General features: G+C 56.2%; 49 protein-coding genes (1 of these 49 cut by a window edge). 22 read left to right on the top strand and 27 right to left on the bottom strand.

Features of this window, described 5'->3' with window-relative positions:
- Positions 1 to 283 carry the 5' portion of a fimbrial protein gene (locus tag ACOTXL_RS13030; RefSeq protein ID WP_003862529.1) on the bottom strand. The gene continues 278 nt to the left of window position 1, outside the view, so 283 of the gene's 561 nt are visible here — the first part of the coding sequence; it begins with the start codon at positions 281 to 283; its stop codon lies off the left edge, out of view.
- 267 nt (positions 284 to 550) lie between these two features.
- Positions 551 to 1,324, bottom strand: a complete 774-nt coding sequence (gene zupT, locus ACOTXL_RS13035) for a zinc transporter ZupT (protein WP_045350465.1) — start codon at positions 1,322 to 1,324, stop codon at positions 551 to 553.
- Positions 1,325 to 1,454: 130 nt separating this feature from the next.
- On the opposite strand from zupT, the gene ygiD reads away from it, so the two are divergent.
- Complete coding sequence (gene ygiD, locus ACOTXL_RS13040) at positions 1,455 to 2,243, top strand: 4,5-DOPA dioxygenase extradiol (RefSeq protein ID WP_045350464.1); 789 nt, start codon at positions 1,455 to 1,457, stop codon at positions 2,241 to 2,243.
- 82 nt (positions 2,244 to 2,325) lie between these two features.
- Here the strand turns inward: ygiD and ACOTXL_RS13045 are convergent, their stop codons facing one another.
- The 3 genes from ACOTXL_RS13045 to tolC form a co-directional block, all read right to left on the bottom strand.
- Positions 2,326 to 3,486, bottom strand: coding sequence for a glutathionylspermidine synthase family protein (locus tag ACOTXL_RS13045; RefSeq protein WP_023314866.1), 1,161 nt, complete (start codon positions 3,484 to 3,486; stop codon positions 2,326 to 2,328).
- Positions 3,487 to 3,488: 2 nt separating this feature from the next.
- Complete coding sequence (locus tag ACOTXL_RS13050) at positions 3,489 to 4,154, bottom strand: DUF1190 family protein (RefSeq protein WP_003862522.1); 666 nt, start codon at positions 4,152 to 4,154, stop codon at positions 3,489 to 3,491.
- Between the two features lie 191 nt (positions 4,155 to 4,345).
- Positions 4,346 to 5,824 carry an outer membrane channel protein TolC gene (gene tolC / locus ACOTXL_RS13055; RefSeq protein WP_023314865.1) on the bottom strand — a complete coding sequence of 493 codons (1,479 nt, stop codon included), beginning with the start codon at positions 5,822 to 5,824 and terminating at the stop codon, positions 4,346 to 4,348.
- Between the two features lie 203 nt (positions 5,825 to 6,027).
- Between tolC and nudF the strand changes: the two genes are divergently transcribed.
- The 5 genes from nudF to parE are packed head-to-tail and all read left to right on the top strand — an operon-like array spanning position 6,028 to position 10,436.
- Positions 6,028 to 6,660, top strand: coding sequence for an ADP-ribose diphosphatase (nudF, locus tag ACOTXL_RS13060; RefSeq protein ID WP_003862517.1), 633 nt, complete (start codon positions 6,028 to 6,030; stop codon positions 6,658 to 6,660).
- A complete protein-coding gene (locus ACOTXL_RS13065; protein WP_003862516.1) occupies positions 6,657 to 7,079 on the top strand; it encodes a DUF1249 family protein in 423 nt (140 codons plus the stop codon). The genes nudF and ACOTXL_RS13065 overlap by 4 nt, the downstream gene beginning before the upstream one ends.
- A gap of 27 nt (positions 7,080 to 7,106) precedes the next feature.
- Complete coding sequence (gene cpdA, locus ACOTXL_RS13070) at positions 7,107 to 7,934, top strand: 3',5'-cyclic-AMP phosphodiesterase (protein ID WP_023314864.1); 828 nt, start codon at positions 7,107 to 7,109, stop codon at positions 7,932 to 7,934.
- On the top strand, positions 7,934 to 8,515 hold the full coding sequence (gene yqiA, locus ACOTXL_RS13075; RefSeq protein ID WP_023314863.1) for an esterase YqiA: 582 nt from the start codon (positions 7,934 to 7,936) through the stop codon (positions 8,513 to 8,515). The genes cpdA and yqiA overlap by 1 nt, the downstream gene beginning before the upstream one ends.
- A 28-nt stretch (positions 8,516 to 8,543) precedes the next feature.
- The gene (gene parE, locus ACOTXL_RS13080) at positions 8,544 to 10,436 is read left to right on the top strand and encodes a DNA topoisomerase IV subunit B (protein WP_003862513.1); all 1,893 of its coding nucleotides are present in this window, start codon (positions 8,544 to 8,546) and stop codon (positions 10,434 to 10,436) included.
- Positions 10,437 to 10,537: 101 nt separating this feature from the next.
- Here the strand turns inward: parE and ACOTXL_RS13085 are convergent, their stop codons facing one another.
- Positions 10,538 to 11,374 carry an AraC family transcriptional regulator gene (locus ACOTXL_RS13085; RefSeq protein ID WP_045335734.1) on the bottom strand — a complete coding sequence of 279 codons (837 nt, stop codon included), beginning with the start codon at positions 11,372 to 11,374 and terminating at the stop codon, positions 10,538 to 10,540.
- Between the two features lie 166 nt (positions 11,375 to 11,540).
- Here ACOTXL_RS13085 and ACOTXL_RS13090 point away from each other — a divergent pair, with 166 nt between their 5' ends.
- The 3 genes from ACOTXL_RS13090 to ACOTXL_RS13100 are packed head-to-tail and all read left to right on the top strand — an operon-like array spanning position 11,541 to position 15,868.
- On the top strand, positions 11,541 to 13,355 hold the full coding sequence (locus ACOTXL_RS13090) for a DUF2264 domain-containing protein (protein ID WP_045335733.1): 1,815 nt from the start codon (positions 11,541 to 11,543) through the stop codon (positions 13,353 to 13,355).
- A gap of 31 nt (positions 13,356 to 13,386) precedes the next feature.
- A complete protein-coding gene (locus tag ACOTXL_RS13095) occupies positions 13,387 to 14,652 on the top strand; it encodes an oligosaccharide MFS transporter (protein WP_003862510.1) in 1,266 nt (421 codons plus the stop codon).
- Between the two features lie 28 nt (positions 14,653 to 14,680).
- Positions 14,681 to 15,868, top strand: coding sequence for a glycoside hydrolase family 88 protein (locus ACOTXL_RS13100; protein WP_045350462.1), 1,188 nt, complete (start codon positions 14,681 to 14,683; stop codon positions 15,866 to 15,868).
- Positions 15,869 to 15,880: 12 nt separating this feature from the next.
- On the opposite strand, the gene ACOTXL_RS13105 is transcribed toward ACOTXL_RS13100, so the two are convergent.
- From ACOTXL_RS13105 to qseB, 6 genes are all read right to left on the bottom strand, one after another.
- Positions 15,881 to 16,408, bottom strand: a complete 528-nt coding sequence (locus ACOTXL_RS13105) for a hypothetical protein (protein WP_045335731.1) — start codon at positions 16,406 to 16,408, stop codon at positions 15,881 to 15,883.
- 39 nt (positions 16,409 to 16,447) lie between these two features.
- A complete protein-coding gene (lysM, locus tag ACOTXL_RS13110; RefSeq protein WP_003862507.1) occupies positions 16,448 to 16,888 on the bottom strand; it encodes a peptidoglycan-binding protein LysM in 441 nt (146 codons plus the stop codon).
- A 152-nt stretch (positions 16,889 to 17,040) separates the two neighbouring features.
- Entirely contained in the window at positions 17,041 to 17,355 is a 315-nt protein-coding gene (locus ACOTXL_RS13115) for a putative quinol monooxygenase (RefSeq protein WP_003862506.1), read from the bottom strand.
- Positions 17,356 to 17,385: 30 nt separating this feature from the next.
- A complete protein-coding gene (locus ACOTXL_RS13120; protein ID WP_003862505.1) occupies positions 17,386 to 17,967 on the bottom strand; it encodes an NAD(P)H-dependent oxidoreductase in 582 nt (193 codons plus the stop codon).
- Between the two features lie 103 nt (positions 17,968 to 18,070).
- A complete protein-coding gene (gene qseC, locus ACOTXL_RS13125) occupies positions 18,071 to 19,420 on the bottom strand; it encodes a quorum sensing histidine kinase QseC (RefSeq protein ID WP_045350461.1) in 1,350 nt (449 codons plus the stop codon).
- Complete coding sequence (qseB, locus tag ACOTXL_RS13130) at positions 19,417 to 20,076, bottom strand: quorum sensing response regulator transcription factor QseB (protein ID WP_023323747.1); 660 nt, start codon at positions 20,074 to 20,076, stop codon at positions 19,417 to 19,419. The genes qseC and qseB overlap by 4 nt, the downstream gene beginning before the upstream one ends.
- A 139-nt stretch (positions 20,077 to 20,215) precedes the next feature.
- Between qseB and ACOTXL_RS13135 the strand changes: the two genes are divergently transcribed.
- The 5 genes from ACOTXL_RS13135 to ACOTXL_RS13155 all read left to right on the top strand — a co-directional run bounded on the left by ACOTXL_RS13135 (position 20,216) and on the right by ACOTXL_RS13155 (position 27,673).
- Positions 20,216 to 20,617, top strand: a complete 402-nt coding sequence (locus ACOTXL_RS13135; protein ID WP_003862501.1) for a YgiW/YdeI family stress tolerance OB fold protein — start codon at positions 20,216 to 20,218, stop codon at positions 20,615 to 20,617.
- Between the two features lie 118 nt (positions 20,618 to 20,735).
- Positions 20,736 to 22,994, top strand: coding sequence for a DNA topoisomerase IV subunit A (gene parC / locus ACOTXL_RS13140; protein WP_022651867.1), 2,259 nt, complete (start codon positions 20,736 to 20,738; stop codon positions 22,992 to 22,994).
- A gap of 162 nt (positions 22,995 to 23,156) precedes the next feature.
- Positions 23,157 to 23,894 (top strand): 1-acylglycerol-3-phosphate O-acyltransferase, encoded by a 738-nt coding sequence (plsC, locus tag ACOTXL_RS13145; RefSeq protein ID WP_003862497.1) that lies wholly within the window; start codon positions 23,157 to 23,159, stop codon positions 23,892 to 23,894.
- Between the two features lie 61 nt (positions 23,895 to 23,955).
- Positions 23,956 to 25,368 carry a cell division protein FtsP gene (gene ftsP, locus ACOTXL_RS13150; protein ID WP_003862496.1) on the top strand — a complete coding sequence of 471 codons (1,413 nt, stop codon included), beginning with the start codon at positions 23,956 to 23,958 and terminating at the stop codon, positions 25,366 to 25,368.
- Between the two features lie 130 nt (positions 25,369 to 25,498).
- Positions 25,499 to 27,673, top strand: a complete 2,175-nt coding sequence (locus ACOTXL_RS13155) for a YgiQ family radical SAM protein (protein ID WP_023323746.1) — start codon at positions 25,499 to 25,501, stop codon at positions 27,671 to 27,673.
- A gap of 86 nt (positions 27,674 to 27,759) precedes the next feature.
- Here ACOTXL_RS13155 and dkgA read toward each other — a convergent pair whose 3' ends face one another.
- Positions 27,760 to 28,587 carry a 2,5-didehydrogluconate reductase DkgA gene (dkgA, locus tag ACOTXL_RS13160; RefSeq protein ID WP_003862493.1) on the bottom strand — a complete coding sequence of 276 codons (828 nt, stop codon included), beginning with the start codon at positions 28,585 to 28,587 and terminating at the stop codon, positions 27,760 to 27,762.
- Positions 28,588 to 28,692: 105 nt separating this feature from the next.
- On the bottom strand, positions 28,693 to 29,856 hold the full coding sequence (yqhD, locus tag ACOTXL_RS13165) for an alcohol dehydrogenase (RefSeq protein WP_003862492.1): 1,164 nt from the start codon (positions 29,854 to 29,856) through the stop codon (positions 28,693 to 28,695).
- Positions 29,857 to 30,051: 195 nt separating this feature from the next.
- Here yqhD and ACOTXL_RS13170 point away from each other — a divergent pair, with 195 nt between their 5' ends.
- Positions 30,052 to 30,951, top strand: coding sequence for an AraC family transcriptional regulator (locus tag ACOTXL_RS13170; protein ID WP_032660319.1), 900 nt, complete (start codon positions 30,052 to 30,054; stop codon positions 30,949 to 30,951).
- Positions 30,952 to 30,994: 43 nt separating this feature from the next.
- Here the strand turns inward: ACOTXL_RS13170 and yghB are convergent, their stop codons facing one another.
- Positions 30,995 to 31,654: a DedA family general envelope maintenance protein YghB gene (gene yghB, locus ACOTXL_RS13175; RefSeq protein WP_045350460.1), complete on the bottom strand. Its 660-nt coding sequence runs from the start codon at positions 31,652 to 31,654 to the stop codon at positions 30,995 to 30,997.
- A 142-nt stretch (positions 31,655 to 31,796) separates the two neighbouring features.
- Positions 31,797 to 32,984, bottom strand: coding sequence for a cystathionine beta-lyase (gene metC, locus ACOTXL_RS13180; RefSeq protein WP_003862484.1), 1,188 nt, complete (start codon positions 32,982 to 32,984; stop codon positions 31,797 to 31,799).
- A 251-nt stretch (positions 32,985 to 33,235) separates the two neighbouring features.
- On the opposite strand from metC, the gene exbB reads away from it, so the two are divergent.
- Entirely contained in the window at positions 33,236 to 33,967 is a 732-nt protein-coding gene (gene exbB, locus ACOTXL_RS13185) for a tol-pal system-associated acyl-CoA thioesterase (protein WP_045350459.1), read from the top strand.
- 4 nt (positions 33,968 to 33,971) lie between these two features.
- A complete protein-coding gene (exbD, locus tag ACOTXL_RS13190) occupies positions 33,972 to 34,397 on the top strand; it encodes a TonB system transport protein ExbD (protein ID WP_001251472.1) in 426 nt (141 codons plus the stop codon).
- A gap of 80 nt (positions 34,398 to 34,477) precedes the next feature.
- On the opposite strand, the gene ACOTXL_RS13195 is transcribed toward exbD, so the two are convergent.
- Positions 34,478 to 34,903 carry a hypothetical protein gene (locus ACOTXL_RS13195; RefSeq protein WP_003862479.1) on the bottom strand — a complete coding sequence of 142 codons (426 nt, stop codon included), beginning with the start codon at positions 34,901 to 34,903 and terminating at the stop codon, positions 34,478 to 34,480.
- A 1-nt stretch (position 34,904) separates the two neighbouring features.
- The gene (locus ACOTXL_RS13200; protein WP_045335726.1) at positions 34,905 to 35,309 is read right to left on the bottom strand and encodes a hypothetical protein; all 405 of its coding nucleotides are present in this window, start codon (positions 35,307 to 35,309) and stop codon (positions 34,905 to 34,907) included.
- 85 nt (positions 35,310 to 35,394) lie between these two features.
- On the opposite strand from ACOTXL_RS13200, the gene ACOTXL_RS13205 reads away from it, so the two are divergent.
- Positions 35,395 to 35,898, top strand: a complete 504-nt coding sequence (locus ACOTXL_RS13205) for an ESA_00282 family adhesion-associated protein (RefSeq protein ID WP_001084353.1) — start codon at positions 35,395 to 35,397, stop codon at positions 35,896 to 35,898.
- Positions 35,899 to 35,941: 43 nt separating this feature from the next.
- A complete protein-coding gene (locus ACOTXL_RS13210; protein ID WP_045350458.1) occupies positions 35,942 to 36,430 on the top strand; it encodes a TIGR00645 family protein in 489 nt (162 codons plus the stop codon).
- Positions 36,431 to 36,488: 58 nt separating this feature from the next.
- On the opposite strand, the gene ACOTXL_RS13215 is transcribed toward ACOTXL_RS13210, so the two are convergent.
- The gene (locus tag ACOTXL_RS13215; RefSeq protein WP_032610129.1) at positions 36,489 to 37,529 is read right to left on the bottom strand and encodes an aldo/keto reductase; all 1,041 of its coding nucleotides are present in this window, start codon (positions 37,527 to 37,529) and stop codon (positions 36,489 to 36,491) included.
- 152 nt (positions 37,530 to 37,681) lie between these two features.
- Here ACOTXL_RS13215 and ACOTXL_RS13220 point away from each other — a divergent pair, with 152 nt between their 5' ends.
- On the top strand, positions 37,682 to 39,229 hold the full coding sequence (locus tag ACOTXL_RS13220; RefSeq protein ID WP_045350457.1) for a methyl-accepting chemotaxis protein: 1,548 nt from the start codon (positions 37,682 to 37,684) through the stop codon (positions 39,227 to 39,229).
- A gap of 2 nt (positions 39,230 to 39,231) precedes the next feature.
- Here ACOTXL_RS13220 and fucR read toward each other — a convergent pair whose 3' ends face one another.
- Positions 39,232 to 39,981, bottom strand: coding sequence for an L-fucose operon activator (gene fucR, locus ACOTXL_RS13225; protein ID WP_023314843.1), 750 nt, complete (start codon positions 39,979 to 39,981; stop codon positions 39,232 to 39,234).
- 76 nt (positions 39,982 to 40,057) lie between these two features.
- Positions 40,058 to 40,924 (bottom strand): glutathione-dependent disulfide-bond oxidoreductase, encoded by an 867-nt coding sequence (gene yghU / locus ACOTXL_RS13230; RefSeq protein ID WP_003862465.1) that lies wholly within the window; start codon positions 40,922 to 40,924, stop codon positions 40,058 to 40,060.
- Between the two features lie 183 nt (positions 40,925 to 41,107).
- Here yghU and gss point away from each other — a divergent pair, with 183 nt between their 5' ends.
- Positions 41,108 to 42,970, top strand: a complete 1,863-nt coding sequence (gene gss, locus ACOTXL_RS13235; protein ID WP_003862464.1) for a bifunctional glutathionylspermidine amidase/synthase — start codon at positions 41,108 to 41,110, stop codon at positions 42,968 to 42,970.
- Between the two features lie 52 nt (positions 42,971 to 43,022).
- On the opposite strand, the gene pgaD is transcribed toward gss, so the two are convergent.
- The 4 genes from pgaD to pgaA are packed head-to-tail and all read right to left on the bottom strand — an operon-like array spanning position 43,023 to position 49,162.
- Positions 43,023 to 43,457 carry a poly-beta-1,6-N-acetyl-D-glucosamine biosynthesis protein PgaD gene (gene pgaD, locus ACOTXL_RS13240; protein WP_003862463.1) on the bottom strand — a complete coding sequence of 145 codons (435 nt, stop codon included), beginning with the start codon at positions 43,455 to 43,457 and terminating at the stop codon, positions 43,023 to 43,025.
- A complete protein-coding gene (gene pgaC, locus ACOTXL_RS13245) occupies positions 43,454 to 44,785 on the bottom strand; it encodes a poly-beta-1,6-N-acetyl-D-glucosamine synthase (protein WP_045350456.1) in 1,332 nt (443 codons plus the stop codon). Before pgaC ends, pgaD begins: the two co-directional genes overlap by 4 nt.
- On the bottom strand, positions 44,778 to 46,715 hold the full coding sequence (pgaB, locus tag ACOTXL_RS13250; protein ID WP_045350455.1) for a poly-beta-1,6-N-acetyl-D-glucosamine N-deacetylase PgaB: 1,938 nt from the start codon (positions 46,713 to 46,715) through the stop codon (positions 44,778 to 44,780). The genes pgaC and pgaB overlap by 8 nt, the downstream gene beginning before the upstream one ends.
- Positions 46,716 to 46,723: 8 nt before the next feature.
- Complete coding sequence (gene pgaA, locus ACOTXL_RS13255) at positions 46,724 to 49,162, bottom strand: poly-beta-1,6 N-acetyl-D-glucosamine export porin PgaA (protein WP_045350454.1); 2,439 nt, start codon at positions 49,160 to 49,162, stop codon at positions 46,724 to 46,726.
- Positions 49,163 to 49,830: 668 nt separating this feature from the next.
- Between pgaA and ACOTXL_RS13260 the strand changes: the two genes are divergently transcribed.
- On the top strand, positions 49,831 to 50,358 hold the full coding sequence (locus ACOTXL_RS13260; RefSeq protein ID WP_003862459.1) for a helix-turn-helix transcriptional regulator: 528 nt from the start codon (positions 49,831 to 49,833) through the stop codon (positions 50,356 to 50,358).
- Positions 50,359 to 50,419: 61 nt separating this feature from the next.
- On the opposite strand, the gene ACOTXL_RS13265 is transcribed toward ACOTXL_RS13260, so the two are convergent.
- Together ACOTXL_RS13265 and ACOTXL_RS13270 are read right to left on the bottom strand one after the other, a co-directional pair.
- Positions 50,420 to 53,269, bottom strand: coding sequence for an autotransporter outer membrane beta-barrel domain-containing protein (locus ACOTXL_RS13265; RefSeq protein WP_233093416.1), 2,850 nt, complete (start codon positions 53,267 to 53,269; stop codon positions 50,420 to 50,422).
- A gap of 1 nt (position 53,270) precedes the next feature.
- Positions 53,271 to 53,348: IS1 family transposase (locus tag ACOTXL_RS13270; protein ID WP_001401901.1), on the bottom strand; the 78-nt coding region annotated here is incomplete at its 5' end.

Below are 53,348 nucleotides of genomic sequence, written 5' to 3' on the forward strand. Positions count from 1 at the left end.
TAATTGGCGTGTCGGTTTCGTCTGCCGGATCGTCAAGCTGGCAGTTTTCCAGATTGATATCGACCGGAACCGGCGTGGATTTTTTGTTGGCGTTGATAACGGCCGTAGTCACTTCACCCAGGTCGACTTCTTTATCAACGCTGTCTGGAGCGATGCTGCATGGTGCGTCAATAACCACGCCTTTGAATTTGATTTTGCCTGAGCCTTGATCATCAGCAAACGCAGAACCCGATACAATGGCAGCCATAGCTGCCGCTAACAGCAATTTTTTACCCATATACATGAAAATATCCTTTTTCAGATTGATTCGTAATGTGAATATTAATTTCAGAATACTCGCAAAGTATACGGATTGGGGCGGGGAGACGCGATTAACGTGACTTAAATATATTTTTAGATGGTTTTAATTAATATTTTCAGGCTATCTGAAGAGGCTTCTTTTTTCGGGGTTTTAATAGATTTATATTTTGTGGGTTATTATATGTAAAATATATAGGATTGTTTTTTTGAATAATATAAAGCCTCCGTATAAAAACGGAGGCATTAATTCTTAGCCAATACCTGCCGTTTGCAGCAGAACCAGGCTCATCCCCATCACTGACATTCCACACAGCACGCCGTAGCTTGGGTTATTGTTGGGATCGATCTCTTTTGCCAGCGGCATCAGCTCATCGACAGAGAGCGCGACCATAATCCCGGCCACGGCAGCCATAATTGCAGCCATTACAACCGGGGATACGAGGCTACCGAGGATCAGCCACGCCAGCACGCCGCCGAGAATTTCAGCCATGCCGGAGATACCTGCCCAAAAGACAGCTGTACGTTTTGAACCCGTGGCGGCATAAACGGGCCCGGCAACGGCAAGTCCTTCAGGAATATTGTGCAAAGCCACGGCCAGCGCCACACCAAAACCTATTTCCAGGTTGCTGCTGGCCGTGACATAGGTGGCGATACCTTCCGGAAAGTTATGCAGGCTGATACCCAGCGTCAGCAGAATGGCCGTGCGTTTGATATTTCCCGGAATGGGGGTAACGCTTTTTTGCATTAAATCCTGCGGGTGCGCGTGAGGAAGAATACGGTCGAGTGCAAAATAACCCAGCAGGCCAATGATAAACATGCCATAGCCCAGAACAGGCGACATCCCTTCGGTGTGAAGCGCGGCGGGCAGCATCTCCATCAGCGAGATAAGCAGCATGATCCCGGCGGCGAAACCCAGCGAGAAGGCCAGCAGGCGATTAGAGGGTTTTTGCCCGAGTACCCCGAGGAACGCACCGATAAAGGTTGCGGAGCCCGCAAGTATGGTCAAAATCAACGGTACTGACATGCATTCTCCTTAAGCGATATCTGGCATTCAAATTTCCTGATGATGATCTTCACGGTTATCTGCGTTCATCTTCACCTGAATGCGCGTAATGTAGGCCTATCACATTGACACCTCCTCTAAGGATATCACCATGTCTTCTTCTCGTATGCCAGCACTGTTTTTAGGCCATGGCAGCCCAATGAACGTCCTGGAAGATAACGTCTATACCCGCGCCTGGCATCAGTTGGGTGAGACGTTACCGCGTCCGAAGGCAATTGTGGTGGTCTCTGCGCACTGGTTTACCCGGGGTACCGGCGTGACGGCCATGGAAACGCCAAAAACGATTCATGATTTTGGCGGCTTTCCGCAGGCGCTGTATGACACGCATTATCCTGCGCCGGGCTCCCCTGAGCTGGCGCAGCGGCTGGTTGATCTGCTTGCCCCTGTTCCGGTTGCGCTGGACAAAGAAGCCTGGGGCTTTGACCATGGCTCATGGGGGGTGTTGATCAAAATGTATCCGGATGCCGATATTCCGATGGTACAACTGAGTATCGACAGCACCAAACCAGCTGCCTGGCACATGGAGATGGGGCGTAAGCTGGCTTCGCTTCGTGATGAGGGCATCATGCTGATAGCCAGTGGCAACGTGGTACACAATCTGCGTACGGTACGCTGGCACGGTGAAAATACGCCGTACCCCTGGGCAACAGCCTTTAATGACTATGTAAAAGACAACCTGGCCTGGCAAGGGCCGGTCGAACGGCACCCTTTGGTGAACTATCTGGAGCACGATGGCGGTTCGCTCTCTAACCCGACGCCGGAACACTTCTTGCCATTGCTGTATGTATTAGGCGCATGGGACGGTCAGGAGGTTATTACAACCCCGGTCGACGGCATTGAGATGGGGAGTTTGAGTATGCTGTCGGTGCAGGTGGGGTAAACACATGCCCGGTGACGCTGCGCTTACCGGGCCTACGCTCGACATGTAGGCCGGGTAAGGTGAAGCCGCCACCCGGCAAGTCTTACTCGACGAAAATATGCGGGTAGAAACGTGACAGATCCTGCGTAATCAGCGCGCGATCTTCGCGAATGCCAATCCCGGCAGGCTGATCGTTAATAAGCCAACTGCCGATCAGCGTATAGCTGTCGCCAAACTTCGGCAGTTGATAAAACGCCTGGACGATCATCCCTTCTTCACCGTACGGCCCTTCAACTGCTTCCAGCGTTTTACCGTTTTCGATAATCGAGACGTTTGCCCCTTCACGGGAGAAGATTGGCTTAACGACGTATTTCTCCATCGGTGGGAAATCATCTTCGGCAAAATAAGCAGGCAGCAGGTTCGGGTGATTCGGGAACATCTCCCACAGCATCGGCAGCAGGGCTTTATTGGAGATAATGCTCTTCCAGGCTGGTTCCAGCCAGCGCACGCCAGCGTCTTCCAGTTTGGTAGAGAACATTTCCCGCAGCATGTATTCCCACGGATAGAGCTTGAACAGGTTGCTGATCACCTGATCCTGCATGTCCGTAAACTGACCTTTTTCACCTAAACCGATATCTTCGATATAGAGAAATTCCGTCGCCACTTCCGCTTCGGCTGCGCAGTCCTGCAAATACTGAACCGTACCGCGGTCTTCTTCGGTATCGCGGCAGCAGGCGAGGTGCAACAGGTTGAAACCGTGCTGTTCACGCAGTTCGACGAAACGTTCAATCAGCTTTTCCTGAAGGCTGTTGAACTGATCGCTGCCTTCCGGCAAGTTTCCGGCATTCGCCTGATCTTCCAGCCAGATCCACTGGAAGAACGCGGCTTCGTACAGGGAGGTTGGCGTATCTGCGTTATTTTCTAAAAGCTTCGGTTCACCCACGCCATCCCATGCCAGATCGAGGCGAGAGTAGAGCGAAGGCTGGTTCGTTTTCCAGGACTGACGAACAAAGCTCCAGGTGTGCTTCGGAATGCGGAATTTGGTCATCAGCTCATCGCTGTCGATGACTTTCTCAACCACCTTCAGGCACATCTGGTGCAGCTCTGCGGTCACTTCTTCAAGCTTTTCGACCTGAGCAAGCGTGAGCTTATAGTAAGCATCTTCACACCAGTACGGCTCGCCGTACATGGTGTGAAAGTTGAAACCGTATTCGGTGGCTTTTTCGCGCCAGTCCGGGCGCTCGGCAATACTGACTCGTTCCATGATCAGCCGCCCATTGAGCGAGTTGAGGAGCCGGTCGCACTACGCTGCATGGTGGTTTGTTTGGCAACAGACTCACCGAAGCCGCCACGGGTAATGGTGCTGGTGGTGGCTGGTTTCGGCGCCATTGCGGTTTTCGGTACGGTCATCGTACGGCCAGGCGTTGCAGCACCGTAACCCTTGCCGGTGGCATCGGTGTATTTCCCGTAGGCCGGGCTGTTCGGGTTTTTGGAGCTAAACAGCGGCTGCTGCTGGTAGCCCGCACCGCCGCTCATCAAACGGCCCATCATATAACCCGCCATCAGCGGCATCCAGAAGCTGCCGCTGGACTGTGCCTGCGCCTGGTTTTCCGGTGCCATACCCGCCTGAGCAGGTGCCTGCTGGCACTGGCCTTCACCGAATTCGGCTACACAGTCTTCGCGTGAGGCATATTTCGGCGCGGTACGTTCCGCTTCTTTCAGGGCGTTGTTATACGCCGTCGTACACTCAGCGGCTTTACCGGTTGCGCTCGCGCAGTCGTCGGCGTTTTGATACAGCGAAACCGTTTCGTCGTTTTGCTCACAGCCTGCCAGCATAAAGACGGCGGTGACCGCCAGCGCGACAGGTGTCAGGTGGCGTGCGTTCCAGCTTTTGCGGAACGACGCGTGATTCATCGTTTTTGTCCGTTTCATATTTGTCTTCCAGGACCCAGTGGTAATAACGCTCAGGATAGAGGATGAGTGGTTGAAAATGAAGCGACGAGGGGCGAAATCCGGGGGATCTTTACGTTGGCTTACGTTCGGGGGGGGATTAATGTGCTCCCTCTCCCTGTGGGAGAGGGCTGAGGTGAGGGCATCAGGCCGCAGTGGGCCTGATGACACGCTTAATTGCGGAACGGATTCGTGCCGCTGCTGGCAGGTGAGGTGCTACGCGCTGCCGCTGGCTGTGCAACCGGGGTGCTGCTGTTAGCGGTGAAATTATCCACGGCGGCATCCTGCTGTGGATTTTCCGGCGCGACGCTGTCAGGCGACGTGGAAACCGGTTTGCCCAGCGTGCTGTTCAGCATTTGCAGATCCTGCTCGTTCAGCGTACCCAGCGCCTGCTTGATGTTCAGCTGGTTGATCAGGTACTGGTAACGCGCACTGGAGAGCTGCTGTTTCGCGTTGTACAGCGTGGTCGTTGCGTCTAACACATCAACGATAGTACGCGTACCGACGGAGTAACCCGCTTCCATCGCGTCCAGAGAGCTTTGCGCAGAGACAACGGCCTGTTTATAGGCGTTGATGCTGCTGATGGACGCGTTCACGTTGTTGAAGGAAGAACGCACGGTCTGGACCACGTTGCGGTGCGCGCTTTCAAGCTGCTCGCTCGCGCCTACGAAGTTGTACTGCGCCTGCTTAACCTGAGAGTTAACCATCCCGCCCTGGTACAGCGGCAGAGAGAAGCTGAGGCCCACTTTGTTCTGGCCCATATTGTTGTCGTCATACTGGGCAGTGTTGGTTTTAGAACCGCTGTAGCTGGTATCCGATACGCCGGTAGAGGCGCTCAGGCTCAGGGTTGGCAGGTGACCATCCTGTGCAAGACGGATCTGCTCGCGCGCCAGGTCCTGGCTCAGGCGTGCCTGCAGCAAGGTCAGGTTGCGGTTTTCCGCCTCTTTCAGCAGGGCGTTAACCGCCTGCGGCTTGTCTGTTTTGAAGCTGTCCACGTTCAGAGAGGCCAGCTCAGGATAGTAGTTACCGGTGACCTGACGCAGTGCTTCCAGCGCGTTGTCGAGGTTGTTACGTGCGGTCACTTCGTTAGCCAGTACGGTATCGTACTGTGAACGGGCGTTCTGCACGTCAGTGATCGCAACCAGACCCACATTAAAACGCTGGGTGGTCTGATCTAACTGACGATAAATCGCCTGTTTCTGCGCTTCGGTGTAGGAGAGGGCGTCAATCGCGCTCAGTACGTTGAAGTAGGCGGTCGCGGTATTCAGGATAAGCGTCTGCTGATCTGTCTGATAGGTGACATCCTGAATGCCGGCGCTCTTTTCCTGCAAGCTCAGCTCACGCCATTTGGACATGTCGAACAGGGTTTGCGTTAACTGTAAAGAGGCGCTGGTGGCATTTGAGTTGATGCCGTTATTATCGCGAAAACCGTTAGTGTAGGTATAATCTGCACCTAAGCCTAACTGCGGCAGCAGTGGACTACGTGCTTCGTTAATCTTTTCAAACGCAGCATCACGATCGGCCGCTGATTTACGTAAATCAGGGTTGCCCAGACGTGCCTGCTGGTAGACCTGTAACAGGTTCTCTGCCTGGCTCATTGCACTGAAGCCCGTCAGGCTCAGGCCGATAAGGATGGGGAGCAATTTCTTCATTTGCATTCCTTGTTGTGAAGCAGTATTAGCGCTGATCTAATTAAAAATAATTGCCGATTCTAACAGAATCATCCACACCAAAAGGTTGGCGTAACGTGCCATCTGGCGGTAATTTGCTCCAATCTACCATATAGCCATACAAACGGCAGCCAAACAGCCTTGAAATTCACAATTTCATCACCATTGCTACCAGGACTCGACCGATGCAAAAACCAGAAAACGTGCCTGTCACCTTCGCCAAAAACGATGTAGAAATTATTGCACGAGAAACGCTTTATAGCGGTTTTTTTTCAATGGAACTTTACCGTTTCAGGCATCGTCTGTTTAACGGTGAGATGAGCGGTGAAATCAAACGCGAAATTTTTGAGCGCGGGCATGCGGCTGTGTTGCTACCCTATGACCCAGTGCGTGACGAAGTTGTGCTGGTCGAGCAGGTGCGTATTGCGGCTTATGATACCAGCGAAACGCCGTGGTTGCTGGAGATGGTGGCCGGGATGATCGAAGAAGGTGAGTCGGTCGAAGACGTCGCTCGCCGCGAGGCGCTGGAAGAGGCGGGCCTGGTGGTTGGCCGGACGAAGCCGGTGTTGAGCTACCTGGCAAGCCCGGGTGGGACAACGGAACGTTCATCTATTATGGTGGGCGAAGTGGACGCCACGACAGCGGAAGGGATCCATGGTCTGGCAGATGAAAACGAAGATATTCGGGTTCATGTGGTGAGTCGGGAGCTGGCTTACCAGTGGGTAGAAGAGGGGAAAATCGACAACGCAGCGTCTGTCATCGCTCTGCAATGGCTACAGCTGCATTATCAGACATTACGACACGAGTGGAAAAAATGAAGCGTTATACACCTGACTTCCCAGAAATGATGCGCCTGTGCGAAACAAATTTCGCCCAGCTGCGCCGCCTGCTGCCGCGAAACGACGCGCCCGGCGAAACGGTGAGCTATCAGGTGAGCAACGCGCAGTATCGGTTAACGATAACAGAATCAACGCGCTACACTACGCTGGTGGAGATTGAGCAAACGGCGCCGAGCATCAGCTACTGGAGCCTGCCGTCGATGACGGTACGTCTTTATCATGACGCGATGGTCGCTGAAGTGTGTTCAAGCCAGCAGATCTTTCGCTTTAAAGCGCGGTATGATTATCCGAATAAAAAGTTGCATCAACGCGACGAAAAGCATCAAATTAACCAGTTTTTAGCCGACTGGCTAAGATATTGTTTAGCACATGGAGCAATGGCGATTCCGGTTTGTTAGCGTCATAAACCTACCTAAGGACACCATTTGGAAAGCCTGTTGAACCTGACTGTTGCTGGTGGGGCGCCAGTCAGGATATTACAAATCACCGACACCCACCTTTTTGCCGAAAAGCATGAGACGCTTCTGGGCGTGAACACCTGGGAGAGTTATCAGGCGGTTCTTGACGCGATCCATGCTGAAAAGCGGCCATGCGATCTGATCGTCGCGACGGGCGATCTGGCGCAGGATCAATCCTCCGCAGCCTATCAGCATTTTGCTGAAGGGATTGCGAGCTTTAGCGTGCCTTGCGTCTGGCTGCCGGGCAATCACGATTTTCAGCCCGCGATGTACAGTTCGCTTCAGGATGCGGGGATTTCACCGGCAAAATGTGTCTTTGCGGGGGACCAGTGGCAAATTCTGCTCCTCGACAGTCAGGTGTTTGGCGTTCCGCACGGTGAGTTGAGCGACTATCAGCTTGACTGGCTGGAGACAAAACTGGCCGCCGAACCGAATCGCAATACGTTGCTGTTACTGCATCATCACCCGCTGCCGGCGGGCTGTAGCTGGCTCGATCAGCACAGCTTACGCAACTCTGCGGCGCTGGACGGCGTGCTGGCGAAATTCCCGCGCGTAAAAAATTTGCTGTGCGGTCATATTCACCAGGAACAGGATCTCGACTGGAACGGTCGACGTCTGCTCGCGACGCCCTCTACCTGCGTGCAGTTTAAGCCGCACTGCGCCAACTTTACGCTGGATACCATCGCACCGGGCTGGCGCTGGCTGGAGCTGCATGCCGATGGCTCGCTGACCACCGAAGTTTGCCGTCTGGCCGGGGCACAATTCCGCCCGGATACCGCTTCGGAAGGCTATTGATGTCGACGCTTCTCTATCTGCATGGGTTTAACAGCTCACCGCGATCGGCGAAAGCGACGCAGCTTCGCCAGTGGCTGAGCGCGCATCATCCCCACGTGGAGATGATTATTCCGCAGTTGCCCCCTTATCCGGCGGATGCGGCAGAGATGCTGGAATCGCTAGTGCTGGAACACGGCGGCGAATCGTTTGGCGTTGTCGGGTCGTCGCTCGGCGGCTACTACGCCACCTGGCTGTCGCAGTGCTTTATGTTGCCCGCTGTTGTCGTCAACCCGGCGGTCCGGCCATTTGAGCTGTTAAGGGACTTTCTTGGCGAAAACGAGAACCCCTACACCGGCCAACAATATGTGCTAGAGTCACGCCATATTTACGATCTCAAAGTTATGCAGGTCGACCCGCTTGAAGCGCCCGATCTTATCTGGCTGCTGCAACAGACGGGAGATGAAGTGCTGGATTACCGCCAGGCAGTGGCGTATTACGCATCCTGCCGCCAGACTGTAGAAGAGGGCGGTAACCATGCTTTCACGGGCTTTGAAGATCATTTCACCCAGATTGTCGATTTTCTTGGACTGCACAGCCACTGACAATCAATGCGAATTGCTAGCTTAAATCATGACGCAAACCTATAACGCTGATGCCATTGAGGTACTCACCGGGCTTGAGCCGGTTCGCCGCCGCCCGGGGATGTACACCGATACGACGCGCCCAAACCACCTGGGCCAGGAAGTAATTGATAACAGTGTGGACGAAGCGCTGGCAGGCCATGCCAAACGCGTGGACGTTATCCTGCACGCCGATCAGTCGCTGGAAGTCATCGACGACGGCCGCGGCATGCCGGTAGATATCCACCCGGAAGAGGGTGTTCCCGCCGTTGAGCTGATCCTCTGTCGTCTGCACGCGGGCGGTAAGTTCTCCAACAAAAATTACCAGTTCTCCGGCGGCTTGCACGGCGTGGGGATCTCCGTGGTTAACGCCCTGTCAAAGCGCGTGGAAGTGAACGTCCGTCGCGACGGCCAGGTGTATAACATCGCGTTTGAAAACGGCGAAAAAGTGCAGGATTTGCAGGTCGTCGGGACGTGCGGTAAGCGCAACACCGGCACCAGCGTCCACTTCTGGCCTGACGAAAGTTTCTTCGACAGCCCACGCTTTTCTGTTTCCCGCCTGACGCACCTGCTGAAAGCCAAAGCGGTGCTGTGCCCGGGCGTGGAAATCACCTTTAAAGACCACGTTAATAATACCGAACAAACCTGGTGCTACGCCGATGGTCTGAACGACTACCTGTGCGAAGCGGTTAACGGCCTGCCAACCCTGCCGGAAAAACCGTTCGTCGGGAATTTCGAAGGCGATACTGAAGCGGTGGACTGGGCGCTGCTGTGGCTGCCGGAAGGCGGCGAGCTGCTGACCGAAAGCTACGTTAACCTGATCCCCACTATGCTCGGCGGGACCCACGTCAACGGCCTGCGTCAGGGGCTGCTGGATGCGATGCGCGAGTTCTGCGAATACCGCAACATTCTGCCGCGCGGCGTGAAGCTGTCGGCGGAAGATATCTGGGACCGCTGCGCCTACGTGCTCTCCGTGAAGATGCAGGATCCGCAGTTTGCCGGTCAGACTAAAGAGCGCCTGTCGTCACGCCAGTGTGCGGCGTTCGTCTCCGGCGTGGTGAAAGATGCATTTACCCTGTGGCTGAACCAGAACGTTCAGGCCGCAGAAATGCTGGCTGAAATGGCGATCTCCAGCGCCCAGCGTCGTCTGCGCGCGGCGAAGAAAGTGGTGCGTAAAAAGCTGACCAGCGGCCCCGCGCTGCCGGGCAAGCTGGCGGACTGTACCGCGCAGGATCTCAACCGCACCGAGCTGTTCCTGGTGGAAGGAGACTCGGCAGGCGGATCGGCCAAGCAGGCGCGCGATCGTGAATATCAGGCGATCATGCCGCTCAAGGGTAAGATCCTCAACACCTGGGAGGTCTCGTCTGATGAAGTGCTGGCCTCGCAGGAAGTACACGATATCTCGGTTGCTATCGGTATCGATCCGGACAGCGACGATCTGAGCCAGCTGCGCTACGGCAAGATCTGCATTCTCGCGGATGCGGACTCCGATGGCCTGCACATCGCCACGCTGCTCTGTGCGCTGTTTGTGAAGCATTTCCGCGCGCTGGTGAAAAACGGTCACGTCCATGTGGCGCTGCCGCCGCTGTACCGAATCGACCTCGGCAAAGAAGTTTACTATGCACTGACGGAAGAAGAGAAAGCGGGCGTGCTGGAACAGCTTAAGCGCAAGAAGGGCAAACCGAACGTTCAGCGCTTTAAGGGGCTGGGTGAGATGAACCCGATGCAGCTGCGTGAAACCACGCTGGATCCGAATACCCGCCGTCTGGTGCAGCTGACCATCAGCGATGAAGATGAACAGCAAACTAACGCCGTGATGGACATGCTGCTGGCCAAGAAACGTTCTGAAGATCGACGTAACTGGCTACAGGAGAAAGGCGACATGGCGGATATAGAGGCCTGATACACGCTGTCTTTTTGCCGGGTGGCGGCTGCGCCTTACCCGGCCTACTTAACCCGTAGGCCCGTGCAAGCGTAGCGCCGCCGGACAAGAAATGCAGCTCATCACGATGAATGGTTTTTCCGGTACTGCAACGGCGTCTCGCCAATCCCCTTTTTAAACGCGCTGATAAACCACGTCACGTCGGAAAATCCCGCCTGTGCGGCAATCTCACGCACGCTCGAATCAGTGTGGAGTAAACACTCGCACGCCTTACGCAACCTTAGCGTGTTCAGGTAGTCGTGAATTTTTTCGCCTGTTTCCGCATGGAATCTTCGCGATACGTAACTGCGCGATTTACCCAGCTCTGCGGCCAGCGCATCCAGACGAAATTTCTCCTGATAATGCTCGTCGAGCCAGAACATGACCTGGCTGGCGATCCCCTGGCTGTTGCCCGGCTCGCCGTCGCGATCGTCGGGCAGCATCGCGAACAGGCCGATCAGCAGGCTGGCGATGCTCTCGCCGTTCATCGGCGGTTTATAGCAGCTAAACAGATGGTCGATATGGTGGTGACAGTGGGCCAAATCGGCGACCCACGCTTCGCCGCCACGGCGTGACAGCCGCTCCAGGCGCTGCCGGGTCTGGGGAAAATCCCGCAGGATCTTCAGCACCGCGTGCTGGTCGAGATGAATAATGGTGCGGCGGTAAATTGCCTCCGCCTGTTCGTCCACCATGACCTTGTGCAGCGTAAAAGGCGGGAAGAAAAACAGTCGTCCGGGGCGCATGGTGTAGTGACGATTATCGACAATCGCCACGCCAAAGCCCTCTTCCACATAGAGGATCTCCAGACACTGATGCCAGTGATGGTAGCGCACCGTATTGGCAAACAGGCGGCTGAACGAGGCCACGGTATCGTTCAGGGCGATCAGTTCCAGAAGGTCGGTTGTCGGCGTGTCGCGCATAGTGCAATAAAACTCAACTTTTTCCTGTCTGATCGTCTTTATAAACCACCTTTTTAAATTTTCTCAACTGGAGGTTTATTCATCATTCATGCCTGTGACATGGCTAACATTTCTGCACCTTGCGGATTCACTATGCTTTGCCGCAGTTGATTACGAGGGCGAACCGATGTGGGCGGCAAACAAAGAAAAATCAAATCCGTTGTCTTCACGCCAGGAGGTAGTGGCGTCGTTGAATGCACTTTTACAGGCGCTGGACATGCAATTTCCGGCGAACCGTTCACGATTCCCGCTGGGCGACACCTGCGCCCATTACACAGCAGATATTGCGCAGATGGAGGGACTTTCCCGCGCGCTGTGGGGGCTGTTTCCGCTGATGGCGTCCGGCGAAAGCACGCCGTTCAGCGAGAAGTACCTTACTGCCATTAAGCTTGGTACCGACCCGCAAAGCAGCGGCTACTGGGGTGAAACCGGCCCGTACGATCAGCGTCTGGTGGAGATGGCGGCCTACGGTCTGGGGCTCGCTCTGATGGGGGAGACGCTCACCGCGCGCTTTACCGGTCGCGAAGTGATGAACCTGCACGCGTGGCTCAACCAAATCACCGACGCGCAGATGCCGGACAGCAACTGGAACTATTTTGCCATTATGGTCCAGCTCGGCTTTAAGCGCGCCGGCCTGCCGTACGATCAGGCCGCCATTGACCACCGCTTTGCGCTGATGGACGCCTACTACCTCGGCGACGGCTGGTATTCCGACGGTCCCGGCCGCCCGAAAGATTACTACATCTCCATGGCTTTCCATTTCTACGGCCTGATTTACGCCACCCTGAGTGACGACGAGGCGAGGGCGAATGTGCTGCGCGAGCGCTCGCGTCTGTTCGCGGAAGACTTTATCTACTGGTCCGCCGCCGATGGCGCCTCGGTGCCGTTTGGCCGCAGCCTGACCTACCGCTTTGCCATGGTTGCCTTCTGGAGCGCGGTGGCTTTTTCCCAGCTGGACGTCTTCACCCCGGGCATCGTGAAAGGCATTGTGCTGCGGCATCTGCGCTGGTGGCAGCAGCAGTCGATTGTCGATCGCGACGGCATTCTCACCCTGGGGTTTGCGTATCCGAACCTGGCGATGTGCGAGGATTACAACTCCCCCGGTTCACCGTACTGGGCGCTGAAAACCTATCTGATCCTGGCGCTGCCGGAAGCACACCCGTTCTGGCAGGCGGAAGAACAACCGCTGCCCGCGCTTGCTGAAAAACATGTGATTCCGCATGCGCAGCAGATCCTGATGCATTCGAAAGATTCGCAGCACGTCGTCATGCTTACCGCTGGTCAGCTGGAGCTGAACAACTACGTCAACACCGAAGCGAAATACACCAAATTTGCCTACTCCAGCCGCTTCGGATTCACCCTTGAGCGCGGGCGTTTTGGCCTGAAGCATGCCGCCTGCGATTCCATGCTGCTGCTGGCGGACGGAGATGACTATTTCCGCGGTCGTCGCGAGTGCGAAGAGGTTCGGGTGGATGAAAATTACATTTTCTCGCGCTGGTCGCCGTGGCGCGACGTGCAGATTACGACCTGGCAGATCCCGTTCGGGGAGTGGCACCTGCGCCTGCACCGTATCAACAGCACGCGCACTCTGCAAACCGTCGAGGGCGGCTTTGCGGTGATGAAAACCGCCCACCAGGTGCGCGAACGCGGTTGTTATCTGTTGGCTGAAAACGGCAGCAGCGTCATTGTCGATCTTTCGCCGATCATTCAGCGCCAGCCAGACAGCATCGTCACGCCGCCGAACAGCAGCATTATGTTTGCGGAGTGCGCCTCCATTCCGCTGTTAAAAGCTGACCTCCCGCAAGGGGAAAGCTGGCTCTGTTGCGCCGTTCTGGCTGGCGGAAGACAGCTCGCTGCGGCGACGCCGCAGCTGAATATAACCCATAACCAGGTCGTTATTAGCGAACCCGGAAGCGAACGTAAGCTGTCGTTCACATTATAAAAATCTGGCCCTACACCCCGGCGAGGATGATATGAAAAGCACATCGACAACCAACAGAACTGAATATTACAAAATCAGCAGCTTTATCTTTCTCTATTTCTTTACCTGGTCTGCCAGTATTGGTCTGCTGGCGATCTGGCTCGGTCAGAAAGCCAACCTGAGCGGATCGGTGATTGGAACCGTCTTTGCGGTGAACGGGATATTCTCCGTTATTCTCAAGCCGATCTACGGCTATATTCTCGATAAGATCGGCATGAGCAAATATCTGCTCTATTTTGTGGTGATCATGTCGGCCCTGATGGCGCCATTCTTTATTTATGTTTACCAGCCGCTGTTAATGTCTAATACCCTGCTGGGGATTATTATCGGCGCGCTCTATTTAAGCTTTGCCTGGTACGCGGGTGTGGCGGCGTGCGAATCGTATTCTGACCGCTTTAGCCGCTTAAACGGCATGGAGTTCGGGCAGATCCGTATGTGGGGATCGCTCGGCTGGGCGGTGGCGTCATCCTTCTCCGGCCTGCTGTTCAACCTCTCACCGGCGTATAACTTTATTCTCGGCAGCGTGGCGTCGGTGGTGATGCTGATCGTCCTGCTGAGCCTGAAAGTGAACACTAACTCCGCTCACGCAGGCGAGGTGCTGACGAAAGAGAAAATCGCCCCGTCAGACGTTTACGCCCTGCTGCGAAACCGCAAATTCTGGGCCTTCTGCCTGTACGTGGCGGGCGTGGCGTGGATGATGTTTATCGCCGAGCAGCAGTTCTCGCGCTATTTCGTCACCTTCTTCGACGATATTCACCAGGGCAACGCGGTATTCGGTTATCTCGGGACCGTGCAGTCGGGCATGGAGTTCGTCATGTATATGGTGATCCCGCTGTTTGTGAACTTTATTGGCGCCAAACGCGGGCTATTAATTGTCGGGCTGGTGGTCGGGGCGCGTCTGATTATTTCCGGCATGTGTGATTCTCACCTGTTAATTTCAGTGCTTAAGCCGCTGTACGGTCTGGAAATTTGTCTCCTGCTGGTGTCGGTATTTAAATATATCGCCGAGCATTTCGACAAGCGCGTCAATGCCACCATGTATTTACTCGGCTATCAGGCGATGCTCTACGTTGGCAACGTGGTGGTCTCTTCCCCTGCCGGCTATATGTATGACCGTATTGGCTTTGAGCACACCTATATCATCATGGGCGCAACGGCGCTGACCTTTACCCTTATTTCTGCTTTTACGTTATCCGCCTGTCAGAGCAAATGGCGCGGGGCTCGTGCGCTGAATGTAGCAGAAACGTCAACACGATAAATTACGCCGTCAAAGAAGGAACCGAAATATGTTAAGTCGTATCAAAGAAGAACGTCTGCCTGTTATCGCTGCGCCCGTTGACTCCCGCACATTCAGCGATGAACTGAATTCGGCGCGCAGCCACGTTCTGGACCTGATTAGCCGTCATTTAACGGAGTTCGGCGACAAATTCCCGGCGGAAACCTGCCAGAAAGGTTTTTATCCGCTGACTGACAACGTGGAGTGGACCACCAGCTTCTGGACCGGGCAGCTGTGGCTGGCGTGGGAGATGAGCGGCGAGGAAAAATTCCGTGTGATGGCGGAAAAACACGTGCGCTCGTTTGGCCTGCGCATCGCCGGGCGCAACGACACCAATACCCACGATTTAGGCTTCCTTTACACGCTCTCCTGCGTAGCCGCGTGGCGGCTGACCGGAAACCGCGAGGCGCGCGGCTTCTCGCTGCTGGCGGCGGAAGCCCTGCTGGAACGCTTCCACGAGAAGGCGAAGATCATCCAGGCGTGGGGCGATCTCTCCGATCCGGAGCAGGCCGGGCGAATGATCATCGACTGCAACATGAACCTGCCGCTGCTCTACTGGGCAACGGAGCAGACGGGCGATCCGCGCTTTGCCGACGCCGCAAAAGCGCACGTCATGCAGGCGGCGACGTATCTCATTCGTGACGATGCCTCCACCTTCCACACCTACTATATGGATGTGGCAACCGGCGCACCGCGCTACGGCAACACCCAGCAGGGCTACGCCGACGACTCCTGCTGGTCGCGCGGGCAGGCGTGGGGCATTTACGGTTTCCTGCTGAGCTATATCTATACCGGCGACGAAACGATGATCGCCCTGTCAAAACGGCTGGCGAACTACTTCCTCAATCGCCTGCCGGAAGACTACGTCTGCCACTGGGATCTGGCGCTGGTGGGCACCGACGCGCTGCGTGACTCTTCCTCGGCGGCAATTGCGGTATGTGGGCTGTTGGAGCTGGTGAAACAACTGCCGGTCACAGATCCGGATCGCGAACGTTACCTCGAATGGGCGAAAGGGATTATGTCCACGCTGACAAAGCACTATCTGATGGGCAAAGAAGAGAAGGGCAACGGGCTGCTTAAGCACTCGGTGTATCACCTGGCGAGCAATAAAGGCGTGGATGAGTGCGCGAGCTGGGGCGATTACTTCTACGTCGAGGCGCTGGTGCGCTTCACCCAGAGCTGGAAGCTGTACTGGTAACGGGCAGCGGTATCACCACCCAAGCACCTCTTTAATGGCGCGCCGGTAGGGCGTATCAAGCTGGGCAGGCACGCGGCAAATATAGTCCCGCGCATGGCTGCGGGTCTGTCCGCTGAGGCTGTCGAGATAAGCGATGGCCTCGTCCACGGCAGGAACCCTGCCTTCCTGCGACGCGCTTCTCGGCGGAAGCCCGGTCCAGATGAGCGCCTCAATTCCTCTCTCCCTCGCCCATGTCGAGATCGCTCCCGCGTTGCGTCCGGCTATCAGCAGCGAGCCGATACCATCGCAACGATCGTCAGGAATGGCCTCCCGCTCGCGCAGGGCCTGAGTGGCCACGCTCAGCGAAGTGGTATTCAGCCATACCCAAAGCACAGGCAGGGCGGGCGCGTTCATGCAGATGGCGGTCGCCAGTTCGCCGCCATCGCTGACGCGGCAGAACTCGACGGGCAAAGAAGGCCCGTCGGTTTGCCACTCACCGGCTACCGGTAGCGCGCCGCTTTTCCAGATTAACGAGCCCCAGCCAAGACAAGCGATTTTCATGCTGTTCCTCTGCGCGACGTGAACCAATAGCCTCAGACGTTATGCCTTAGGAATACGCAGCGTCTGGCCGGGATAAATTTTATCCGGGCTGGAGAGCATCGGGCGGTTCGCCTCAAAGATCTTGTTGTACTGATTGGCATCGCCGTACACGGTTTTAGAGATGGCGCTCAGGGTATCGCCGGATTTCACCGTATAGTAGGTTGCTTCATCTTTGGCGTCTGTCGCGGTGATATTGTTCTCCACCTCGCTGACGCCCGCGATGTTGCCGACGGCGACCTGGATTTTTTCTTTCTGCTCCTGCGTTAGCCCGTCGCCCGTTACGCTGGCTTTGCCGTCGGTGACGTTAACCTGAACTTTATCGGAACCGGGAATGTTGAGTTTCTTGAGGTGCTCGGTGATTTTGTCGCTCTGACCCTTATGATCGGTCAGGTTGTCCCAAAGCTTTTCGCCTGCTTCTTTCACGAAGTTAAAAAGACCCATTCCATCCTCCTGTTAAACATGAAGTCAGAATAAGCATAGCAGTTGAGCGGTAAGGTGATAAAAAAAGCCCGGTGGCGTTAACGCTTACCGGGCCTGCGGGGGAAAGTTGTAGGCCGGGTAAACGTAGTGCCACCCGGCAAATTTCACAGAACTTAAACCCCTTGCTCCAGAATACGGATGTGGGTTTCCAGAACGTCCCCTTTCACCGCGTCGCTCCACGCTTTCATATGCGCGGTCTGCAAATGGGCTTCAAGGTGTGCGACGGTTTCCCACTGCTCCACCATGATGATGGAGTCTGGCGCGGTCGCCTGGAAGCTTGCGCTGGTGGCGGCGTCTACCATCGGCGCGTAGCCGTGGCAGCCTTCTTCTTTCAGTACGGTCGGGATGATCTTCGCGAACTCATCCAGTACTGCCTGGCGGTGATGTTGGCCAGGACGCGTACGGATTTCAGCAATAACGGTAAGCATAATTAACTCCTTCTAATTCCAGGCTACCAGTTAAGCAAAAATTTCCGCGAGATGCTTGCGATATTCTGCGATATAGCGCGGGACGTCCGGCATTTTAATTACGTCGTTGACGATAAAGGTCGGCAGCGGCTCCATTCCCAGGAACTGATTCGCCTTGTGGAACGGCAGATACGCGCCGTCTACGCCCACGCCTTCGAAGAACTGATCGTTCTCGGTGAAGGCTTCCAGCGGCGCGTTCCAGGTCAGGGAGAGCATATATTTTTTGCCCTGAATCAGACCGCCGGAACCGTATTTTTTAGACGCATCTGAACGGGTACGACCGTCGCTGGCATACAGCGAACCGTGACCTTCGGTAAACACATCGTCCATGTATTTTTTCACGGTCCACGGTGCGCCCATCCACCAGCCCGGCATCTGCCAGATCACCACGTCGGCCCACAGGAAGTTCTGCACTTCGGCCTTCACGTCATAATCGCTGTCCGCGCGCACGACCTTAACATCATGTCCGGCGTCGCGCAGGAAACCATCCGCGACCTCGGTCAGGGTGTCATTGAGCTGGCCTTTAGAGTGCGCAAATTCTTTCGCGCCGTTGATAATCAGAATGTTGCTCATTATTTGTCCTCGATGATGAGAGTATGCCGGGTATTCTACGCGCGAGGACGGAGCGGAAAAATAAGCAAAATGTGCAAAGTCTTTTGCGCTCAGCGCAATAATCTTACCAGCTGACGGTCACCGCAAAACCCCCTTCCGGCGCATTGCCCAGCGAGACGCGCATCCCGTGCAACGCCGCGATACGCTTGACGATAGACAACCCCAGACCGCTGCCAGTGGCGTCCTGGCCCGGTGGACGATAAAAGCGCTCGCCGAGACGCGTCAGCGCATCGGTTGAAATGCCCGGGCCGTTGTCGCGCACGGTAAAGCTTTGGGTATTCAGCGTCACGTCCACCACGCTGCCGCGCGGGCTGTAACGAACGGCGTTGTCCAGCAGGTTTCGCGCCAGCAGACTCAGCAGTAGCGGCTGTCCGTGACGCATCACCTCGGGCGCATTAACGTTGAGCCGAACATCAATGCCCGCCTGCTGCGCCGGATGCCAGATATCCAGCACCGCAGATTGCAGCAAATCGGCCATCATCACGGGTTCGACGTCATCAAGATTATCCAGTGAATCCAGGCGCGACAGGGTGAGAAGCTGGTCCACCAGCCGGGAGGCGCGGTCGATGCCCGCATGCAATTGCCCCAGCGCTTTAGACTGCGCCCCGGGATCGTCAAGGGAAAGCTGCGCCACGTCGGTTTGCACCTTCAGCGCGGCCAGCGGGCTGCGTAACTCATGGGCGGCATCCGAGGTGAAGCGGCGCTCGCGGGCCATCATCTCCTGCGTACGGGCGAAAAGATGGTTAAGCGCATCAAGCAGGGGGCGAACCTCCGTCGGCACGCCGTGGGTGGGCAGCGTATCGGTCGCATCCGGGGAGCGCGAACGCAGGGTCTGCGCCAGCTTTTTCAGCGGTTTCAGTTCCCGGCTCAGCAGAACAATCAGCAACAGCAGCATTACGGGCAGCGCCACCAGCCACGGCGTCAGCTGCGAGCTGACCACGTCCAGCGCCATATCCTGTCGGTACTCCCACTCCTGGCCAACCACCACGCGGTATTTCCCGTCCGGAGAAGTCAGCCACAGGAAACGCCATTCGTCGTTGTCATCCTGCAACCGACCGTCATCAAACCCGTCCCGGCGGTAGAGGTAAGGTATGTCGCGCCCGTTTTCGCCGTCGTTAAGCACCATGCTGCCGTCGGCGGTGAAGATTGCGAAGGCCAGCGCATCGTCGTCAAGATGGCCGTGTTTGGCTTTTTTCGGCACCTCGCGCATGCGTTCCGGGGCGCGAAGTTCGTCCACGTCCATCGTCAGCAGCCGTTTGGCAAACAGCATCTGCTGGGTATCGAACAGCTTATCGAGCTTGTCGGTCGTCTGGTGCCAGGCCACCACGCTTGCGGCAAACCAGGCCGCCAGGGACAGCAGCAAAAAGAGGAACGTCAGGCGCAGCTTCAGGCTCAGGCGTTGGGTCAGTTTCATGCGTCACCCAGGGTATAACCGATGCCGTGCACGGTGCGGATAAAGTCGCTGCCGAGCTTGCGGCGTAAATGATGAACGTGGACTTCGACAGCGTTGCTGGAGACGTCATCATCCCAGTTGTAGAGCTTCTCCTCGATGGCCTTGCGCGGCAGCACGCGGCCCGCGTTGCGCATCAGCAGTTCCAGCAGGGCGAACTCTTTGGGTTTGAGCACCAGCGTTTCGCCCTCCAGCGTGGCGACAAGGCTTGCCGGATCGAGCGTGACCTTGCCGTGACGCAGCTCGCTGCGCGCCTGCCCGTGGCTGCGGCGTACCAGCGCTTCCAGACGGGCCGCCACTTCAATTAGCGCGAACGGCTTACACAGGTAATCATCCGCCCCCAGGCGTAACCCTTCGACGCGCTGATTCAGCGCATCCCGCGCGGTCAGGATCAGCACCGGTTCGCTCTTTCCGCTTTCGCGCCAGGCGCGCAGGATCTCAAGCCCGTCGATCTCCGGCAGCGTTAGATCCAGCACCACGGCATCATACGGCGCGGTGTACAGGGCCGCCTGCCCGGTTTTCCCGTCGGTAAACCAGTCCACGTTAAAGCCCATTTTGCTTAAGCCCGCTTTGATGCCGTCGCCAATGAGCTTGTCGTCTTCTACCAGTAAAATGCGCATATTTCCTCCTTGATGCCGTCAGTAAACCTTTTGCAAGCGCCTGCTGTACAGTAAAAATAAATAAATTTTCCCCTTAAGAAGTTGTTAAGGTTTACCCTGTTTAATGGATTGTGAAACGACATTAAAGGGAGAGATAAAGATGAAAAAATTCGCTGCAATTGCTGCCATCATGATGATGACCACGGCCCCTGTCTTTGCTGCACAGGGTGGCTTCTCTGGCCCATCTGCGACACAGAATCAGACGCAAACCCAGCAGGGTGGCTTTGTCGATAACAACGCCAACCTCACCACCGCGGCTAAAGTGAAAGACCTGAAGGACGATGCCTGGGTGAAGCTGCGCGGGAACATTACCGAGCGCCTGTCCGATGACCGTTACACCTTCCGCGATGAAAGCGGCACGGTGGTGGTGGAGATCGACCACAAGCGCTGGAACGGCGTGACGGTGACGCCGCAGGATAAAGTCGAACTCCAGGGTAAAATCGATAAAGACTGGAACGAGTTTGAAATCGACGTGAAGCAGGTTATCAAGCTGAACAAATAACCCGAAAAGGGCCGCATAAGCGGCCCTTTTTCTTTGTGACTCAACTCGTCAGATAGGGTAGTATCTGCGGCAATATTGCCTGAAACCCTTCGGTTTCTGAGTTGAGGAATCACACGTAATGAGCGATATGGCAGAGCGCCTCGCGCTACATGAATTCACGGAAAATGCCTACCTGAACTACTCCATGTACGTCATCATGGACAGGGCGTTGCCGTTTATCGGGGATGGCCTGAAGCCCGTTCAGCGCCGCATCGTCTATGCGATGTCCGAACTGGGGCTGAACGCTACCGCCAAGTTTAAGAAATCCGCCCGTACCGTCGGCGACGTGCTGGGTAAATACCATCCGCACGGCGACATCGCCTGCTATGAAGCGATGGTGCTGATGGCCCAGCCGTTTTCTTATCGCTATCCGCTGGTGGATGGCCAGGGGAACTGGGGGGCGCCGGACGATCCGAAATCCTTCGCGGCAATGCGTTATACCGAATCTCGCCTGTCTAAATATGCCGAAGTGCTGTTGGGCGAGCTGGGGCAGGGCACGGTCGACTGGGTGCCAAACTTCGACGGTACGATGCAGGAGCCGAAAATGCTGCCTGCGCGTCTGCCGAACATCCTGCTGAACGGCACGACCGGTATCGCCGTGGGCATGGCGACGGACATTCCGCCGCACAACCTGCGTGAAGTGGCAAAAGCGGCCATCACCCTGATTGAGCAGCCAAAAACCTCGCTGGACGATCTGCTGGATATCGTGCAGGGGCCGGACTATCCGACCGAAGCCGAGATCATCACCTCGCGTGCGGAAATCCGCAAAATCTACCAGAACGGTCGCGGCTCCGTGCGCATGCGCGCGGTGTGGAATAAAGAGGATGGTGCCGTGGTGATCACCGCGCTGCCGCACCAGGTGTCCGGTGCGAAGGTGCTGGAGCAGATCGCCTCCCAGATGCGCAATAAAAAGCTGCCGATGGTGGACGACCTGCGCGACGAATCGGACCACGAAAACCCGACCCGTCTGGTGATCGTGCCGCGCTCTAACCGCGTGGACATGGAGCAGGTGATGAACCACCTGTTCGCCACTACCGATCTGGAAAAAAGCTACCGCATCAACCTGAACATGATTGGTCTGGACGGTCGTCCGGCGGTGAAAAACCTGCTGGAGATCCTTACCGAATGGCTGGCCTTCCGCCGCGATACGGTGCGCCGTCGTCTGAACCATCGCCTGGAAAAAGTGCTTAAGCGCCTGCATATCCTCGAAGGTTTGCTGGTGGCGTTCCTCAACATTGACGAAGTGATCGAGATCATTCGTACCGAGGACGAACCTAAGCCTGCCCTGATGTCGCGCTTTGGCATCAGCGAAACTCAGGCCGAAGCGATCCTCGAACTGAAATTGCGCCATCTCGCCAGACTGGAAGAGATGAAGATCCGAGGCGAGCAGAACGAGCTGGAAAAAGAGCGCGATCAGCTTCAGGCGATTCTGGCGTCCGAGCGCAAGATGAACACCCTGCTGAAGAAAGAGTTGCAGGCCGATGCCGACGCCTTTGGCGACGACCGACGTTCTCCGCTGCACGAGCGCGAAGAGGCGAAGGCGATGAACGAGCACGACATGCTGCCGTCCGAGCCGGTGACCATTGTGCTTTCCCAGAGCGGCTGGGTGCGTAGCGCCAAAGGCCACGATATCGACGCGCCGGGTCTGAGCTACAAATCCGGTGATAGCTTCAAGGCGGCGGTGAAGGGCAAGAGCAACCAGCCGGTGGCGTTTATCGACTCCACGGGCCGCAGCTACGCCATCGACCCGATCACGCTGCCGTCTGCGCGCGGCCAGGGCGAACCGCTCACCGGTAAGCTGACGCTGCCGCCGGGTGCCACGGTTGAGCATATGCTGATGGAAGCCGACGATCAAAAACTGCTGATGGCGTCTGATGCGGGCTACGGCTTTATCTGTACCTTCAACGATCTGGTGTCGCGTAACCGTGCCGGTAAAGCGCTGATTAGCCTGCCGGATAACGCACACGTCATGCCGCCGCTGATCATCGAGAACGAAAGCGACATGCTGCTGGCGATCACCGCTGCCGGACGTATGCTGATGTTTCCGGTCAGCGATTTGCCGGAGCTGTCGAAAGGCAAGGGCAACAAGATCATCAGTATCCCGTCAGCGGAAGCGGCAAAAGGCGAAGATAGCCTCGCGCATCTCTTCCTGCTGCCGCCGCAGAGCACGCTGACCATTCATGTCGGCAAGCGTAAAATCAAACTGCGTCCGGAAGAGTTGCAGAAGGTGGTGGGTGAGCGCGGACGTCGCGGCTCACTGATGCGCGGCCTCCAGCGAATCGACCGCGTGGAGATTGACTCGCCGGCGCGCAGCAAAGCGGACGACAGCGAAGAGTAATCTGTTTCATCCCCCTCTTTCCGGAGGGGGAATTACCATAAAATTTCCCGTAAAAACGTTGTTAATTCGTGCGTTGCGATTAACAATACGCGCTCGTAATAAAGTCCTTACCTGGCCACAGGTGAAGTATAATTGTCAGCTGTCAGGGCTTCAGAGGTCGCTATGCTATACATTGTTCGTCTCATTCTTACCGTTATTTATTGCATTCTGGTCTGTATTTTCGGATCGATTTATTGCCTGTTCAGCCCGCGTAACCCAAAGCATGTCGCGACGTTTGGCCACATGTTTGGTCGTCTTGCGCCGCTGTTTGGCCTGAAGGTTGAAAAGCGTCTGCCTGAAGGGGCGGAGAATTTCGGTAACGCCATCTATATCGCTAACCATCAGAACAACTACGATATGGTGACGGCCTCAAATATTGTTCTTCCGCCGACCGTAACCGTGGGCAAAAAAAGCCTGCTGTGGATCCCCTTTTTCGGCCAGCTGTACTGGCTCACCGGTAACTTGCTGATTGACCGCAACAACCGCGCCAAAGCGCATGGCACCATTGCGGAAGTGGTGGATCAGTTTAAAAAGCGCCGGATTTCCATCTGGATGTTCCCGGAAGGGACGCGCAGCCGTGGTCGCGGCCTGCTGCCGTTCAAGACCGGCGCGTTTCATGCTGCAATTGCGGCTGGCGTTCCAATTATTCCCGTGTGTGTTTCCAATACATCGAATAAGATTAATCTTAACCGTCTGAATAACGGACTGGTCATTGTCGAAATGCTGCCGCCGGTAGATACCTCTAAATACGGTAAAGACCAGGTGCGCGAGCTGGCCACGCACTGCCGCGAGCTGATGGCTCAGCATATTGCGCAGCTCGATAAAGAAGTTGCAGAGCGAGAAGCCGCCGGTAAGATTTAACCCGGTGTCGTGTAAGGGAAAACGAATTCCCGCGTTGTTAGTCGTTTCAGATGGAGCTTATATGTCACTCAGTCGGCGTCAGTTTATTCAGGCTTCGGGTATCGCCCTTTGTGCGGGTGCGATACCGCGGACAGCCAGCGCCGCCGGGCAGCAACAGCCGCTGCCTATTCCGCCGTTGATTGAATCCCGTCGCGGGCAGCCGCTATTCCTCACGCTTCAGCGTAGCCACTGGTCCTTTACCCAGGGAACGCGCGCGCAGGTATGGGGCATTAACGGACGCTACCTCGGGCCGACCATTCGCGTGTGGAATGGCGATGACGTTAAGCTCATCTACAGTAACCGTACGACGGAAAATGTCGCGATGACCGTCAGTGGTTTGCAGGTGCCGGGGCCGCTGATTGGCGGCGCGGCACGCATGATGTCGCCGAATGCCGACTGGGCGCCCGTCCTCCCGATTCGTCAGAGCGCGGCGACATTGTGGTATCACGCCAATACCCCGAACCGCACCGCCCAGCAGGTCTACAACGGCCTGGCCGGAATGTGGCTGATTGAAGATGAGGTCAGTAAAACGCTGCCGATCCCGAATCACTACGGCGTCGATGATTTCCCGATCATTATTCAGGATAAGCGACTGGATAACTTTGGTACCCCGGAGTACAGCGAGCCGGGCAGCGGTGGCTTTGTGGGCGATACGCTGCTGGTTAACGGCGCGCAAAGCCCGTATGTCGAAGTGTCTCGTGGCTGGGTGCGCCTGCGTCTGCTGAATGCCTCTAACTCGCGCCGCTACCAGTTGCAGATGAGCGACGGCCGCGCGCTGCACGTGATTTCAGGCGATCAGGGGTTATTACCTGCGCCGGTGTCGGTGAAGCAGCTGGCGCTGGCGCCAGGCGAACGTCGTGAAATCCTCGTGGATATGACCAACGGGGATGAAGTGTCCGTGACCTGCGGCGAAGCGGCAAGCATTGTTGACCGTATTCGCGGCTTCTTTGAACCGTCGAGCGTGCTGGTCTCCACGCTGGTGCTGACGCTGCGCCCGACCGGCCTGTTGCCGCTGGTGACCGACAGCCTGCCGATGCGCCTGCTGCCGCAGGAAATTGTGACCGGCCCGGCAGTACGCAGTCGCGATATCAGCCTTGGCGACGATCCGGGCATCAACGGCGCGCTGTGGGACGTAAACCGTATTGATATCACCGCCCAGCAGGGAACCTGGGAGCGCTGGACCGTCCGCTCGGAGATGCCGCAGTCGTTCCATATTGAAGGGGTGTCATTCCTGATCCGCAACGTCAACGGGGCGATGCCGTTCCCGGAAGACAGGGGCTGGAAAGATACCGTCTGGGTGGATGGCCAGGTCGAACTGCTCGTCTACTACGGCCAGCCTTCCTGGCCGCACTTCCCGTTCCTGTTCCACAGCCAGACCCTGGAGATGATGGACAGGGGATCGGTAGGGCAGATGCTGGTGAATCCGGCACCGTAAAACACTTTCTCCCTCTCCCTGTGGGAGAGGGTTGGGGTGAGGGCAACAGCCCGCACAATACCCCTTCATTTCCCCCGGTAAACCAGCGTATAATCCCGCTCCTTTTGTCTATTTTTTCTTCGGAAGCATTATGAGCGCTATTTCCCTGATCCAGCCGGATCGCGACCTCTTCTCCTGGCCCCAGTACTGGGCAGCCTGCTTTGGACCGGCGCCTTTCCTGCCGATGTCCCGTGAAGAGATGGACCAGCTGGGCTGGGACAGCTGCGATATTATTCTGGTGACGGGCGATGCGTATGTCGATCACCCGAGCTTTGGCATGGCGATCTGCGGCCGTATGCTTGAAGCCCAGGGCTTCCGCGTGGGGATCATCTCCCAGCCTGACTGGAACAGCAAAGACGACTTTATGCGTCTGGGCAAGCCTAACCTGTTCTTCGGCGTGACCGCGGGCAACATGGACTCGATGATCAACCGCTATACCGCCGACCGTAAGCTGCGCCATGACGACGCTTATACGGCTGACAACGTGGCGGGTAAACGTCCCGACCGCGCAACCCTCGTCTACACCCAGCGATGCAAAGAAGCATGGAAAGACGTGCCGGTGATCCTGGGCGGCATCGAAGCGAGCCTGCGCCGTACCGCACACTATGACTACTGGTCCGACACCGTGCGCCGTTCGGTGCTGGTGGATTCGAAAGCCGACATGCTGATCTTCGGTAACGGTGAGCGTCCGCTGGTAGAGGTGGCACACCGTCTGGCGCAGGGCGAAGCGGTCAGCGAGATCCGCGACGTGCGCAACACCGCGATCATGGTGAAAGAGGCGCTGCCGGGCTGGAGCGGGGTGGATTCCCGCATTATCGATATGCCGGGCAAAATCGATCCTATCCCGCATCCGTACGGTGACGATCTGCCGTGCGCGGATAACAAACCGGTTGAGCCGAAGAAAGCGGAAGCAAAAGCCGTGGTGGTGCAGCCGCCGCGTCCGAAGCCGTGGGAAAAAACCTATGTGCTGCTGCCGTCCTACGAAAAAGTAAAAAGCGATAAAGTACTCTACGCCCACGCGTCGCGCATCTTACACCATGAAACCAACCCCGGCTGCGCGCGAGCGCTGATGCAAAAGCACGGCGAGCGCTATATCTGGGTTAACCCGCCGGCGATCCCGCTCTCTACCGAAGAGATGGACAGCGTGTTTGCTCTGCCGTACAAGCGTGTACCGCATCCGTCATATGGCAGCAGCCGCATTCCGGCGTACGAGATGATTCGTTTCTCGATCAACATCATGCGCGGCTGCTTCGGCGGGTGCTCCTTCTGTTCGATCACCGAACACGAAGGCCGTATTATTCAGAGCCGTTCCGAAGAGTCGATTGTTAACGAGATCGAAGCCATTCGCGACACGGTGCCGGGCTTTACCGGTGTGATCTCCGATCTGGGTGGTCCAACGGCCAACATGTACATGCTGCGCTGTAAATCGCCGCGCGCCGAGCAGACCTGCCGTCGTCTCTCCTGCGTTTATCCGAGCATTTGCGAGCATATGGACACCAACCACGAGCCGACGATCAACCTTTACCGTCGCGCCCGTGACCTGAAAGGCATCAAGAAGATCCTGATCGCCTCCGGCGTGCGTTACGACATTGCGGTAGAAGATCCGCGCTACATCAAAGAGCTGGCGACGCACCACGTTGGCGGTTATCTGAAGATCGCCCCGGAGCACACCGAAGAAGGTCCGCTGTCCAAAATGATGAAGCCGGGCATGGGCAGCTATGACCGCTTTAAACAGCTGTTTGATACCTATTCAAAACAGGCGGGGAAAGAGCAGTATCTGATCCCATACTTCATCTCCGCACACCCCGGCACCCGTGATGAAGACATGGTGAACCTGGCGCTGTGGCTGAAGCAGCGTCGATTCCGTCTGGATCAGGTGCAGAACTTCTACCCGTCGCCGCTCGCCAACTCGACGACCATGTATTACACCGGCAAAAACCCGCTGAGTAAGATTGGTTATAAGAGCGAAGACGTGGTGGTGCCGAAAGGGGATAAACAGCGCCGTCTGCATAAAGCGCTGCTGCGCTATCACGATCCGAAAAACTGGCCGCTGATCCGTCAGGCGCTGGAAGAGATGGGGAAAAAGCACCTGATCGGCTCGCGTCGTGATTGCCTGGTGCCTGCGCCAACGCTGGAAGAGATGCGCGAAGCGCGCCGCCAGAACCGCAACACGCGCCCGGCGCTGACCAAACATACCCCGATTGCGCATCAGCGTTCGAATGGTGTTGCGGGAACGAAGAAGAACGTAAAACGTAAGACCGGTTAAACCTGTAACAATACCCGGTGGCGCTGCGCTTACCGGGTCTACAGGTCTAACCCTCTCCCCTCCTGGGAGAGGGCAGGGTGAGGGGATTACCCGCCAAACTGATCCGGGTCCGGCCCAAGCCGCTTGCCCTGATCCAGCTTCGCAATTTCACCCAGCTCGTCTTTATCCAGGCGGAAATCCCAGACGTCGAAGTTCTCGGCGATACGCGATGGCGTGACCGATTTCGGGATCACCACCAGACCGCTATCCAGATGCCAGCGAATGACGATCTGCGCCGGGGTTTTACCGTACTTATCCGCCAGTTCACGGATGATTTTCTGGTCAAACACCCCTTCGCCGCCCTGGGCCAGCGGGCTCCAGGATTCAGTCTGGATCTTGTGCGTGGCGTTCCATGAATGAAGCTGGCGCTGCTGCATCAGCGGGTGCAGCTCAATCTGGTTAATCACCGGCGCGACGCCCGTTTCATCAATCAGGCGTTGCAGATGATGAACCTGGAAATTACAGACGCCGATGCTTTTTATCAGCCCCTCTTTTTGCAGTTCAATCATCCCTTTCCAGGCATCAACGTAATGGTCGATAGCCGGTACCGGCCAGTGCATGAGATAAAGATCGACGAAATCGAGCTGGAGTTTCTCCAGACTCTCCTGCAACGCTTCGCGGGGACGCTTTTGATCGTCGTTCCACAGCTTGGTGGTGATGAAAAGCTCATCCCGGGGAACGCCGGCGCTGGCAAGCGCTTTTCCCACGCCGTCCTCGTTTTTATAGGCGGCGGCGGTATCGATGGACCGATAGCCGACTTCCAGGGCTTTATGAATGGCGGAGACGACCTCGTCGTTACCGGCTTTCCATACACCTAGCCCCAGCTGGGGCATCACGTTGCCGTCCTGTAGCTTGATTACGGTTTGGTTTGCCATTTTTCCTCCTTCAGGTGCTCATCGCCGGAGGGAACCTCCGACGATGTGATGTGCATTAAGTCTGGACGAAATGTCAAAAAACGAAAGTCAGGATCCTAAAAACGCTTAGCGTGCCGCTTCGTAAATACGACGGCTGACGTCAAGGGTGATGTCGCCATGCTCGCCGATCTGCGTCATACCGTGTGCTTCCAGTTTCGCCAGCAGGGCAGGGATGGAGCTGCCGTCCAGGCCGTAGCCAGAGAGACGCGTTGGCACGCCCAGGCTTTCAAAGAAGTGACGGGTGGCTTCAATCGCAGCATCGATACGCGCATCGTCGGAACCGTCGGTGATGTTCCACACGCGTTCGGCGTACTGGAGCAGTTTGGCGCGTTTAGCGTCACGTTTTTCGTTCCACAGCGCAGGCAGAACCACCGCCAGCGTCTGGGCGTGATCCAGGCCGTGCATCGCCGTCAGCTCGTGGCCGAGCATGTGGGTAGCCCAGTCCTGCGGCACGCCTGCGCCGATCAGGCCGTTCAGCGCCTGGGTGGCTGCCCACATCACGTTGGCACGCACGTCGTAGTTTTCAGGCTCTTTCAGCGCTTTCGGACCTTCTTCAATCAGCGTCAGCAGAATGCCTTCCGCGAAACGATCCTGAATTTTGGCGTTTACCGGGTAAGTAACGTACTGCTCAACGGTGTGAACAAAGGCGTCGACCACGCCGTTCGCCACCTGACGCGCAGGCAGGGTATAGGTGTAAACCGGATCGAGGATCGCGAACACGGGCTGAACGTGTTCGTTCATAAAGGCCTGCTTGTCACCGGTGGTTTTACGGGAGATGACCGCGCCTTTGTTGGACTCTGATCCGGTGGCCGGCAGCGTCAGCACGGAGCCCATCGGGATCGCACTGCTGATGTCGCTGCCGCCCGTTTCCAGAATATGCCACGGGTCGATGCCGTCAGCGTAATGGGCCGCCGCCGCGATGAATTTGGTGCCGTCCAGCACGGAACCGCCGCCCACCGCCAGCAGGAAGGTGATCTGCTCCTCGCGGGCGATTTTTACCGCGTTCATCAGCGTTTCATAAGACGGGTTAGGCTCGATACCGCCGAACTCGCGCACGTCCAGACCTTCCAGAGCGCTGTACACCTGATCCAGTACGCCGGTTTTTTTCACGCTGCCGCCGCCGTAGGTAATCAGGACGCGGGCGTCCGTCGGGATTTGCGCGCGCAGGTCAGCGATAGCGTTTTTACCAAACAGAATGCGGGTTGGGGTATGAAGATTAAAGTTGTTCATGGCTTGTTCCCTGTAGTGGGTAAAAAATCGTGGTGGCGCAGAAGGCAACCTGATGCTGCTCATTGTGGCGGGCAGGCGCTATCCTCTCAATGCACATTCCTGCCGATGTCTTGCCCATTTCTACAGCGCGCTGGAGAAACGGTAAGAAAATGCGCACACTGTCAGCGTCGGAAACCGTACCCGGAGTAACTGAAAATGAACCGTGATGCCATCTGCCGCCAGCTAACGTCGCAGATTAAAAGACTGATTGATAACGGAAATGATTCGGCTGAGCTGTTGCCGGATATTCGATTGCTGTACGGTACCCAGCCCGGGACGCGCACCCCGGTGATGTATCAGCCCGGCATCGTGTTTCTCTTTTCTGGCCATAAGATTGGCTATATCAATGAGCGCGTGTTCCGTTACGACACCAATGAATATCTGCTTCTGACAGTACCTTTACCCTTCGAATGTGAAACTTTCGCGACAGAGGAGGTGCCGCTGGCCGGGATCCGCGTCAACGTCGACATCCTCCAGTTGCAGGAGCTGCTGATGGATATTGGGGAGGACGAACTTTTCCGGCCGTCGATGGCGGCAAGCGGTATCAACTCCGCGACCCTGTCGGAGGAAATTCTCTGCGCGATTGAACGCCTGTTAGACGTGATGGAAAGGCCTCTGGATGCGCGTATTCTCGGAAAGCAGATTATCCGAGAAATTCTTTACCATGTGCTGCTGGGACCGGGCGGCGGGGCGCTGCTGGCGCTGGTAAGCCGGCAAACGCACTTCAGCCTGATTAGCCGCGTGCTCAAGCGCATTGAGAGCCAGTACACGGAAAACCTCAGCGTTGACCAGCTGGCGGCGGAAGCCAACATGAGCGTCTCGGCGTTTCACCACAACTTTAAATCCGTTACCAGCACGTCGCCGTTGCAGTACCTCAAAACCTACCGTCTGCATAAGGCGCGGATGCTGATGATCCACGACGGCATGAAGGCCAGCGCCGCGGCGATGCGGGTTGGGTATGAAAGCGCCTCGCAATTCAGTCGGGAGTTTAAGCGCTACTTCGGCGTCACGCCGGGGGAAGATGCGTCGCGCATCAGAACGATGCAGGGCGCTTAGGCTTTTGATTCTCTCCCCGCGGGAAGAGAATCAGGATGGGGTATCAGGCGCTGCAATACTTTTTCTTAATCACCACCGCAATGGTACCCACCAGCCCTGCAACCAGCAGGAAAATCGGCAGGATCATCAGGAAGGTCATCACCTGGTCTTCATGGTGCTTAACAAAGGGGATCATATTCAGCGCGTAGCCGAGCGTGGTGACCACGCCCACCCAGAGCAGAGCGCTCAGCCAGTTGAAGAACTGGAAGCGGCGGTTAGGGAGGCCTGAAATACCCGCCATGGTAGGTAATAGGGTGCGAACAAACGCCAGAAAACGCCCGGCAAGTAACGCCAGCAGGCCGTGGCGGTCAAACATGCAGGTGGCGCGCTGGTGATATTTATGCGGCAGCTGTGCCAGCCAGCCTTTCACCACGCGGGTGTTTCCAAGCCAGCGCCCTTGCAGGTAGCTCAGCCAACAGCCGAGACTGGCCGCAGAGGTGAGGATCACCATTGTCGGTGCGAAGTCCATCACGCCCTTGCCGATTAACGCCCCTGCGAGCAGGAGCAGGCTGTCGCCGGGTAAAAATGAGGCTGGCAGTAATCCATTTTCCAGAAACAGCGTCGCGAACATCACGAAATAGACAATCCCGACGACATGCGGGTCCGCCAGCGCGGCAAAATCGTGTTGCCAGAGCGCCGTGATGATATTTTGAATAACAGCCATGGACTTTCCTGTGGAACAGCAGATATAACGCTATTGTACTCCCAATTTTGCCTGTCGGGGTTGATCGCAGGCGCATCTCATACAGACTTTTCTGCTTGCGGTGTTCAGAATTGCGTCCGGGGAGTACATTTCAGTCAGCACTTTACACGATGCGCTCAAATCCTGCCGATAAATCCGCAATTAAATCGTCCACATTTTCCAGCCCGATATGCAGGCGGATTAAGGTCCCTTCGAAGTCCACCTCGCCGCCCGGGCGCAGGGCCGCAATCTGCTCCGGCTGGTTGGGCAGGATCAGCGATTCAAACCCACCCCATGAATAGGCCATGCTGAAGAGTGTAAAGTTATCCAGATAGCTTGCCAGTTCGGCGTCATTCAGGCGCTTTTTAAGTACAAATGAGAACAACCCGCTGCTGCCCGTAAAGTCACGTTGCCAGTATTCATGCCCTTTGCTGCCCGGCAGCGCCGGATGGTTAACGCGCTCCACCTGCGGATGCAGCGCCAGCCACTGTGCAATTTGCAGGCTGCTTTCGTGATGCTGACGCAGACGCACGCCGAGCGTACGGATGCCCCGGCTGGTCATGTAGGCGGTATCGGCATCCACCATCTGGCCCATCAGGTAGGCGTTTTCACGCAATTGATCCCAGCAGCGGGCGTTAGATACCGCCGTACCGATCATGCCGTCGGAATGGCCAATCAGGTATTTGGTCGCCGCCTGAATGGAGATATCGATGTCAAATTCCAGGGCTTTAAACAGCACACCTGCCGCCCAGGTGTTGTCGATCATGATGATCGCTTCCGGCGCTATGCTGCGCACCGCCTTCACGATGGCCGGGACGTCATGCACTTCCATGGTGATGGAGCCGGGAGATTCCAGGAACACAACGCGCGTGTTGGGCTGAATAAGCCCGGCAATACCGGCCCCAATCAGCGGATCGAACCAGCTGGTGGTGACGCCGAGCTTGCTGAGTATTTTGGTGCAGAAGTCCTGGCTTGGCTCGTAAGCGGTATTGGTCATCAGGACGTGGTCACCCTGTTCCACAAACGCCAGAATGGTATTGGCGACCGCCGCCGCGCCGCACGGGAACAGCGCGCAGCCCGCGCCGCCCTCCAGTTCGCACATGGCTTCCTGCAACGAGAAATGGGTTAACGTGCCACGACGACCGTAAAACAGCCCGCCCTTCGCGCGATTACGCGTAGCGATTTTTTTATCTTCAACGGTATCAAACACCAGCGAGGAGGCGCGCTGGATCACGCTGTTGACCGAGCCCTGAGTGTATTTTTTACTGCGTCCTGCCTGCACCAGCGTGGTCTCAAGCTGCTTTTTAGTCATGTTCGCTAACCCTATTTTTATACGTCTGGACGTCCAGACTACCACGATTGTCAGAATGTGCATCCGGATGCTTATCGAATAAGCAGAAAATATTATCAAAAATTCGCATAAGAAATTTTTACTGCGTAAGCGCAAGGAAAGTGAGCGAAAATTACGGCACTATGTAAATACTAATGAGAACTACTATCAATTCGACGACGTTTTGATATTATTACGTTCAGATTTTGTGATTTGCGTCCTGGAGATACAGAGTGGGTAATAATTTGATGCAGACGGATCTCTCCGTTTGGGGCATGTATCAACATGCTGACATCGTAGTTAAGATTGTGATGATCGGCCTGATTCTGGCGTCCGTGATCACCTGGGCTATCTTCTTCAGCAAGAGCGCCGAACTTCTTTCACAAAAACGCCGCCTCAAGCGTGAGCAGAAGCAGCTGGCGGAAGCCCGCTCTCTGGATCAGGCTTCTGATATCACCTCATCCTTCCATGCGAAAAGCCTGACTACCCTGTTAGTGAACGAAGCGCAGAACGAGCTGGAACTCTCCGCAGGCAGTGAAGATAACGAAGGCATTAAAGAGCGTACCGGCTTCCGTCTGGAGCGTCGCGTTGCGGCCGTGGGTCGTCATATGGGCCGCGGTAACGGCTACCTGGCGACTATCGGCGCTATCTCCCCGTTCGTCGGCCTGTTCGGTACCGTCTGGGGCATCATGAACAGCTTTATCGGTATCGCCCAGACGCACACCACTAACCTTGCGGTCGTCGCGCCGGGTATCGCAGAAGCGCTGCTGGCAACGGCTATCGGTCTGGTTGCCGCTATCCCGGCGGTTGTTATCTATAACATCTTCGCGCGCATGATTGGCAGTTACAAAGCCACACTGGGTGACGTTGCCGCGCAGGTTCTGCTGCTGCAAAGCCGCGATCTGGACCTGAACGCCAGCGCCGTTAAACCGGTTCATGCGGCGTCCAAACTGCGCGTAGGTTGATTGTATGGCAATGCGTCTTAATGAAAATCTGGACGATAACGGTGAAATGCATGAGATCAACGTGACGCCGTTTATCGACGTCATGCTGGTTCTGCTGATTATCTTTATGGTTGCCGCACCGCTGGCGACGGTGGATGTGAAGGTGAATCTGCCTGCGTCCTCCAGCCAGCCGCAGCCGCGTCCGGAAAAGCCTATCTACCTGTCCGTGAAGGCCGATAAGTCCATGTTCCTGGGCAACGATCCGGTAACGGATGCCTCGGTTATTCCGGCGCTGGACCAGCTCACCGGCGGCAAGAAAGACACCACCGTCTTCTTCCGCGCGGATAAAACCGTTGATTATGAAACCATGATGAAGGTAATGGACACGCTGCATCAGGCGGGATACCTGAAGATTGGTCTGGTCGGCGAAGAGAAAGCGGCCGCGAAGTAAAACGAAGGCTCTTGCAGCCTTGCCTGCCGGGTGGCGGCGTCGCATTACCCGGCCTGCATTCCGCAACAATCATTGTTGTCTCACTCTGAAGGCGCCGTCGGCGCCTCTTCATCAAGCGCCACACAGGTCACGTTTGATGTACGGTAATTGCCTTCCGAGAGTTTACGGGTCAGGCGCAGGGTGGCTGTCTCGCGTGCCAGCAGGTACTGATAGTTCGCCTCCAGTCGCCCGAGGATCTTCTCTTTAAGCTCAGGACGCTGTTCAATAATGGCGTTCATCACCGCGCCGTATATCTCCTCCTTGGCCTGCAAGGCGTAAATCTCCCGACGGTTCTGCCATTTCAGGCGTACCAGCGTGGCCGGAATCGAAACCAAATCCTGCGTAATTCGCGTCATCTCGTCATTTTTTATCTTTTTCAGGGCGTCGAGATTCTGCTTTAAGATAAATTCATCGCTTTTTTTATCATCTAAAGTCAAATAAACGTTATTACCGCTATCATCATTCACGTTAATCTTCCCCCAGGTTATAAAAAATGGGATTGTTTTTTTCACGCGTAATTAAATTAAGCCAAATTTCATTGCCGGCTTCATTTATTTGCTGCGTTTTCTCGACCATTATTTGACTTAGCGTCTGGGCGTCTATTTCCCCTTCGGCCTGTAAATCATTCAGCAGATGAACTAAGGCTTCAATCTTGATCGCGCGAAATAAACGCTCTTTTAAATGGCGATCGTGCTCTTCCAGCACCATATTACGGGATTTGCCAGTGCGTGAAACACCAATTAATATGTCGGCTTCATAGTCGGAGAGTTTTCTTTTTCCTTGAGTGAAATTCGCCTCTTTATCTGCTTCCGTCGAAGGCTGTTCCACAGGTGTAATGTGGTACTTTGCCGGGACAAGATTGTCGGGCAGCATTTTAATTTCCTTTAATTTCAAAAGGGTGAGATTCGTTGACAATATCATGAGGCAATTTTAAAATCAAAAAAAATGGAGCCTACCCATGAACAGCATTTTCTTCACGGTCATAACGTTACTATTACTGACCGCTGGCGTGCTTTTATTGATGCAAGAGTTCAATAAAACGAAAGTGTCAAAAGACGCCAGTGAACCGCCGCAGCCTGAATTGATGTCGAAAGAGGAGGGGGAAGATCATTTCTCCGTATTGATGAACGCCGTGACACCGGTCTGGTACTGGCGAGTAAATCACGAATATATCGATTTCCTCCATGCGACAATTAAGCGAATGAAAATGGCCGAAATTAATGATACGCCCGGCCTGTTCGACGCGCAGCGCCGCTGTAGCGACCTTAATTCGGCGGTTTATAAATATTACGACAATATCAAAAAGCGCTGTCTGAATGGCGAGAAGGTGTCGTACTCCGATTTAGATGTATTAAATCTGCGCCAGTGTTTTCGCGAGTTTAGCCTGGAAGCCTACCCGGAACTGGTCGCGCTGGTCTGGCCGGAGTATGCGCGTCCGGATGTAGATCCCAACGAGGTATAGTTGAGATATACTCAGCGCTGGTTTCGTTTGCAGACAGGATTTTATGGAACGCTTCTTTGAAAACGCAATGTATGCCTCTCGCTGGCTGCTCGCACCCGTCTATTTTGGTCTCTCCCTGGCGCTGGTCGCCCTGACGATTAAGTTCTTTCAGGAGATATTCCACGTCCTGCCAAACATTTTCTCCGTGGCAGAAGCCGATTTGATTCTGGTTCTACTGTCGCTGGTAGATATGACGTTGGTGGGAGGATTACTGGTGATGGTGATGTTCTCCGGTTATGAGAATTTCGTCTCTCAGCTTGATATCGCCGAGCACAAAGAAAAGCTCGGCTGGCTGGGGAAAATGGACGCCTCATCGCTGAAGAATAAAGTCGCGGCGTCGATTGTTGCAATTTCGTCGATTCACCTGTTACGCGTCTTTATGGACGCGAAAAACGTCCCGGATAATAAGCTGATGTGGTATGTGATTATCCACCTGACGTTTGTGCTGTCGGCGTTTGTGATGGGGTATCTGGATAAGATCAGTAAGAAATAAATTCACCACGCCCCCTCTCCCTGTGGGAGAGGGGGCGTGGTAAGGGCAGCAGGCCGCACTATTTATCCGACGACGCCTGCCACAAATTCAGCTCACCATCCGCAACGTGCTGGTCAATCCGCATCAGTTCATCTTCGCTAAAGCGCAGGTTATTCAGCGCCTGAACGTTCTCTTCCAGCTGCTCCGGGCGGCTCGCGCCAATCAGTACCGACGTTACACGCTCATCTTTCAACAACCAGCTTAGCGCCATCTGCGCCATCGTCTGCCCGCGCGCGTGCGCCATCTCGTTCAGCAGACGAAGGCTGCTCAGGTTGGCTTCCGTCAGCATTTTCTCCGTCAGGCCGCGCACTTTTTTCCCTTCGCGCTGCATACGTGAACCGTCCGGAATGCCGTTCAGGTATTTTCCGGTGAGCAGGCCCTGTGCCAGCGGGGTAAAGGCGATACAGCCCGTTCCGTTTTTCTCCAGCGCGTCCAGCAGGCCGGTCTTGTCGACCCAGCGGTTAAGCAGGTTGTAAGACGGCTGGTGGATCAAAAGCGGGATCTTCCACTCGCGCAGCAATTTGGTCATCGCCGCCGTGCGTTCCGTGGAGTAAGACGAAATGCCGACATACAGCGCTTTTCCGCTCTGCACCGCGTGTGCCAGCGCGGCGGCGGTCTCTTCCATCGGCGTGTTTTCGTCTACGCGGTGAGAATAGAAAATATCCACATACTCCACACCCATGCGGTTCAGGCTCTGGTCGAGGCTAGCGAGCAGGTACTTACGTGAACCGCCCGAACCATACGGTCCTGGCCACATGTCGTAGCCCGCTTTGGTGGAGATGATCAGCTCGTCACGATACCCGGCAAAATCCTCCCGCAGCAGACGGCCAAAATTCTCTTCAGCGCTGCCCGGAGGGGGGCCGTAGTTGTTGGCAAGATCAAAGTGGGTAATGCCGAGATCGAAGGCCTTACGCAGCAGCGCGCGCTGGGAATCGAGCGGCTGAACGTGACCGAAGCTGTGCCACAGGCCCAGCGACAGTGCCGGTAAGCGCAGGCCGCTTTTGCCGCAGTATCGGTACTGCATGTTTTCGTATCGGCCGGTGTAAGGGTGCCAGGACATGATGTCTCCTTTCTTGTCGGTGAATTTTCGAAACAACGTTTTCATTCTATGCCGACTCGATAACGAAAAAAGTATATTTTCTACAGTATCTGCCGATAACGAGGGGAGTACTCGCCTCTGGGCGAATTCACCCTCACGGCAAGGAATACTCAATGAAGATGCTTCGTAATTTCACCATCCGTTTCGTCATGCTGACGATACTGGGGATCTTTTGTGTCATGTGGGCAGGCGTGGGGCTTTACAGCACCTGGTCTCTGTCTCGTGTTTCTGATGGTAATGACGTTGACCGCCAGCTGGTCCGGCAAATGACGGTGCTGAGCCAGGGCAACGATCAGTATTTCCGTTTCGTCACCCGCCTGAGCCGGGCAATGGAAGTTAAAGCGGCGGGCGGCACGCCGGACCTGGCTCCTGCTCAGCAGGCGCTGGATAACATGAGTAAAAAGCTGGCAGAGATGAAAGCTATCTCCCCGGGCCCGATGGATGAAAAGGTGTCTGCGCAGGTGATTTCCACCTGGCAGGCGCTGCTCGATCAGGGCGTTACACCGCAGATGGCGCAGGCGAAGCAGGCGACGCTCGAAGGCTATCGTCAGCATTCCAACAACGTCACGCCGCCGCTAAGCCGTGCATTCGGGTCAGCGGCTGAGAACTTTAACAATACCGCGGCGAAGGCGCTCGACAGCACGCGCGTGGTGGTCGACGGCCTCACCAGCATGACCCGGACGGTAATTATCACCGCCACGATCGTGGGTCTGCTGATCCTGCTGTTCACCGACCGCTACCTGGTGGCGATACTGGTAAAACCGCTGGATCGTATCCGTCAGCAGTTCCGCCAGATTGCGCAGGGCGACCTCAGCCAGCCGATTGAATCTTTGGGCCGCAACTGCGTGGGGCAACTGGTACCGCTGCTGAGTGCAATGCAGGACAGCCTGCGGGAGGCGGTCAGCACGATTCGTTCCGGCAGCGAGAATATCTGGCGCGGGGCAACGGAGATCTCCAGCGGGAATAACGATCTTTCTTCGCGTACCGAAGAGCAGGCCGCCGCGCTGGAAGAGACCGCGGCCAGCATGGAGCAGCTTACCGCAACGGTGAAGCTGAATGCCGAAAGCGCGCGCCAGGCCAGCCAGCTTGCGGATGTCGCCTCCAGCACGGCCAGCCGCGGCGGGTCGCTGGTGGAAGATGTGGTTACGACCATGAGCGGCATTTCGGACAGCTCGAAAAAAATCGCTGAAATCACCACCGTTATCAACAGCATCGCTTTCCAGACTAATATTCTGGCGCTGAACGCCGCGGTGGAAGCCGCCCGGGCCGGGGAGCAGGGGCGAGGCTTTGCGGTCGTGGCGGGTGAGGTACGTAATCTGGCCAGCCGCAGCGCGAATGCGGCCAAAGAGATCGAAGGGCTGATTGCGGATTCCGTTGCCCGCGTGGAGCAGGGGGCGCAGCTGGTGAACGATACCGGCACCACGATGGAAGCAATCCTGCGCGACGTGACGGAAGTGACCGTCATTATGAAGCAGATCGCCACCGCGTCAGAGGAGCAGAGCAAAGGAATTTCTCAGGTGGGCGTTGCCATCACGCAGATGGACGGCGTGACCCAGCAGAACGCCTCGCTGGTGGAGCAGGTTTCCGCCGCCGCCGCCGCACTGGAACGGCAGACCGAAGAACTCCAGCGCTCAGTGCAGAAATTCCGTCTCACCGCGTAACCTCATCGTGTCAGGCCGTCTCTGGCGGCCTGACGTTTATCGCTCTGAATAATCTGTGTCACCTGCGACAGCTGACCAATTTTCACTTCGCTTGCCCGCATAAATTTACTTTTGTCGATCAGTAGCAGCGACTGGCTGGCGCGGTTTAACAGCAGCGCCTTAAAGCCCGCGTTGTGCTCGGACGGATCCCAGAGAACGCCATGCTCATCGACCCCTTCACACGAGAAGATAAACAGATCGATCTCCAGCCCTTTTAGCTGCGTCACCAGCGCCGGATTAACATAGCAGCGATACTTACGCTCAAGCGTTCCGCCGGAGCAGATAAGCGTGATCCGCTCGCGCTTTGCCATCTCGTGGCAGACAGGCAGGCTGTTGGTAAATACGGTGAGGTCGATGTCCGGCAACTGGCGCGCCAGATGAAAGCAGGTTGAGCTGGCGTCGAGGGCGATGGTCATCCCTTCGCTGATCCAGCCCAGCGCGTGGCGGGCAATATCGGCTTTGTCGGCATAATGGCTTTTCAGGCGTGCGCCAAAGGGTTCACCGCTGTCGCGGCTGTCCGGGTGAATCAGACGCGCGCGCCCGTGCTGGCGCAGAAGCTTCCCCTGCTGCTGCAACGACTTCAGATCCCGGCGGATCGTCTCTTTGCTGACGGAGAGCTTTTCAGCCAGCACCTCGGTAGTCAGCCAGTCGCTTTGACTCAGCAGGGTGATAAGGCTCTGCTGTCGGGTCGCTTTTAGCGTCTGGTCTGACATACGAGGCTCCTTGCGCACGCGTGCTGACGCATTTTTCTCATCGCGGAAGAAGGGCGGCGAACCGCCCGGTCATGGATCAACCCTGACGTTTATCTTCCGTCTGGGTATCGAAGTCGCTTGCTGAATGACGCTCATGCAACTGCTCGTTCAGCTCGCCGTTGGTACGGTTAACAATGCGCCCGCGTTTCACGGCCGGACGATTCGCCACATCTTTTGCCCAGCGCTGCACGTTGGTGTACTTCCCGGCATCCAGGAACTCGGCGGCGTTATAGACGCTGCCCAGCGCCACGCAGCCAAACCATGGCCAGACTGCCATATCCGCAATGGTATATTCCTCACCCGCTACGTAACGACCGCGCGCCAGCTGTTTGTCCAGCACGTCGAACAGGCGTTTAGCTTCCATGGTGAAGCGATCGATAGCGTACTCAATCTTCACTGGCGCGTAGTTATAGAAGTGGCCAAAACCGCCGCCGAGGAACGGGGCCGCGCCCTGTAACCAGAACAGCCAGTTCAGGGTTTCCGTTCGTCCTGCCGGATCTTTTGGCAGGAAGTGACCAAATTTCTCGGCCAGATAGAGCAGGATATTGCCGGATTCAAAGACGCGCGTCGGCGGGGTGGTGGAGTGGTCACGCAGGGCCGGGATCTTCGAGTTCGGGTTCACGTCGACAAAACCGCTGGAGAACTGATCGCCCTCGCCAATGCGGATCAACCATGCGTCGTATTCCGCGCCCGTCACGCCCAGCGCCAGCAGCTCTTCCAGCATGATGGTAACTTTCTGTCCATTCGGCGTACCGAGTGAGTACAGCTGGAGCGGGTGCGCGCCCACAGGTAGCTCTTTCTCGTGCGTCGCGCCCGAGACGGGACGGTTGATATTGGCGAACGCGCCGCCGTTATTCTGTTTCCATTCCCACACTTTCGGTGGCTGATAGGTGTTATCTGACATGTTGGCCTGCCTCTTTGGTGTTGTGTTGAGGCAGTGTAGCAGGAGATGCAGGAACCGTTTAACGATGCGAGCGTAATGGGCAGGGCGGGTGTATGATAACGCCACCTCTGTCAGTTAATTACAACGTGCAGACGACGACAACCCCACAAAAAAATTGCCGCCTGCCTGTTTTAGGTTGGACACATGCGTAAAGGAACGTTAAGCAGTGACGCCCCCTTCGGGACGTTATTAGGTTATGCGCCGGGTGGCGTGGCGATTTACTCTTCAAATTACGGCAGTCTCGATCCGCGTCACTACCCGGAAGATGCGGAATTCCGCAGCTATATCGGCAACGAGTACATGGGCCATAAATGGCAGTGCGTTGAGTTTGCGCGCCGTTTCCTGTTTCTCAATCACGGGTTTGTCTTTACCGACGTCGGGATGGCGTGGGAGATCTTCTCCCTGCGTTTTTTGCGCCAGGTGGTAAACGACAATATTCTGCCGCTACAGGCCTTTGCCAATGGCTCAAAACGTGCGCCGCAGGCCGGTGCGCTGCTCATCTGGCAAAAGGGCGGTGAGTTTCATGAGACCGGCCACGTCGCCGTCATTACCCAACTGCTGGATGACAGAGTACGCATTGCCGAGCAGAACGTTATTCACTCCCCGCTGCCGATGGGGCAGCAGTGGACGCGCGAGCTGCGTCTGAGCGTGGAGGACGGTTGCTATACGCTTCATGACACGTTCAACGATACCGAGATCCTCGGCTGGATGATCCAGACGGAGGAGACGGAACACAGTATTCCTCAGCCGGAGATCGACGGTGAACTGCTGAAAATCAGCGGCGCGCGGTTGAAGAACAACCGCCAGTTCGACGGGAAATGGCTCAATGAAAACGACGCCCTGCAACAGGCGTACGTTCGCGCCAACGGCCACGTTATCAACAACGATCCCTGCCAGTACTTCACCATTACCGAAAGCGCCGAGCAGGAGCTGATCAAAGCCACCAACGAACTGCACCTGATGTACCTTCATGCCACCGACAAGGTGCTGAAAGACGACAGCTTACTCGCGCTTTTCGACATCCCAAAAATCCTCTGGCCGCGTCTGCGCCTCTCCTGGCAGTGGCGTCGTCACCATATGATCACCGGTCGTATGGATTTCTGCATGGATGAGCGCGGCATTAAGGTTTACGAGTACAACGCGGATTCCGCCTCCTGCCATACCGAGGGCGGGCTGATTCTTGAAGAGTGGGTGAAAAACGGCTATCGCGGCACCGGCCACAATCCGGCGGAAGGCTTGCTGGAGGAGCTGACCGGCGCATGGAAGCACAGCCACGCGCGGCCGTTCGTCCATATCATGCAGGACAACGATATTGAAGAGGATTACCACGCGCTCTTTATTCAGCGCTCGCTGATCCAGGCCGGGTTTGAAACCAAAATCCTGCATGGACTGGGCGCGCTGAGCTGGGATGCCGCCGGGCAACTGATTGATGATGAAGGCCGTCACGTTAACTGCGTATGGAAAACCTGGGCCTGGGAAACGGCGATTGAGCAGATCCGCGAGGTGAGCGAAACCGAGTACGCCGCCGTGCCTATCCGCACCGGTCACCCGCAAGGTGAAGTGCGCCTGATTGACGTCCTGCTGCGCCCGGAAGTGCTGGTCTTTGAACCGCTGTGGACGGTGATCCCAGGTAACAAGGCGATCCTGCCGGTGCTGTGGCAGCTCTTCCCGAACCACCGTTACCTGCTGGATACCGATTTTGAGGTCAACGATCTGCTCAAACGGACCGGTTATGCCGTTAAACCGATCGCCGGACGCTGCGGGAGCAATATCGATCTGATCGGCGCCCAGGACGAACTGCTGGACCAGTCCAGCGGCAAGTTTGTTGACCGCAAGAATATCTACCAGCAGCTATGGTGCCTTCCGAAGGTTGACGGCAGATACATTCAGGTCTGCACCTTTACCGTGGGCGGGAACTATGGCGGAACCTGTCTGCGTGGGGATAACTCGCTGGTGGTGAAGAAAGAGAGCGATATTGAACCGCTGATTGTGGTGAAGGATAACTAATTCATACCCGCGACAAAAAAGCCCCCGCCGGATAACCTGCGGGGGCTTTTTCTTACTCTTCTTTCTCGTCCTGCTGCTCGCTGATCTTCAAATCAATGATCCGGCCAATCTGGTCATGGTAAACCGTCAGCAGGTTGTACTGGCTCATCTCGGACATAATTTGCGGCGTGACGTTAAAACTTTGGGCAAGCTCGTCATGGCGCAACATTTCCGGATGACGCCGCCTCACATGCGCGCGGCGGCGATTGTACTGATACCACAGGATCAGCAGCCAGCCGTTGAACGCGGCAATCAGCAGATAAACCAGCACTGTATTAAAAGAGGCGATAATTGCGTTCCAGCGGTGATCGCCCTCCTCGGTTAACTGCATCCACAGCCTGGCGTACAGGAAAAACAGGAATCCTCCCCAGGCTATCAGCGTTAATGCAGCATCGAAAAGACGCGGTGCCAGCCGATGTTCAGTCAAAATTAACGTACTCTCGTTCATTGAATGCTCCCTTTACCCCGGTCCGGACTGATCCAGCGCGCGCGGGCGCGTTTACGTTTAAGCATGACTTTCGGAAATGCCACGAGGGTGGTAAACAGGCCAATCATCCAGTACACCATCGGGAACCAGATTACCCAGAACAGCGAGCCTGCCACTTTCCGCTCGTAGCGCCGCTCGATATACAAACTGACGAGGAATTGCAGCAGGCACATTACGCCCAGCAGCAGCCCGGTAAACGCCGGGGGAAACAGGCTCGCAACGGCCAGGTTCGCGGGAAGAGGGATAATATGGCTGAGAATGAACAACACCACGGTCGCCCCATAGGCAAATGCCCACAGCGTTGATAGGGCGTACTCGAGAAACAGGGGCCACATGCGATGATGCTCCCAGCGGGCCATCTTGCGCAGGTTAACCAGAAACACCTCTGCACCCCCCTGCGCCCAGCGCAGACGCTGTTTCCACAGTCCCTTTAGCGTCTCCGGCATCAGGATCCAGCACAGTGCCCGCGGCTCGAAAAAGATATCCCAGTGGCGAAGCTGAAGCTTCCAGCTTATGTCGATATCCTCTGTGATCATATCCGGACTCCAGTACCCGACATCCGCCAGCGCCTGTCGGCGAAAGGCGGCGATGACGCCGGAGACGGTAAAGACCCGGCCATAGATCCGCTGCGTTCGCTTGATGAGGCCAATAATGGAAGAAAACTCGCCCACCTGAATACTACCAATCAGCGTTGAGCGCGTGCGAATACGCGGATTTCCGGTGACGGCCCCAACGTGGGGATACTGAATCAGCGGTGCCACCAGATACGCCGCGGTGTCGCGGTCGAGCAGGGCGTCGCCGTCAATGCAGACCAACAGATCGCCCCGGGCCGCCGCAGCGCCGGCCTTGAGCGCCACGGCTTTCCCCTGGTTCTCCGCGAGATTAATCACCCGCAGGCGCGGCTGCTCCCGCGCCAGCTGTTGCAGTACCTCCGCCGTGTTATCAGAAGAACCGTCGTTGATGGCGATAACTTCTACATTCCAGTACCGCTGATCCAGCGCGGCGCTAATGGTCTCCCGTGCGTTGCGTTCCTCATTGAAGCAGGGAATAAGAATCGAGATTAACGGCTCACCGGCTAAGGCGGGGGCGGGTGTTGCGTTATCCCACGACCAGTGCCGTTCAAGCTGAAACCAGAAATAGAGGCCGCCGGTTACCCAGAGCACGGACATAAACAGCGGCCAGAAAAAGACAAAGTCCAGAATCAGTTCGCCAGTAAACAGCGCGGCTACGCCTAACGGCAACCCGAATACCAGACACAAAATAGAGAAGGCGATAATGCGATCAGTCATTGTCAGGATACCAGTACGAAGAAAATTCAGGTCTGATACGTGAAATATCAGGTTGGTTGTTGAGGAAGTCGTCGGGGTAATAACCGTAATTTTTGATGCCGTTCAGCTGGAGCACCCGCATCCACTCCACCAGACGTCCATCGGCTACGGCACGCTGCGGTTTCTGCGCCCAGTCCCTGGCCTGTAGCTCAAAAATCGTTTTATTCAGCGCGCCGGGGCGTGCGGCGACGGCTTTGACTAAACGCGTCAGCCAGGCATTGCTCTCTCCTGCCGGGACGGACTCCATCAGCGGCATTGCCATCGGCACCGTCCAGTCGTAGGCCGCCAGAAAATCATCCAGATTTTGCGCAAACCATGCCTCGCTTTCCGGCTCGAGAATGGGCAACGCGAACATGTTCCGCGCGGTTTTGATCTGCGGGCCACGGATGTTTTTCACCGCCTGGCTCAGGGTGCGGGTAAAGCCGATAAGCCGCTGGCTCTTCTGCCGGGTCGTATCCTGTCCGGCATCGTCAACGTCCGTCAGCACTGCGTCGTCATGGAACAAGATCCCGTTGAAGCTGGCATAGCGGGCCAGATCTTCATAGATCTCCGTCACCTGCTGGCGAACCTGCGGACTCCAGGGGGAGAGCCGGATATAGGGCTCGGCGGCCACGGTCAACTCTCCCGTTTGACGCTCACGGCGCTGCACGCGCGGCAAGGCTGGACTGAGATCGAAAGAGAGAACCGGCATCCACGCGAAGACTTTCACTCCCGCGCGGGTTTGTAGCTGCCAGGCGACAAAATTAAAGAGATCGGCCCGGACCGGAAGACGACGGTTGGGGAAATAGAGCGCGCTGATCCTGCCGTCGCCCCGCGGATCCGAAAACGCCTGGAGAAACACATGGCTGATTTTCATGTCGTAGACCCGCTGGACGAGTTTGTTGATGTTTTTCGTCTGCTGGGCCGGATCGGGATCGTAGACGTAATCGAGATCAACATGCATGACGCGCACCGGTTCAAACTCCTGAACGCGGCTAACCGTGTTGGCAAAGGTTTTTATCGACGGATTTCCGGCAATCAGCAGGCGCGGGATGTTGCCGAGGTCGCGCACGTTTGCCAGCCCGTCCTCCAGGGTGAAGGCCAGCTGATAGCCCTGTTTCTGGGCGATAGCGAGCGATGTACCGTTAGCAGCCCCATAGGGCCACACCCAGGCACGCGGCGCTTTTCCCGTCACCTGGGTGATTTTATCGGTGACTTTCCGTACGTCTGCGGCGATCCGCTGATTGAAGTGTTCATCGGTTTCGTAATGCCCCGTCGCGTTATCAAAAAAACGGTTAGCGATGGCGGGTTCACGGCTTCCCTGCGGGTTGGCCGGAATGCCGTAATGCGAGGCCCAGGTATGCGAGCCAATCTCAATCAGCGGGGACTGGCTGAGCTCGCGAACCATATCCCAGGTGGCAAAGCGATCGCGGGGCGTCATCAGACCGCCGAAGTTAACTTTTTGATTTGCCGGCGTATCCACCCAGCTGCCCACCGGTGCCCACAGCGCAGGAACGTTCCAGGCCTGAAGCAGGGGCCAGACCCGGGTGTAAAAACTGCTATAACCGTCGTCGAAGCTGAGCAAAACGGCTTTCGGCGGCAGCGCTTTTTTTCCTTCATGCGCATCCAGAATGTCCTGCACGCTAACGGCGTGATAGCCGTTGTGCAAAAGCCAGCTTATCTGCTCGTTTAACGCGCTGGTGCGAACGGAGAGGTAGCGCTGATCGGCGGCATCATCTTCGACGTCGTGGTAGGCCAGGACCAAAAACTGATTCTCCGGCCAGGGTTTGCTGGCCTCCAGCTGCGGCCTCTCTTCAGGGGCCATAAAGGAGAGCGGCTGCGCGCAGAGGCTCGCGCTGAGGCAGAGCCAGCCGATGACAATCAGGCTTACAGAAAAACGTGTGTTCAGCATATTCATCCTTAAAAGCGTAAAGTCGCATCTAACGTGACGGAGAGATTGCTCTCGCGTTTGCCGTCGTAAGGGCGCTTATCCCAGTTCAGCATCACGCCAGTATCGACAACGTTGTTCCACTGGATGCGTTGCCCGTAACCCAGCAGGGTAACGGCGCCAGGTGACTGATTTTTCTGCCAGTAGCTGCCCCCGCCTGCCACGAACTGCTGGCTCCAGAGGGTGTCGTAGTGGCGGTACATCTCATGGTCAACGGACAGGGCAGCCGTCACGGACAGATCCCGTGCCGGGTTGTAATAGAGCGTATTCCGCAGGCTGTTTTTACTGGCGGCGATCCCCGGTTCGAGATCCAGCGTCAGGGTCGGGGTCTGCCAGAGACGCTCTTTCCCAGAGAGGGTGTATTCCTGACGGCGGTTGTGGTCTGAGAAGCGGCTGATTGCGGCGTTGAACTGGTATTCACGTCGCTCGTTTTGATACCAGCGCACCCCACCTTCACCCCGGTTGGCGCTAATCCCATTGCGTAATGCCCGTAAGGGTGTGGCGCGTGACAAGCGCTCGAGGTTACCACTGACCTGCCAGTTATCACTCAGGCTGTAAGTTGTTGAGAGCCGTGCGCCCGGCCTGTTTTTGCCGTGATAGTGGTTGCCGGAGAGCTCGGCTTCGAGCGTGAGGTCACGGGGGCGCCACTCAACGCCGCCCAACAGGTGGCGGCTGATGCCTTTACCTTCGTCGAAATTCCCCTGGGCATAGCGGGTGCCGGCAAACAGCCGCCAGCTATCCGCCACGGGCGGGCCATAGAGCGTGGCGTCCCAGTTCATGTCGTGGCTACCGCTGACGGGGTTATCTGAGTGCAATCCTTTACCCGCCTTCAGACGCAGCTCAGACATATGGTGGACCATTCTGAGTCTGTCCAGGCGACGGGCGCTGCGATCGGCGGGGGCGCGAGCAATTACGTTATTAGCCAGTAAATCCATCTGGCGCCACTCCTGAAGGTCCATTGCGACGTAAGCCTGCTGTTTTTCAAGCTCCAGATTCGTGGGTTCGAGCGTCTCTGCTCGTTTAAGCTTTTGCTCGGCCGCACGCGGCAGGCCTCTGGCCTGAAGCAGGGCGGCATAATCAATCTGTAATCCCTGATTTCCCGGCGCCGTTGACGCCAGACGATACGACAGCTTTTCGGCCTCCGGCAGGGCGTTGGTTGCCAGCAAATAGTTAAATTTGAGTGACTGCCCGGTAAGCCACCGATCGTTTGGCTGGGCGGTGGGGGACCCGAAATCGTAGCGGGTCCAGGGAACGCTGCGGGTCTCGCGCTCAACGTAGCGGCGGGCGGCCTGATATTGCCCCGTATCCAGCCAGGCGTAGAAAAGCGCATGCTCCTCATCCTGCGGATCGGAGGCGTAGTGTGGATAGCGTTGCACAAGCGAGAAGGCGGCAACGGTGTTTTTCTCCTGCAAATATGCAGAGATCACCCAGCCGATGGCCCAGTCCGGCACCGGATGCTGTGCGGCCGTCAGCGACTCATATTCGCTAATGACCTGCTGGTAATTACCCTGCGCATACAGGGCGCCAAGCCGATCGATACGGGCAAGGATGACGTCTTCAGCCGCCTGCGGGTCGTTTTGCCAGCGGGAAAGCAGGGCGTGATAGCGATCTAATGCGTTTTGTGCCAGCCGCAGGCGCTCTTTCTCCGTTCTGCCAGGCACATCCGCCAGGCGTACCCGTTCAGCCGCGGCGTTACGCTCAAGGCGGCGGCGCTCCGCAGGAGAGAGCGCCGCGTTTTGTGACAGCCAGAGTGCGGGCGTGCTTACCCGGTTATCCGTTAGCGCATCGATCGTCTCGCGAAGAAGGGCCTCATTCCCTGGCGCGGCGCTCAGCGCGCGCATGTCAGCCAGCAGCCGATCCCTGTTTTTTCCCTGGCGCATCCAGACATAGGAGAGCGTCTCAAGGTGCGCGGGAGAAGGATTGTCTTTAACCAGCTGCCGGGCTTCCGAAAGCGCGAGGCGATCTTTGCGGGCATCGGCCAGAGTCTTCACATAGCCGATGCGGTAATCGTCGTTATCCGGCGCAAGGCTGAGCGCCTCTTTCCACAGCGATAAGGCGGATGGCCAGGCTTTTTGGTTTCTTCTGGACTGGGCGACGGCAGCGATGGCGCGAGCGGGAAGCGGCATATAAATACCATAACGCTGCCAGACCCGGATAACTTCGTCATCGCGTCCTGCCCAGGAGGCTACCTGTAACCAGTCCGCAACCTGTCCGGGTGTTAAAGCATGTTGTTGCTCATAGCGCTGTAGGTAATCAAGAAACAGAGCGTAATTACCGTTACGTGCCTGTTGTATCTGATGCTCATAAACGGATTCATCAGCCTGAACCAGAACAGGAAAGAGTAAAAGCAGGAACAATAATATTGTGGTGCGATAAAAGAATAACGTAGTGAAGCTAAGCGATCTTTCCATATCTATTTGCCATTTGTTTATTGTGAATCCATTGCATAACACGGCCGCCTTTTAACTCTGCGTTAAAGGGCATAAAGGAGAACATTAAATCTGAATGATGCTACGTTATGGGGTACTTACTTAAAGGTAATTATGAGCCCTCATCTCAGTGGTCTGATTGGGCTTAATGTACACCCGATGTGTTGGGGGATAAATAAGTTGAAAAGCGGCTGGGAGGTTTTGAGATAATTCTGGGAGAAGTAAGTTTTTTAGATAATTTAGTGCAGGGTTGATGTTTTTAATTAATTGATATTAAATGATTTTTCTTTCTCTGCTTCCTGTTTTGTTATATTCAAAATGAAGTTCTTCTGAGTTAATTAAAGTACTTTCTGGTGCATGTTTGGGAAGTTTCATGACAAAAATTCTTAATGTTCAGAGAAGTGACTTTTCTGAAATTCTTTTTTATTTATAATTAACGCCAGGCATTGAGTGATAGTCTGCAAAAAGTCTAGCTCACCAATGTCATATTGAGGGATGATCAAAGCCAGAAAACATTTGCCGTTAATGTAAAACGCTATAAACGAAAGCGTTCTTGTTTCTTAAGAGGCGGGCTTGCTTTAATCTAAAAGGGATGGTTAGTGGCGACTTCAATAGTGTTAGTGACTCAGGATTGTTTCCTTGTCAGGGGGATGCGGCTATTTTTCCCGGATATAATTTGCCTCAGTTCGATAGACAGAAACATATTTGATACCGACGCAAATGAATATACTGTACTGATTGATAGCCGTACGCCGCTCCGTTTATATGATTACCTGATACGCCATCCGGCCAGAACGAGAAAAACGATCTGCTGCGTTATGCTGGATATGCGTCCTCGAGAGGAGGATCTTCTCAGTATGAAGCTGTTTATGAACACGTCGCTTACGGCTCCGGATATGGCGTCGTTATTCAATCTGGTGCTCGATATGAAAGGCAGGCGTCTGACAACCAAATGGCTGCTTAACTTACGGCTGAGTCGACACGAAGCGATAATGATCCGGTTGCTGAAGGCAGGGAGGTCAATGGAAGAGATTGCAGATAAGCTGAATATGTCGGTTAAAAGCCTCTATCGCAAGCGAACGGTGCTGTCGGAGCGGTTAGGGGCAGGGAACTTCAACGAGGCGTGTTTGTTTATCTTTAAAAACAAACTGCTGGACGCGGTTGGGAACGATCCCTAGCCTCGTCAGAAGCCAAAAGCAGAAACCCGCCACGAGGGCGGGTTCTTTTAATGGAAATAATTCAGAACGACCAGCGCAGATTGGCGTTAACCGAGTTGACGCGGGTATCCGCACCATATTGTCCCTGGTAACCCACATCCAGCGTCGCAGCACGCGACAGCTGTACGCTCACGCCGATATCACCGACCATCACATCCTCATCCACGGCCTGTCCCTGAGTAATGAACGCGTCGCTGCCCGCAAACGCCATGCGCGAAGAGGTATTCTTATCGCCATAGGCGTGCTGCCAGCCCAATGAACCGTAGAGGTTAACGTGCTTCGGCAGCTCGGTCACACCGCGCAACCCGAGTGTCGTGTAGAAGGTGTTCATCGTTTCGTTACCGACGCTCAGCGCAGCGGCACCGCCGTCTTCCCTGAAGCTGTCGGTATGCAGCCGGATGTACGATAAATTGACGAACGGCTCAATATTCCTGTCTGGCTGGCCGAAACGGTAGCCCGCTTCGGTGAACGCCAGCAGGGAGTTGGCGTCGTAATCTGACTTCAGCCGATCCGAGAAACCGCTGAAATCAACATTGCGCTCGCCTTCAATCTTGTGCCAGGTGTACCCCAGCGCGCCGCGAAGGGAGAACGCATCCTGTTGACCCGCCGCATACAGGCCAAGGTGATAGTTGTCGGTATCCGTTGAGGAGCGACGGCTGTCGACGTCGTAATCACCCCGGCTGTAGCCGAAGTAGCCGCCGACACGCACGTTATGGTCCGCCAGCTTGCGATCTGCCCCCAGCAGGAAGCCGGTGGTGTTGCCGTCCAGCTTGCCCACGTTACCGTCGCCGCTGTTTCGGCTCCAGGAGCTGAAGGTCTGGCCCCAGACGCCATTGTTTTGCGGCTCCGGCTGCTGCACCAGCGACATGGCTAACGGTGGTATCGGCAGGCTGTCGTTATCAAACGCGCGCTGCATGCGCTGGTTTAACACGTTAAACACCTGCGTGCTGCCAGCGATCAGGTTGGACTGCATTGACGGATAAACTTCACCAGAAAGCTGGTTGAACGCCTCGCGCGCTTCCGGTGCGCTCAGCAGAAGCAGCGAGTTATACAGCGCCAGAGACGGGCCGCTTTGCGTCAGCGTGGAGAGCGCGCCAGCGGTATTCCACTGGTTGCTGCTTTGGGCCACGGTCTGGAAAATGCCCGGCTTGCCGCTGCCCGGGTTTTCACCTCCGGGGTTTTCACCGCCAGGATTCTCACCGCCAGGATTTTCGCCTCCGGGGTTTTCTCCACCAGGATTCTCACCGCCAGGGTTTTCGCCTCCGGGGTTTTCACCACCAGGATTCTCACCGCCAGGGTTTTCGCCTCCGGGATTTTCTCCTCCAGGATTCTCGCCACCGGTCTCTTTCTGCGCGATGGTCAGATCGACGGCGTTGGTGCTTTGCTTAAGCGCCACGTCGAGGAAGGCGGATTTGGAGATCGCGCCGGCGAACTCACCGTCAATTCCCCCGTCGGAGGTCAAAATGCGGTAGCTTTGGCCCGTTTTATAGCTGGTTTGCGGATCCAGCGCGGTGACCTGTACCTTAGCCTGATTGCTGATGGTGGTTTTGCCCGATACCAGTAGCTGGTCGCTGCGGCCATCTCCTGCGATATCGACGTCATAGAAGGATTCGCCGATAAAGTTCAGATAGCGTTTCAGCGTCAACGTACCGATATTGCCGTCGCCGGGCGAGATATGTCCGCCGGACAGGATCTCGGTCTGGCCCAGCGTCCCGTTGCCGCCCAGCGTGCCGCCGGACTTGATTGACGCGGCGCTGCTGTAACCCACCCCGTTGCTGACGTCTGAACCCGCCGTCGCATTGAGGATCAGCGTGCCGCCGTTCTCCGCGCTAAGCGTCTGGACGTCAAAAATATCGTCTTCTGGTTGGGTATTAATATTGCTGGCAATAATGACTTTACCGCCCCGCGCGGTGACGTTCGCCTTGAGTGCGGAAAGATCGCCGTTCAGCGTCGTCTGCCCGGAGGTGTTGATCACATCACCTTCACCGCTCATCGTGTTGCTGAAGATGTAATTTCCGTCGGTATGGTTGAAGTAGACATAGCTGCCGAACAGTCCGCCACGCAGGCTTATTGCCGTCTTCGCATCGAGGGTACCTGCGCCGCCCGCCGTGCCAAGCGTTGGCTCAGTTAAACCCGTGCCGGTGTCCATATTGCCGCGGCTGCCGATGATGAGCGCACCCCGGTTCGAGCCGGAACCCGATGTCCCCACGATCAGCGCATTGCTGCCAGCGGAAAATGAACCGCCGTCAATCACAGACAGCACGCCATTGCCGTAATCGCCCACGCTCACGCTGCTGCCGCTGGTAAAGCGCGAGTCCTCGCCCGCAATAACCAGCTCGGCGGTTTTCCCTGCCCCGGAGACGCCTGCCACCTGCACGCCGCCAACGTTAACCGTTCCGCCGTTCAGCACGTCCAGGTCGCCATAAAGCGTCAACGTACGGCCAACGTTCCACTGTGAGCCGCTCCCAGTGACGGTGGCTTTCGGGCTCAGCGTGTCGGTTTCACCCGGTCCGGTACCGTTGCCGATGCGTGCATCGTAAGCGGTATTGAGCGCAGCGCCGTCTTCAATCGCAAGCGTGGAGCGTGCGCCCAGATCGGTGCCTACGCTGAGAAAATTACTGGTCACACGAGAGCCAGCACCCGTGGCGATAAGGTGGCTGTCGTAGCCGCGGGTGGTGCCGACAACAATCTCCTTTGCACTCGCCAGCGCGCCCTCTTCGACTCGCAGGGTGCCGAGGCCAAGATTCAGGTCGCCGCGCAGGACGTACCGATCGTTCACCGCGTTAAGCTCAGCGTCTGGCCCACGGACCGTGACCACGCTTTCATAAATTTTGCCGTCGAACAGCCGACCGATATTGGGTAATGACTCCAACTTACTGATAGTGTTTTATGTTCAGATAATGCCCGATGACCTTGTCATGCAGCTCCACCGATTTTGAGAACGACAGTGA

The sequence above is a fragment of the Enterobacter cloacae complex sp. IR5402 genome, from assembly GCF_049238125.1.
Lineage (GTDB): Bacteria > Pseudomonadota > Gammaproteobacteria > Enterobacterales > Enterobacteriaceae > Enterobacter > Enterobacter hormaechei_C.

Excerpts from the sequence above, each read along its gene's own strand:
- zupT (WP_045350465.1), bottom strand. The coding sequence starts at position 1,324 with ATGTCAGTACCGTTGATTTTGACCATACTTGCGGGCTCCGCAACCTTT.
- ygiD (WP_045350464.1), top strand. The coding sequence starts at position 1,455 with ATGTCTTCTTCTCGTATGCCAGCACTGTTTTTAGGCCATGGCAGCCCA.
- ACOTXL_RS13045 (WP_023314866.1), bottom strand. The coding sequence starts at position 3,486 with ATGGAACGAGTCAGTATTGCCGAGCGCCCGGACTGGCGCGAAAAAGCC.
- ACOTXL_RS13050 (WP_003862522.1), bottom strand. The coding sequence starts at position 4,154 with ATGAAACGGACAAAAACGATGAATCACGCGTCGTTCCGCAAAAGCTGG.
- tolC (WP_023314865.1), bottom strand. The coding sequence starts at position 5,824 with ATGAAGAAATTGCTCCCCATCCTTATCGGCCTGAGCCTGACGGGCTTC.
- nudF (WP_003862517.1), top strand. The coding sequence starts at position 6,028 with ATGCAAAAACCAGAAAACGTGCCTGTCACCTTCGCCAAAAACGATGTA.
- ACOTXL_RS13065 (WP_003862516.1), top strand. The coding sequence starts at position 6,657 with ATGAAGCGTTATACACCTGACTTCCCAGAAATGATGCGCCTGTGCGAA.
- yqiA (WP_023314863.1), top strand. The coding sequence starts at position 7,934 with ATGTCGACGCTTCTCTATCTGCATGGGTTTAACAGCTCACCGCGATCG.
- parE (WP_003862513.1), top strand. The coding sequence starts at position 8,544 with ATGACGCAAACCTATAACGCTGATGCCATTGAGGTACTCACCGGGCTT.
- ACOTXL_RS13085 (WP_045335734.1), bottom strand. The coding sequence starts at position 11,374 with ATGCGCGACACGCCGACAACCGACCTTCTGGAACTGATCGCCCTGAAC.
- ACOTXL_RS13090 (WP_045335733.1), top strand. The coding sequence starts at position 11,541 with ATGTGGGCGGCAAACAAAGAAAAATCAAATCCGTTGTCTTCACGCCAG.
- ACOTXL_RS13095 (WP_003862510.1), top strand. The coding sequence starts at position 13,387 with ATGAAAAGCACATCGACAACCAACAGAACTGAATATTACAAAATCAGC.
- ACOTXL_RS13100 (WP_045350462.1), top strand. The coding sequence starts at position 14,681 with ATGTTAAGTCGTATCAAAGAAGAACGTCTGCCTGTTATCGCTGCGCCC.
- ACOTXL_RS13105 (WP_045335731.1), bottom strand. The coding sequence starts at position 16,408 with ATGAAAATCGCTTGTCTTGGCTGGGGCTCGTTAATCTGGAAAAGCGGC.
- lysM (WP_003862507.1), bottom strand. The coding sequence starts at position 16,888 with ATGGGTCTTTTTAACTTCGTGAAAGAAGCAGGCGAAAAGCTTTGGGAC.
- ACOTXL_RS13115 (WP_003862506.1), bottom strand. The coding sequence starts at position 17,355 with ATGCTTACCGTTATTGCTGAAATCCGTACGCGTCCTGGCCAACATCAC.
- ACOTXL_RS13120 (WP_003862505.1), bottom strand. The coding sequence starts at position 17,967 with ATGAGCAACATTCTGATTATCAACGGCGCGAAAGAATTTGCGCACTCT.
- qseC (WP_045350461.1), bottom strand. The coding sequence starts at position 19,420 with ATGAAACTGACCCAACGCCTGAGCCTGAAGCTGCGCCTGACGTTCCTC.
- qseB (WP_023323747.1), bottom strand. The coding sequence starts at position 20,076 with ATGCGCATTTTACTGGTAGAAGACGACAAGCTCATTGGCGACGGCATC.
- ACOTXL_RS13135 (WP_003862501.1), top strand. The coding sequence starts at position 20,216 with ATGAAAAAATTCGCTGCAATTGCTGCCATCATGATGATGACCACGGCC.
- parC (WP_022651867.1), top strand. The coding sequence starts at position 20,736 with ATGAGCGATATGGCAGAGCGCCTCGCGCTACATGAATTCACGGAAAAT.
- plsC (WP_003862497.1), top strand. The coding sequence starts at position 23,157 with ATGCTATACATTGTTCGTCTCATTCTTACCGTTATTTATTGCATTCTG.
- ftsP (WP_003862496.1), top strand. The coding sequence starts at position 23,956 with ATGTCACTCAGTCGGCGTCAGTTTATTCAGGCTTCGGGTATCGCCCTT.
- ACOTXL_RS13155 (WP_023323746.1), top strand. The coding sequence starts at position 25,499 with ATGAGCGCTATTTCCCTGATCCAGCCGGATCGCGACCTCTTCTCCTGG.
- dkgA (WP_003862493.1), bottom strand. The coding sequence starts at position 28,587 with ATGGCAAACCAAACCGTAATCAAGCTACAGGACGGCAACGTGATGCCC.
- yqhD (WP_003862492.1), bottom strand. The coding sequence starts at position 29,856 with ATGAACAACTTTAATCTTCATACCCCAACCCGCATTCTGTTTGGTAAA.
- ACOTXL_RS13170 (WP_032660319.1), top strand. The coding sequence starts at position 30,052 with ATGAACCGTGATGCCATCTGCCGCCAGCTAACGTCGCAGATTAAAAGA.
- yghB (WP_045350460.1), bottom strand. The coding sequence starts at position 31,654 with ATGGCTGTTATTCAAAATATCATCACGGCGCTCTGGCAACACGATTTT.
- metC (WP_003862484.1), bottom strand. The coding sequence starts at position 32,984 with ATGACTAAAAAGCAGCTTGAGACCACGCTGGTGCAGGCAGGACGCAGT.
- exbD (WP_001251472.1), top strand. The coding sequence starts at position 33,972 with ATGGCAATGCGTCTTAATGAAAATCTGGACGATAACGGTGAAATGCAT.
- ACOTXL_RS13200 (WP_045335726.1), bottom strand. The coding sequence starts at position 35,309 with ATGCTGCCCGACAATCTTGTCCCGGCAAAGTACCACATTACACCTGTG.
- ACOTXL_RS13205 (WP_001084353.1), top strand. The coding sequence starts at position 35,395 with ATGAACAGCATTTTCTTCACGGTCATAACGTTACTATTACTGACCGCT.
- ACOTXL_RS13210 (WP_045350458.1), top strand. The coding sequence starts at position 35,942 with ATGGAACGCTTCTTTGAAAACGCAATGTATGCCTCTCGCTGGCTGCTC.
- ACOTXL_RS13215 (WP_032610129.1), bottom strand. The coding sequence starts at position 37,529 with ATGTCCTGGCACCCTTACACCGGCCGATACGAAAACATGCAGTACCGA.
- ACOTXL_RS13220 (WP_045350457.1), top strand. The coding sequence starts at position 37,682 with ATGAAGATGCTTCGTAATTTCACCATCCGTTTCGTCATGCTGACGATA.
- fucR (WP_023314843.1), bottom strand. The coding sequence starts at position 39,981 with ATGTCAGACCAGACGCTAAAAGCGACCCGACAGCAGAGCCTTATCACC.
- yghU (WP_003862465.1), bottom strand. The coding sequence starts at position 40,924 with ATGTCAGATAACACCTATCAGCCACCGAAAGTGTGGGAATGGAAACAG.
- gss (WP_003862464.1), top strand. The coding sequence starts at position 41,108 with ATGCGTAAAGGAACGTTAAGCAGTGACGCCCCCTTCGGGACGTTATTA.
- pgaD (WP_003862463.1), bottom strand. The coding sequence starts at position 43,457 with ATGAACGAGAGTACGTTAATTTTGACTGAACATCGGCTGGCACCGCGT.
- pgaC (WP_045350456.1), bottom strand. The coding sequence starts at position 44,785 with ATGACTGATCGCATTATCGCCTTCTCTATTTTGTGTCTGGTATTCGGG.
- pgaB (WP_045350455.1), bottom strand. The coding sequence starts at position 46,715 with ATGCTGAACACACGTTTTTCTGTAAGCCTGATTGTCATCGGCTGGCTC.
- pgaA (WP_045350454.1), bottom strand. The coding sequence starts at position 49,162 with ATGGAAAGATCGCTTAGCTTCACTACGTTATTCTTTTATCGCACCACA.
- ACOTXL_RS13260 (WP_003862459.1), top strand. The coding sequence starts at position 49,831 with ATGCGGCTATTTTTCCCGGATATAATTTGCCTCAGTTCGATAGACAGA.